Consider the following 42,840-nt stretch of genomic DNA (forward strand, 5'->3'; position numbering starts at 1 on the left):
CGCGGAGGCCGACCATCAGGAATATCTTCACCACTCTGTTGAGCCTAGTTGCTTCGCATGGTCATCCACAGCAGAACGAGAAGTCCCGTCAGCAATGACAAGCCGACCATGCCGTACGCGAGCAGCATCGACAGGTTGTTCTCCATGTCTTTCCCGCCCTCTTTCGAACTCATCGGCTGTCCCCCTTTTCATAATGCCGTGACCGTCGACCCTAGCAGCTCGCCGCACGGCACCGGGAGAACGGCATACAATGGTCACGTAAAGACTTTACATAACCGCTGAATTCTGGCCCACCGGAACGGACGTGCCGCTGTCAGCAGGAGTGCTTGATGCTCTCGCCGATGCTGACGCCGACGGAAGCGCCGGCGGTGGCGCTGCCGGCGATCGACAGCACGACGGTGACGGGGGTCGCCGGTGCCTGGCCGGCGGCCTGAATCTCCTCGGCGGACGCGTAGGCGGCGTAGCCCTCGATCAGCTCGTCAGTCATGTCTTCTCCTGTGATTGCGATTGCTGTTGTGGAAGCACCGGCGGTACCGGTGCCGTGTGCTGAAGGCCGGGCCGGAGGTCAGCAGTTGGCGCCGACGGTGGCGGCGCTGGCGGCCAGTGAGGTGGAGAACGCGCCGGAGATGGCGATGGTGACGGGCGTGGCGGGAGCCTCTCCCGTGGCGGTCACCAGTTCGTCGGCCTCCGCGTAGGCGGCGTAGCCGGAGATGAGGTCCTGAGTCATAGTCTTTTCCCCTCCTGTACGGAATCGTGTGGCAGCGGTATTCCCATTGATTTCCCGGCGGGCAGCGTGGCCGCACCACACGAGGACGTGCGATTCTTCCGCGTGACGACCACACTGCCGCACCGCATCTCGTGCGGTGAACTGCCAGTCGGGGGAAACCGGCCGCGACATATGCTGCCAGGTCCGTTCAGGCGTTCCAAGAGGCACAAGAAACGGGTAACTTTCCCTGTTTTTGTGCTCCGCCGCCTGTAATTCCGTCTCCGCGGCCCCGCCGAGGCAAAGTTAAGAAAGTTCCGGCTCCGGCTGCTCGCCGCCCTGGTTGATGCCGGCCTTCTGCCCCACGTCGAGCAGGTTCTCCAGGCCGATCGGGTCGAAGTTCAACACGTCCGGCAGACTGCTGATCCCCGAGATCAGCGAGATGAAACCGAGTTCTGACTGTTCCGAGACCATCTTCGTGGCCGCATTGGCCTTGGCCAGGTAGTCCTCCTTGTTCCGCTTCGGATCGTAGAAGTAGCGGACGTAGGCGAGGATGTCCTTGGCTATCTGCCGGTAGACGTTCTCGAACTTCTCCATCGCGGGAACTTCCGCTTCCGGAGCGGCCAGACAGGCCAGGAGGGCCTTTGCGGCCAGCCACGCCCCGGACGTGGCCAGCCAGACCCCCGACGAGAACAGCGGGTCGACGAACACCGCCGCGTCACCGATGGCCATCCAGCCACGTCCGTGAAAGGCGTCGGAGGCGTAGGACCAGTCACGGGCCGTACGCAGGCTCTCCTTGCGGACACCGTCCTTGAGGAGATCCTTCAGCACCTGAGTGGTGGACAGCCGCTGCTCGAAGATCTCGGCGGGTGTCGAGTTCCTCATCACGGTCGCGTACACGTCGGTGTGCATGACCATGCCGACACTCATCTCGAACTCGGAGACCGGAATGCTCCAGAACCATCCGTCGTCGAACGCTTCGACCATGATGTGGGAGTGCAGGTCTCCGGGCAGGGACGCGAAGGGGCTGTAGTAGGACCAGACGGCGACCGAGTTGAGGTCGTCCGCGCGCTGGACGGGGGTCAGCAGCCGGGCCAGGGCGCGGGCCTGGCCGGAAGCGTCGATGGTGTAGCGGGCCGTGGTCGTGCGCTCCGTCCCCGACGCGTCGCGCCATCGCACGCCGGTGACCGTTCCCTCACCGGTACGCAGCGCCGCGGTGAGGGTGGCGTCGTAGATGATCTCGGCGCCGAGGTCCGCGGCACGGTTGGCGAGCAGGGCGTCGAATTCGGCGCGGCGCACGTGCCAGGAGTGCTCGTAAGGGCCGGCGTCGCGGAACTTGGTGGACCACGGGGTGGGATCGTTGCCCCAGACCAGGGTGAGGCCGTATTTCCTGGGGAACCCCATGTTGTCGAGTTGTTCTCTCAGCCCCAGTTCCTCCATGACCGGGAGCATGCCGGTGATCAGCGATTCCCCGATGTGATAGCGGGGGAAGACCTCCTTCTCCAGCACGGTGACGCGATGACCTTCGCGGGCCAGGAGTCCGGCCGCGACGGCGCCGGCGGGTCCGGCTCCGATGATGAGGACGTCGGTGTCTGCGGTACGGGTAGTCATGTCGTCAGTCCTTCTTCAGCGCGCCGGGATGACGGGGGTGACCGGTGAACTGAGGTTGCGGGCGGGGTTGAGCGGGTCGATGGAGGCGTCGTTGAACATCGCCACGATGCGTCCGGTCAGGCTTGGGCCGTCCGCTGTGGTCGCGTGTGTCACCACTGCCTCGGCAAGAACACGGCAACGGTGCTGCCCGAAGCTGAGCCCTTCGCGGCCGGGCCGCTTGTCGGCGGGTTCGAACGCCACGCCCACCGACGCGGTCAGCGGATGTGTGAAGGCGGAAGTCCCCTCCGCGAGATTTCCGTCCCTCTCCAGCAACTGGGCCAGTTCGCGTGCCGCGCTCCACGAGACGCGGGGCAGATAGACCACGACGGCGTCGGTACGCGGGTAGAGGCCGCGGCTGGAGGACGCTTTGGCCTGCCAGGGAAGCCCGCGGTCCTCCAGGTGGGCGGCGGCCCGTGCGAGCAGTGCGGGGCCGTGGTCAGGGTCGGCCACGTGGGCGTACACGCGCAGCACTCCACCGCTCCGCGTCGGCATCGGAGTCGTGCAGGAGGTGAGGAAGAAGAACCCCGGCGACAGGGATGGTCTGGCCCAGCTCAATCGCAGATACGTCTTCTCGCCGTCGCGGACAAGACGGTCCGGGGCGACCGTGATACGGATCGAGTCGAGGACGACGACGGTGCGCTCGCCGCCCTCCTCGGCGACACTCACCTCACGGAGGCTGTCCCTGTCGCCCACCGCCTCATGAAAGGCGCGGTCGAACTCCGGCTCGGAGAAGGTGCGCGGGGTGAGGTCCTTGCGGTGGTCCAGACGGGCGTGTGCGGACTTGTACAGGAGTGCGGCGAGCTCCGAGGCGACTTTCTGGGAGCTGCCGGTGAGGGTCTCCTCCTGCCAGAGGGCGCTGACGTCGCCGTCATCCGTCGCTGTGACGGAGACCTGGTCGACCAGCCGGGCGACGGCCGGGGCGAGTTGGGCATCAAGCGGCATGGGCAGAGGTCCTTAATCCGATGGTGTCCAGGAACTGCCGCGGGGTCAGGAGCAGGGAGCGTCCGATCCCTGCGGCGGCGCGGGGCACGGCCTCAAGGATCTGCTTCTGCCGGGCGATGGAGATCATCCGGTCGATCATGTGCCACCCGGCGTAGCGGGCGGCGCGCACGGCGAGTTCCTCATGGAGGGATACGTCGAGGTCGACGCGTTCCAGGTAGGCGGAGAAGAACGTCTGGGTACGGGGGGCGAAGCGGTCGACCTCCGCCGCTCCGGTGGCGACGATCTCCTGATGGGTGGGCACGTGTCCGACGACCCGTGACTCGTTGAGGACGGCGGGGATGCGGTTGACGGCGTGGTAGAGCCATTCCCCGGCAAAGGCGCCCAGGTCGCGCGCGGGATCGCCCAGCCGGGACTCCTCGGCGTCGGTCAGGAACAGTTCGCCGCCGCTGCTGAGGAACTGGTCCAGGCGCAGGTCGCCGTGGATGGGAACCCACTGGCCGAGGGCGGGGGTGTCGGCGGCCCTCATGGCGGTGACGGCCTCAAGGACGTCCGGGTCGTTGTGGAGCAGTTTCCACATGTGCAGTTCGGCCCCCGACTGCCGCAGATAGCCCGGCAGGGTCAGGGCGTTCATCGGGCCCAGCGGCGGCAGCGGATGGTCGGAGGTGTCGAACCCGTCCGGGGCGAGGCGGTGGGTGTCGGCGATCAGACGGGCGGCCCTGACGCACCAGCCCGTGTCGAAGTCCTGTTGGCCGCCTTGTGACGCGGTGAACAGTTCCAGCAGAGACTGTGGGTCGTCGAGGAGTTCGAAGACCACGGTCGCCGTCGGCTCGTCGTACCCGAGGATCTTCGGGGTGGCGATACCGGCCCGCAGGGCGCGTTCGGTGAAGGTGAGCGTGCGCCGCAGCCTCTCCGGGCGGCCGGGCGGATCGAATGTCTTGACGAAGACCTGGGCGCCGCGGTCCGTGGTCCCCATCCAGGACTCGTTGCGCCCGAAAGGCGAGGTGACGGTGTCGGCCACGAACGTCCCGAGTCCCGTGCGCTCCAGAAGGGCGGTGACCTCAGGGTGCCGGCCGAGGTCGGCCGGCTCGAACCGTATGCGGTCGGAGCGTGGTTGGCTGTCCATGGTCGCTGGACGCTAGGACCCCGCCGCACGGGGTGGCAATTCCGCAAACATGGTGATTGTTTGGCACAGTTCCCAAGTTTGTGCTGGTCCGATGCGCCAGACGCGGGCCGCTGCGGCAAGAAACCATTGAACGGTACACGCGGTTGTCCCTAGTCTCCCGCCCCGTGACTGCTACAGACGACACGATCCGGCACACGGCGCTGCCCAACGGGCTGCGTATCGTCGCGCGGCGGCTTCCCGGGCGGGGAGCCGTCGGTGTCGCGGTGAACTACCGCGCCGGGTTCCGCAGCGAACCCGAGAGACGCTCGGGCATGGCGCACCTCTTCGAGCACCTGATGTTCCAGGGCTCCACCACCATCGGCGCGGGCGGGCACTTCGGCTATGTCCAGCGGCTGGGCGGCACGGTGTCCGGCAACACCTTCACCGATGTCAGCGACTTCCACCAGCTGGTCCCGGCCGGATGCGAGCGGCGCGTCCTGGAGATGGAAGCCGACCGCATGCAGAACCTGATCATCGACCGGCACCGACTGGATGTGCAGCGCCGGGTGGTCCTGGAAGAGATCAATCTCAAGGTCAAGGGCAGCCCCTACGGCGGTTTTCCCTGGACGGTGCTGCCGCAGGCGATCTACTCGGCCTGGCCCAACGCCCACAACGGATACGGCGACGAAGCCGACCTGATGGAGATCACCGTCCAGGAGTGCCGCGACTTCTACGCGGCCATGTACGCCCCGGGGAACGCCGTGGTCGCCGTCGCGGGTGATATCGACCCGGACCGGGTCGTCCACGACGCGGCGGAGATCTTCGGTGTACTGGACGACCGGGACAGTCCGAAACCGCCGCCGCTCGCGGAGGATCCGGGCTCCCCTGCCCGTACGCGTCAGCACCGTGACGTTCTCGCGCCGCGTCCGGCGCTGGCCCTCGGACGGCCCCTGCCCGCCCCGTCCGAGCTCGACGCCTACGCCGGCTTCGTCGTGGCGTCGATGTGGCTGACCGGCAACGACCGCAGCAGTCTTCGGCGGTCCCTGGACAGCCGGGGCATCCCGTGCGCCTCGGTGTGCGGTCTGTTCGGCCCGTGGCTGGCCGCGGCTCCGGACACCTTCACCTTCGTCGCCCACCATGACCCGGGCCAACGGGACGCTGTCATCGAGGCGTTCGACGAGGCGTGCGGCCGTCTTGCCGGCACCGACGGCGAGGGGATCGCCCCGGCCAGAAACCAGACCCACGTCTCCCTGCTGGCGCAGCGGGACTCCGCCCTGAACGAGGCCCGCGCCCTGGCCCGTTCCACTGTGCTGTTCGACGATCCCGGCCTGATCCGCCGTGCCATGCTCGCCACCGCCACCGTGCCGGTCGCCCATGTCCACGCCGCTGCACAGCAGCTGATGAGCCATCAGGGCAGAGGCTACGCGGAGCTCACCCCCGCAGGAGAAGCATGACCGGCACCCTCGTGGCCCAGCCCCATGTCCTTCGGGCCCGCTCCAGGAACGGTGCGGAGATCCACGTGGCCCCCCTGGCCACCACCCCACTGGTCCGGGTCCATCTCGCATGGCGCATCGACACGCCGGCCTTGCCCGACCTCGGCCGGGCCGAGGTGTTCCAGGCGCACTGGCTGACCACGGCGAAAGTCACCGCCCTGCGGCGGCTCGGCGGAACGGTACAGGTCGCACGCAGCCAGCACTGGCTCAGCTTCGCCGCCGTCGCACCGAGCGCCCTGGTCCAGGAGACCATCGACACCGTGTGCTCGGCCGCCGCATCCGTGCGGACCAGCGACGACGAGCTGCGCCGGGCAACGGACAGGGCTCGCCGAGCGGCGCGCGGCACGGCCGCACGCCCCGCCGCCATCAGCACCGAACTCGTCACCCAGGCCGCCCTGGGGCACGTACCCCCCGCGCTGTCCACCCAACTCACCGGCCCCATGTGGGACGCGCCCAGCGCGCCGGACATCGCGTCCTTCGCACCGCGCCACAGCACGGGATCCCCGGCCCACTTGGTGATATGCGGAGACATAGCGCCCGACCGGACCCTGGAACTGGCGTGCACCGCCATGGACCCACTGCCCGCCGGATCCCACCGGCCCACGCCTCTGCTTCCCGGACCGGTGAACGGGGACGGCGCACGCCAGGAACACACCCGGCCCGGCTGGTCCGTCGCCCATCTGCGCTACGCCTACCAGGGTCTGCACAGGAGCCACCCTCTCTTCCCCGCGTCGCTGCTGGCCACGGCCGCGCTCGGCTACTTCTCCGGCCGCGTCAACAGCCGGGTCCGCGAACGACTCGGACTCGCCTACCGCACCGATGCCTCGGTCGGCCAGTACCTCGACCTCGACATGGTCTTCGTCGAGGCCGACGTCGCTCCCGACTACGCCGACGCCGCGGACACGGAGATCACCTCGATCGTGGACGACTTCACCGAGCGGGGCATCGAAGACGCCGAGCTCCAGGACGTCGTCTCCTTCGTCACCGGCCAGTACGCCCTGGCCCTGTCCTCCCAGACCGGCCTGGCCGCCTCCCTGCTGTCCTACGCGACCTCCGGGCTGGGCGTCCCCGAGATTTCCGGCCTGCCCCGCGCGATCAGCGGGACCACGGCCCCGCGGGTGACGGAAGCGGCACGTCTCGTCTACGGCGCGGGACCCGCTGCCCACATCGTCGTCCGCCCGGCGATCCCCGAGGAAGGCTGAGCACGTTGAACCGTCCACCCATCGCCCTCAAGGGCGTCACCATGTCCTACGGGCGTCAGCAGGTGCTCAAAGGGCTGCAACTGACCGTAGAAGAGGGGCAGTTGTTCGTACTGCTCGGGCCCAACGGCGCGGGCAAGACCACCACCATCGAGATCATGGAAGGCTACGTCAAACCGGCCTCGGGAACCGTTCGCGTCCTGGGTCGCGACCCGCTCACCGCGGACGACACCTGGCGCGACAAGGTCGGCATCGTCATGCAGTCCTGGGCCGACCACGCCACCTGGCGGCTGGACACCCTGCTGAACGACATCGCCGCCTACTACAGCGACCCCTACCCCACGACCGAACTGCTGGAGCTGGTCGGGCTGGAGCGACAGCGCCGCCGCAGACTCAACCAGCTCTCCGGCGGGCAGCGCCGCCGCATGGACGTAGCCCTCGGCCTCATCGGGCATCCGCGGGTGCTGTTCCTCGACGAACCGACCGCGGGCTTCGACCCCGAGGCTCGCATCGGCTTCCAGAAAATGATCACCGGGCTGAAGAGCCAGGGCGTGACCATCGTGCTCACCACACACGACCTGACCGAAGCCGAACGCCTCGCCGACCGCATCGGCATCCTGCTGGGCGGCGTCATCCACATCGACTCCACCCCCGATCAGCTCGTCACCGCGATCGGGCAGCGAACCCAGGTGTCCTGGACCGCCCCCGACGGGGTCAGGCGGGTGGAACTGACCGACGATCCGGACACCTTCGTCCACGAGGCGATGACCGCTCACGGCGGCCCGCTGACCGGGCTGCGGATCGACCGGCCGTCCCTGGAAGAGATCTACATGAGCATCGTGGAGGCCGCCCGGTGACCACCGCCCGTCTGGCATGGAACAAGGCCGCCGTCGACCTGAGGATGACGTTCACCTCGCCCAAGGACCTCTTCAACATCTTCGTCTTCGTCATCCTGATGCTCGCGGCCGGATTCGCTCAGTGGAATCACCGCACCGTCGTGCTCCTCGGCGGAATGAGTCTCATGCCCGCCGTCGGGGCGATGCTGTCCATCCCGTCCCTGATCGCCCTGGAGAAGACCGACGGGACGATCCTGCGGCGCAAGAACATCCCCCGGGGCATCCCCGCCTATATCGCGGCCAGAATCGTCTACAGCACCGTGACGTCGTTCGCGTCCATGCTGCCCCTGCTGGCCGTGGTCTTCGCCACCAGCGCGGATCTCCCCGCCGGCGTCTGGGACGTCGTCCTCGCCGTGATCGTCATCATGACCGGTGGCGCCGCACTGGTCCCCCTGGGCATCGCTGTCGGCGCGCTCCTGCCCAACCCTCGCGAAGCAGTCGCGATGGTCTCCTTCCCGTTCATGGTGATCGCCGGGATCTCCGGGGTCCTCACCCCCGACCAGGGTCTTCCGGACTGGCTGAAGGACATCGCCGACATCTTCCCCCTCGCCTGGATGACCCGGGGCACGCGCGACGCCTTCGCCGGGCACCCGCACACCTTCCCTGCCTGGATCTTCGTCCTCGTGTGCGCCGCATGGCTGGTCGTCGGATCGCTGCTGGCCGTCCCCCTGATGCGCACCATGGTCCGCAAGCAGACCGGCGCCTCCCTCATCAGACGCAAGGACGAGGCGACCGTCGCCTGACCGCCTCCCTTCCCGTCCGCACCACGAACACAAGGGACACTGCTGTGCCAAAAACAACCATTATGTACCCATTACAGTCCGCCGACGTGGGCCCCATGGCCGCCTACGGACGACTCGCCGAACGCTTCGGCATCCGGCTGTGGTGCGGACAGTCCATGCAGATCGAAACCCATGCCTTGTTCGCCGCCCTCACCGGGATGGGCATCCAGGCCGGCTTCGGCACCTCCGTCGTCCTCACGCCCCTGCGCCACCCGTACCACGCCGCCGTCGAGGCCCGCAGCATCGCCGCACTCTCCGGACAGCCCTTCACCGCCGGCTTCGGCCCCAGCGGAACAAGCTTCCAGACCAACATCTACGGTGCCGCACTCGACAAGCCGGTCGCCCACACCGCCGACTTCGTCACCAAGGTCAGAGCGCTCCTGGACGGCACGCCGGTCGCGATGGCACCGGGCGGACCCGAGATGGAGCTCCTGCCCCTGGACGACGTCCCCGACATCGAGGTCGGCATGGGCGTCCTGCGCCCCGCGATGGCACGGGCGGCCGGCCGCCACTCCGACGCCGCGATCACCTGGCTCACCCCGCCCGGTCTTCTCTCGGACCACCTCGTGCCCGCCGCCGCCGAGGCCGCTCGCGAAGCGGACCGCGAAGCGCCGCGATTCGTCGTCGTGGTGCAGGTCGCCGTCGCCCGGACCGGACGAGACATGGACCTCGTCGCCTACAACGGCACCCACCAGCACCTCTCTCTGCCCCACTACGTCGATATGCTCCAGCGCTCCGGCCTGCCCGTCGTCCACGGCGACCCCGCCGCCTCGGCACGGACCCTCCTGGACGCGGGCGTCGTCGTCACCGGCGCCCCCGACGACATCGCCGAACAGCTCACCGTCTGGCATGGCGCCGGGGCCGACGAGATCATCCTCAACACGTCCGGTGTCCTCATCACCGCGGGCCTGGGCGAAGCCCTCCGCGACACCACCGACATACTGACCGCCATAGCGGAACGGAGCGCCGGATGAGCACCCCGGCGCCGGAGTTCACCGGGGAACGGCTCATCGTCATGGCCACCGGCGGCATCCAGACCACCCTCCTTCCCACCTGGCTGGACTGGCTGCACACGCGCTACCCCGCCACTGAGGTCCGCTGCGTGCTGACCCCCTCGGCCCTGCGGTTCACCACATCCCTCGCCTGCTCCGTATTCAGCGGCGGACAACAGCCGTTCACCGACACGTGGAACCAGGACATCGACCATGCCGTGCACGTGGAACTCGCCGAATGGAGCGACGGCGTCATCGTCCACCCCGCCACGTTCCACACCGTCGCACGGCTCGCCCTGGGCATCACCGACACCCCGATGACGCTGGCCCTTCAGTGCACGTCCGCCCCCGTCGTCGTATGCCCCGCGCTGCCCCCCGGCGGAGCCGACAGCCCCGCCTACCACTCACACGCCGCCACCCTCGCCGAACGCCCGCACACCACCGTGCTGCCCCCGACCCAGGGAGTCAGCGCGACCACGGGCCACACCCGGATCGGCACCGCCGTGGCCTTCCCCCACGCCCTCACCGCGCTCCAGGACCTCAGGGAGGCCCGGTGATGAAGGGTGAAACCGTCGCCCAGTTCGCCACCGGAATGGCCCGGACCACGGTGACGCGAACCGCCACGGGCTTCCGGTGGATACGACGCCCCGGAACGGACGTGCGCGCCGACCCCCAGCACCAACCCGGCCCGGTCCCCGCGGACTTCACCCAGCGCGCGTCCGCCGCGTCCAGCGACCACTTCACCTTCGCGGTCCCCGAAACGTGGCACAACGAGGCCTACACCTGGAACGCGCCCGGCCCCCGCAGTGCGGCCCAATCCCTGCTGGACGGCACACCGCACGACCCCGACGCCTCGGCCCGGATCGCCCGCACCTACGGCAGGCACCTCAGGACCTTCCACGGCGTCGGCATCGCCGCCGGCACCGCTTATCCGGCCCCGCGCTACCCCACCCGGCTCGCCGACTGGATACGCACAGCCGCCGGAACCCGCGCGGCCCCCGCCTTCCACAGCATCCTGCGAGACGGCCTCGGCACACAGCGCTGGAGCAAGCTCACCGCCTACGCCCACGAGGCGACCTCCCGGTCCGGACACCTGACCGTCGTCATCGGATGGGCAACCCTGGGAAGCCTCATCACCGTCGACGCCCCCCAAGCCACACGACCGGTGGCCGGGGCGGCCCTGCTCTGCGGACCCGAAGGCGCCCTCGCCGCCCCAGAGGTCGACCTCGGCTGCGTCCTGGGCGAACTCCACGAGATCGCCGCGGCCCACACCGCCCGCGACCTCCCCGGCCGGCTGGTCACGACATGGCGCGACGCACTGCTGAACGGCTACGGAACGCCACTGGACACCGCCAGAACAGCACGGACAGCAGTCGTACGGATCGCCGCCCACGCCCACGACTTCGCCGCGTACGTGGGATTCCACAGCGAACTCCACACCTACGTCGGCATGCTCGCCGACCTGCTGGACGACGAGGGAACGCAGACCCTGGCTCGGGAGACCTGATGAGACAGACCACCCGGATACAGACCACGCAGATACAGACCTCCCAGATACAGACCACCCGGATACGGCTACTCAAAGAAATCACCCGCCATCCCGCAGCGCTGGCCACATCCCTGCTCACCGGCCTGCTCTCGACCGCCGGATCCCTGGCCGTACCTCTGATCACCCGCCAGGTCATCGCCGACGTGTCCGCGGGACGCTCAGTGAACTGGCTCGTCGTCGGAGCCTTCGTCATCGCCCTGGCATCGGCCGCGGCCCAGGGCGGATCGGCCTATCTGCTCGCCCGCATCGGCTCCCACATGGTCTACCGCATACGTGTAGCCGTCATGAGCCACATCCTGCGCCTGCCCGTCCAGCACATCAAAGCCGAAGGAGCGGGAGCCCTCACCTCCCGGATCACCTCCGACGCGCTCATGCTGCGCCAGGTCATCGACGTCGGTCTCGCGCAGATGCCGGCCTCGGCACTGCTGGTGGCCGCCTCCATCGCCGCGATGGCCTGGCTGAACTGGCTGCTGACCCTCGTATCGGCCGGTGTGTTCGCCGTGGTCGGCATAGCCATCGTGTTCATGTTCAAGTGGATCAAAGCCAACGCGATCGAACAGCAGACGGCGCTCGGAAGCATCGCCGGACGCTTCTCCTCCCACCTCGACGCCATCACCACCATCAAGGCGTCGGGAGCCGAGGACACCATCCAAGAGGACCTGTCCCGCGAAGCGGACCGCGTACGGCGAATCGGCCTGACAGGCGACGTCCTGCAAGCGGCGATTCTGCCCGTTCTCGCCGGTGGACAGCAGGTCGCGCTGCTCGCCATCATCCTCGTCGGAAGCGTCCAGATGTCCCACGGCGCCCTGAGCGTCGCCTCCTTCTCCGCCTTCGTCCTGTACCTGCTGCAACTCGCCGCTCCGGTCATGCTGCTGTTCACCGGATTCGGACGGCTGCGCATCGGGCAGGCCGTCAAGGAACGCTTCAACGTCCTGCTCGCCGCACCACGCGAACAGGACGGCCAACAACCGACAGCGCGCCTACCCGACACCCGCGACAAGACCGGCGTCGTGTTCGACAGGGTCTCCTACAGCTACCCGGGGGCTGAGCAACAGGCCATCACCAACCTGTCGTTCTGCGTACCGCGTCATGGTCTGACGACCTTGGTCGGCCCCTCCGGCGCGGGCAAGAGCACCGTGCTGTCCCTGATAGAGCGCTTCACCACCCCCCAACAGGGGCACATCTACATACTCGGCACCGACATCCACGCCTGGCCGCTCCACGACCTGCGCCGAAACATCACCTACGTCGATCAGGCATTCACGCTCCTGCACACGAGCGTCCGCCAGAACCTGTCCGTCCAGCACAGAGAGCCCATCGCCGACGGCGAACTGTGGCAAGCGCTCGAATCCGTGGGCCTCACCGCCGCGGTCACAGCACTCCCCGACCAACTCGACACGGTCATCGGCGCGGAAACAGACCTGTCAGGAGGCCAGCGCCAGCGTCTCGCCCTCGCCCGAGCCCTGCTCTCGGACACCGAGTTGGTCATCCTGGACGAACCCACCAGCCAACTCGACGGAATCAACGAAGACCGCTTCCGCTCCATCATCGAAGACCTCGGCCGCACCAGAGCAGTCCTCGTGGTGGCCCACCGCCTGTCAACCGTCCGCAGCGCCCAACACGTGATCATGCTGGCCGGGGGCGGCCTGGTGAAGGAGGGCCCTCACGATGTCCTGCTGGAAAACTGCGAGCCGTACCGGGAACTGCACGCGGCACAGACTCTGATGTAACAGAAGTCTCCTCCGGAGAAAAAGGGGACCCTCCCCCTTGTCCGCTCACACATCGCTCACGCAAACGACCCCGGACGAATCGCCCGAGGCCGGGCAGGACCCCAACCCGGTAAAACCCCAGGCCAGAGCGGTACTGCATGGTGCCCCCGGCAGGATTCGAACCTGCGACACCCGCTTTAGGAGTGGCATCGAATACCTGATCGGGGGTGTGGCGCTGTGCTGGCTGGTGCTGTCCTTGCAGGTCAGCGCGGCCCGGCTTGTTCGCTGGTCCTGCGCCTGACGGCTCATGCTGCGCCGTCCGCTTACGCATCGCTCACGCACGACGGGAGGCCGACGGTCGCTCTCAATGGCCGGCCGAGTCCGGGCTCTGGCGGGTCGGTGGGTTGGGTCAGGTGAGGTGGATGAGGATCCAGTCGGCGAGGTTGCCGGAGACCGCGCTGTGCGGGGTGTTGTCGGTGTCGAAGGCGATGTCGTTCAGGTGGAAGCGGTCCGGGGCCTGGTCGAGGAGGTTGAGGTTCGGGTCGATGTCCCATGTGATCGGGTCGTAGGTGACCGCTGCGGCGCTGACGGACGGGACGAAGGCGCCGCTGCGGTACTCTCCGCTGATCTTGGCTTTGAGGGCGTCGGCGACCTTGCCGAAGGAGTCCATGGTGCCGCCGGGTACGCCGTCCAGGGCTGGGACCTCGGTGGTGGTGGAGCGGCGCAGTTGCAGGCCGGCGTGCATGCCGCCAATCTTCTGGTCCGTGCCCTTGTCGGGCTGGAAGCGGGCGGTGGCGCTGGCGACGAGTGCCTGCCAGTCGAAGGCGATCTCGCCGGCCGGCAGCGGCCGGCCGGTGCCGTCGCCGCGGCCGTTGGCGACGCCGAGCAGGCGGGGGCGGCGGGGGAAGTCGCCGAGGTCGGCCAGTTCGCGGACGAAGTCCTTGCGCAGTTCGCTGGCGGTGGCGACCTCGCCGGAGTACTTGGCGTCCGGGACCCAGGCCCACAGCAGCTGCTGGGCGGCGGGGCTGCGGATGAGCGCGGCCTGGGAGGGCTCGGCGGGCGCGAGTTTCTCGAAGAAGTAGGCCAGTTGCTGGAGGATCAGCGGGATCCAGGCGCCGTTGTGCGGGGAGTCCCAGGAGAGGTAGGTGTCGGTCTCGTGGTCGAAGTCGTCGTTCTCCAGCTTGGCGAGCGCGTAGCGGGTGATGATGCCGCCCATGCTGACGCCGCCGACGGTCAGCGGCTCGGAGCCGCGGCGTTCGGCGATGGCGCGGCGGATCGCGTGGATGGCGACCTCGGCGTTGTGCTGGATGTGGGTGTGGCGCTCGTCGAAGCCGATCAGGACGATGTCGAAGCCGCGGGCGCGGAGTTGGTCGAGGAAGCCCGGCCGGCCCTCCTGGTAGGGGGTGTTGAAGTGGTCGAAGAGAGCGGGCAGGTCGCTTGGGCCGTAGTTGAAGCCGTCGGCGAACAGGAACGGTTTTTGCAGGTGCGTACGGCCCTCGGCGTAGTAGACGGCGGCCGTGCCGTTCGCGCGGCTGCCCGGCAGGGGCCAGGTCGCATCTGGCTCGCGCCCTCCGGCGGTGCCGAGCGGGACGGTGAAGAAGACCTCGCCGGAGAGGCTCGCCGCGAGTTCGGCGTGTTCCTCGGAGGTGGGCTCTGCTCCGCCGTCGCGGAGGGAGGTGGAGACTTTGATACGGGGTGTCACGGACATGCGTAACCGCCTCGGTCGGCCGCCAGATGTGCCACCGAACGTAGGGCTCGCGCTGCCGGTAGTGGTAGGCGAAAACCGGCACTGGCACGCGCAGGAGCCCCGGCACCGGGCAGAAGTGCGGTGTCGGGCTCGGCTCCCTGCTTGGGGACGGGCGTGAGCGGGCCGGAGGGAGAGGGCCTTCGACAGCCTTGTGCGGGCAGGGTCAGCGGGGGACGTACACGCCTTCGCCGAACTCGAAGATCTTGCTCTGGCCCGGGCGGGCCGGCCGATGACGCGGTTCCCGCCGCCCTTGCACGTGGCGTTGTCGTAGAGGGAGACGGTGACGTCGGTCTGGTTGCTGACACTCGTCGGCCAGAACTGGTCGGTGTGTCAGCCCTTCGGCGGGTTCTTGAATGTGTTTCGGCTGACCTGCGGCGTGGCGGCGTGGCGGCGTGGCGGCGTGGCGGCGTCGCGGGGCCGCGGGGCCGCGGGGCCGCGGGGCCGCCAGAGCCTCCTTCCTGGATGGGTACGGTCTGGTCCAGCTCGTCGGCGAGGCCCTGGCGCAGAGCGGTGCTGGTGGTCATCGGTAATCCCGTTGAGGGAATTGGAGCTGGTCGGCGAGAGCTGCCAACTGCCACCGGCTCCCACGGGAAGCCGGGATTCAGCGGCCAGGCCAGGTGGTCGATAGCTGATCGGAGGCCACCCGGACCGTGAACTGCTCCAGCGGCGGTGCCCCGTCGTTGCGCCATCGTGTGATGTGCTCTTCGATCGCGTCCCAGAGGCGGGCGGGGCCGCCCTGGCGGACGGCCCAGTCTCCACCGTCGTTCTCCCACAGCACCGCCCATGCGCCGGAGCCGACGTCGAGCAGTACGTGTTCCGTCCGGCCGTCGCGGTTCAGGGTGATGCGTTGGGCGCCGGGGGCTGCGAGCTGTGCGACGAACCGCGTGGTCCAGTCATTGAGGGCATCGGCCCCGAGGAGGGCGCGGCGTTCGTCGCTCTGGTCGAGGTCGGGCAGCAAGCCGAGCGGCGGGGGCAGGTGCGGGCGGGCGAGCATGAACGAGATCTGCCCGCCGAGGAGCCGGCCGGAGGCCGTGCCGTCCCCGTGGACCGTCAGCCGTGCCAGCTCGGAGGAGTAGAGCCAGCCGCAGAGGGTGAGGAGGAGGGTTCCGTCGGGCCGGGTCTGCTCGATCAGTTCGCGGGGGACGGTGCGCAGCCCGCAGGTGGCGATCACCCGGTCGTACGGTGCGCTGTCCTTGTGCCCGGCCAGGCCGTCGCCGACGACCAGGTCCGGTGTGAACCCGCACTGCCCCAGTGCCGTACGGGCTCGGGAAGCCACGGCTTCGTCGACCTCGACGGAGGTCACCAGGGCGTCGCCGAGCCGGTGGCAGAGCAGGGCGGTGGAGTAGCCCGTGCCGGTCCCGATTTCCAGCACGCGATGGCCGTCGTCGACCTGGAGGTCTTCGAGCATCCGGACGACGAGGCCGGGCATGGTGCTCGATGAGGTGGGGGCGCGCAGGATCCGGCCCTGGATGTCGCCGGGCACGATGGTGCCGGCGATCTGCGTCACGAGGGACGTGTCGGCGTAGCAGTGCTCCAGCCATGTCGGTTCGTCGGGCAGGACCGGGGCCCACGCTGTGGGCGATGAGCCGTCGACCCATTCGAAGAAGCCGCCGCGCAGGAACTCGTGGCGCGGGATCTGGCGCACCGCCGTGCGCCAGGGCTCGGTCCGCAGGTGACCGTCGGCGGACAGGCGCCGGGCGAGCTGTTCGCGCAGTTCCTCGGCGGTCATGCGGTGTTCTTCCTTTCCAGCAGGTCTGCCATCGCGGCCACCATGGGCAGCCCGGTCTCCGGCTCCAGCCACGCCCACTGCCCCGAGGGGTTGCATTCCAGGAAGCTCCACTGGCCCTCGTTGTCGACGGCGAAGTCGAAGGCGCCGAACACGAGCTGGAAATGGTCGAGGTAGGCGCGCAGGGCTTCGCTGATGCCTGGTGGCGGTTGGACCACGCGGTAGCGCAGTCGTGCGTAGTCGGTGCGCCAGTCCAGCAGGTTCGAGTCGATACGGACGCAGAACACCTGGTCGCCGATGACGGTGACGCGTACGTCACCTCTCTTGTCGATGCGCCGCTGAAACAGGTGGGCGGTGCCGGCCACGGCGTCGTCGATCTCGTCGGCGCTGACCTCTTGGACCTCGACCGTGCAGGAGACGCCGTCGATCCGGTAGAGCGGCGCGGACAGCGGCTTGTAGAGCGCGGGCCCATGGCGCTTGATGAACGCGCGGGCGGCGTCGGGGTCGGAGGTGACCAGGGTGGCAGGAATCCGGAATCCGCAGGCTGCGGCGGCGGCAAGGCCGGAGGGCTTGAACTCGGCGTCGCCGATGCGGTGGGGGTGGTTGACGTACAGGCAGCCGGGCAGAGAGGCCACGATGCCGCCCAGGCCGTAGCGCGCCTGCGCGATGGCGAACCGCGCGGACTGCTCGTCGAGGTGGGGAAAGGCGAACGTGGAGGGCCGGCGGTAGTACAGCGACCGGATGCGCGACAGGTCCGCGGTGCGGGTGGGCGTCGTCAGCGTGCCGCCGAGGCCGTCGCAGGTGAGGGTGGCCGTGACCGACAAGATGGTGGGGAAGTCCCCGGAGTCGAACCGCACCACCGGGACACCCCGGCCGTGCAGTTCCTCGATCACCAGGTCGGTCGTGGGGTCGTCCAGGTTGGTGACGACCAGAACCGGTCCCCTGTCGCTGTCCTTCACTGGTCGCTGTCGTTTCCCGTGTCCACGTCGCCGCCACCACTGCCGCCGGGCCCTGCGCCGTCGGAGGGGTTGCCGGTTCCGGTCGCCGGGTTGGTGCCCGTGCTGGTGCCGTGCCCGGGCATCTCCATAACCTGTCCGGTGGCGTCGTAGTAGCGCCCGGTCTGCGTCACCGGGTCCAGCTCGACCCGGGAGTACGAGGGCGCGCAAGCTGGGTACGGTGCCATACGCCGCAGCCCCCAAGGGGTTGGTGTGCTGATGCCGTTGGGTAGCGGAGTTCCGGTGGGAAGCCGGTCCGAGTGGGCGAACATCGGTGCCTCCTTGGCGGCTGGAACGCTGAAGTCGCGGTCCGTACGTCCTGGGCGGATCAGGCTTCATGCCGTGGTGGGTGCCGAGGAGCAGGATCGCCTGGCAGGGGCCCGAACGCGTCCGTGCTCATCGACTCATACGCCAAGAACCGATCCGACTACCCACAGTAGTAGATCTGTCGACGCTGCGTACATGACGCGTGCAGCTCGCAACGATCGCCCCGCCTCCGTATCCCGAAGGTCGAAGCGTGGCGATACGGACGCCTCGGGCAACGTTCACAGCAGCTAAAGGATGCGCCATTGCAGTGCAACGTCTTCCCGTCGGAGGCCATCGATGCGGCGTTCCACCTCTTCCAGGCTCCCTGGGTTGTGCAGCGCCTTCTTCGCGTTGGTGGTGATCATCCGCAGTTCGCGTATATCGCGCAGCGTCCGGAAGCCGGGCCAGTCAGACACATCGAATCCATACGTGTCGGCGAACTCCTGGTAGTGCGCGCGACCGTATCCGAATCGGCGGCAGTGGACCTCGATGGTGACGAGGTCCCAACTGGATCATGGCGATGGGGTGAGGTGATGGCGGCGATGGAGGCTCGGATGGCTGCGATGTTGCCGTGCTGCGGCAGTTGGACTGGCGGAGCGGAAAAGGTGTGCAGGACATAGGGGCTTGGCGATCTGCGAGGCCGCGACGGGGCGGTCGGGCTGGGGGAGGTAGGTCCAGAAGGTGACGGAGTGGTCGGTGACGTCGACCGGCTGTTGTACGGGGTGCAAGGCCACGGTGGGGAACCCGCTCTCCATGAGCCAGCGGACGAAGTCCACGGTTCGCTGCACGGTCTCCGGTTTGGTGCCTCGGCGTGCGACCTTCACCACCACTGGTGAAGTGCTCAGCCGGACGACAGCATTCGTGTGGCCACGGAGGAGTTGCGCCCCTGGCCGCGTCCGTCTGCGCAGCGACAGCACCCGGGCCTGGATGAGTGCCAGTGGACCGCGTGGCTACGTGAGCGGATCCAGCCCGTCTGGCGGCCCGGCGAATGGGACAGCGAGGCCGAGGACCTTGGAGTGCGGGGCCCATTCGCCCTGCTTGGCAACGACGATCTGGTCGTGGCTTTTGAGCCGGAGGGGAGGCGCCCAGGCCGCTGACGGCGCAGAACCTGCTCCAGCTCGCTGCACGACGTTCACCCGTCGATGGCCACGCCATCCAGTTTGATCTCGGCGTCGAGTTCCAGGAAGGGGCGACACTTCAGGCATAGGCGGACGCTGTACTTGGCTCCCTGCCTTCGGGCTTCCGGCTTGGTCACCCCCATTGTGGTCATCAGCCACTGTTCATCGTGGTTGGACATGACAGTTTCGCAGTCTCGGAGGTGCAGCACAGGACGTCGCGGTGGCCGGTATTCCATATGCCACTGGGCGACTGGTAGTCCGGCATCACGAAGAACTTGTTGATCTTCTCTGGAGCGGGCTGCCGCGAAGAAGGCCAGGTCCTCCAGTTGCTGGCTCTCAGAGCGCTGTACGAAAGCTACCGCGAGTCGGAGGATCGTGTTGAGGGGGCTGAGCCGGCCCACTACGGGCAGCAGCGAATCGCCGAGCGGCACAGGAGGAACGCTGAACCGGAAGCCTCCTGTGTCGAAGTGGCCGCCGGGCCTGTGCACTGCCAATGCCAAGCGGCGCAGGTGCGGCCCCGGGCAATGCAGTGCGGCTGCTTCCAGCAATTTCGCCCTATCGCCCCGCCGCCCAGCCTCTTTAAGCGCATAGTGCAGGTCGGCAACGACTGCCGGATCGTGGCCTTGAGCAACATCGGCGAGCAGGCCGTCTGCCTCTTCGTCCCGATCGGCATCGCGCAGGTCATCCAGCTTCTCGACGATCTCCACGGCGTCCAGTCTTGTTGGGTCGAACTTCCGGCGCTGTTTCGGAGGCTCTACACCGTGTTCCCAGTGGTCCAGTGCATGCTGGGTTTCGGCAGCCATCTCCTCCGCGTGCTGGGCGTCGCGCTGCTGGAGGTGGAGTAGGGCGACGGTCTGGGAGAGCAGGTCTTCCAACTCGGCGGCCCGCTGCAGTGCGCTGTCTCGTTCCGCCTCCAGTCGCCGCACCTGCTCCTCAAGGTCGGCCACGCCGGCCTGCCGCAGCCGGTCGATCTCGTGCTCGGCGCGGTACCGGCGGTCACGCTCGCCCTGCAGCTCGCCCTGGAGGGCGGTCAGGGAACTGGCCGTTGCGGCCTGCTGCGCCTGCACCTTCTCCTGCAATTCCGCGACTTCGTAAGCACGAGCGGACAGCGGCCCCTTGGACCGGGCTGCGGTATACAGCAGGGCGCGGCTCTGCTGCGCCGCTTCCCAGACGGGAGTGTCCGCGTCCTGGCCTGCCAGTAGGTGGTGGAACCGGGTGAGGAGCTGCGGTTCCGGCAGGCTTCGACCGGACAGGTAACGCGAGAGCCGGGTGGCATCCACCCCGAGCTCCGTGGCCAATTCGACGGAGGTCTTCCCGGCCAGCTCTCGCAGGTCTCGAAGGTGATTTGCGAAGGCTTTCTCCTCTGCCCCAAGGTCGGCGCTCAGTGGCGCCAGTGCCCGACCCCGTGACACGCCCTCCTGCGCAGGTAACTGCTCCGTCACATGGCCCCCTCTTGCTGCTCGCAAGATGCTTCCGGTTCCGCAAGGTCACGTTGCTCTCTGCCGCAACAAGTGCGTGGCGCTGTTCCATCGACCTTAGTTGGATCGCTCAGGTCGCAGATACGGGCGCTGGCAGGAAGTTGCGCGGCTAACCCTCGCCTGCGGCACGGTGCGGACCGACGCGGACAACCGCGTTCTCGCCCCTCGTATCCCGGGAGTTCCCGCATGAACGGTCTCGACACCCGCACCGCCGTGTTGCTGCTGGCGGGCGGCTTCAGCGCGTACGTCGCCTTCCTCCACCCGGCCGTCGGGGTGGCGCTCCTGGTCGGAGTGGCTGTCGTCGGCCTTCTCCACGTCCTCCTGCGGTGAATCGCTCCGCAGGCCCGCCTAGAGCGGGAGAAGGGGGCGTAGACAGTCTGCGCCTCCTCGGCCCTCCCTCGTACACCAACGCGACTGCCCACAGGTCCAGTTGATCTACCCCGAGTGTCAGTGTCGGGGGTTACCGTCGTGAGTATGCCCGGCGCGGGCACTTCTCCGCTCCTCCCCGACTGCCGTGAGGACTCGTCGTGACAAACGTCCGTGGCCACTATCGGAAGAACGGTTCCTACGTCCGGCCGCACCGTCGCAGGACCCGGCCGGCTGGCCCCTCCGCCGCCCGCAGGGTCCCCCCGCCCCGTACCGCGCCCAAGCCGCCCGTCCGCCGGCAGCCGGTTCCGCCAGGGGCGACGACCCATGTGCGGGGGCACTACCGCAACGGCTTCTACATCCGGCCGCACTCCCGTCGGCTCAGCGGTCCCCGGGCCGCGGCCGCCGGGGGAGGGGGCTTCCTGATGTTCTTGCTGCTGGTGTTTCTCATCTTCGGTGTCTTCAGTTAGTAGGGGCCGCGGCCTGCCTGGTTTCGGCAGGGTCTGGGTCCGGCGAGCGGCCAAAGGACGAGCGCAGCGTCGATATCCTGCGAGTAGCGCTACACCACGCGGATCCCCCTGCCGTCGGTCCGCTCGGGCAGCAACTCGACAACGTAGCTCTCCGAGCGAGGATCGGCGTCCGGGAGGTTGCAGGCTTGCTCGGGGGTGAGGTAGTCGGCTTCCCGCGCGCGGCAGCGTGCGGCGGCTCCTGGTCGAACAGGCACTGGCGTCCTACCCGCGACTCGCCGCCTCCGGCGTCCAGCGGGTCCGTCCGGTGCACGATGAGTACCCGCCTACCTCGGCGGCAACCGCCGAAGCATGAGCGCAGTGCCTGGACCTGTTGCGCGAGGTATGCCGACTCCACGCACCGCAGCTCGGTGCCGGCGGCCGTGTGCCGTTGCAGCCCGCCCCTGACCCCGTCTACCGCTCCTTCACCCGCGTCGCCGAGTCCGCCGGCCTCCGCGTGATCCGGCTCCACGACGCCCGGCACGGCTGCGCCACCCTCCTGACCGCCGCCGGGGTGGCTCCCCGCGTCGTGATGGAGATCCTTGGGCACTCGCAGATCAGCATCACCATGGACGTGTACACGCACGTCGTGCAGGACACCCAACGCGAGGCCATCAACCACATGGACCGGCTGCTCAAAAGGCGGCCCGACCGTGAGTGACCGCCGCCGTTGATGTCAGAAGTGGATGTCAAACGCCCCGGAGCTTGATCGCTCCGGGGCGTTTGCGCTGGTGCCCCCGGCAGGATTCGAACCTGCGACACCCGCTTTAGGAGAGCGGTGCTCTATCCCCTGAGCTACGGAGGCGGGCGGACGGGCCGTGTGGTGGGCACGCGGGGGCCGTTTCGACCACTGACAGGGTAGCGGATGCGGTGGGCGGGGTTCGATGGTGTGGGGTCAGGGGGTGTGGGGGTGGGTTGCTGCTGTCTGTTGGAGGAGGCGGGTCACGTGGCGGATGTCGGGGCGGCGGGAGGTGCCGGGGCGGGTGGTGGTGAAGATGGTGCGGGTTACGGGGCGGGTCAGGGGGTGGAGGCTCAGCGGGGCGTGGGCCTCGGGCAGGGCCAGGCGGGGGAGCAGTGCCACGCCCGCGCCCGCCGCCACCAGTGCCGTCAGTACCGAGAAGTCGCTGCTGCGCGCCCGGATGTCCGGTACGAAGCCCGCCGCCCCGCACGTCCGCTGGATCATCTCGTAGCACGACGCCTCCGGGCTCGGCGTCAGCCACGAGGCGTCCGCCAGTCCGGACAGGTCGGCTGGTTCGCCCGGTCCCAGGCCCCGGCCCGCCGCGTCGTCCGGGTGCAGTGCCAGCAACACCGGGTCGTCCATCAGCCACGACTGCTCGTACCCCGTCGGGAAGTCGCGGGGGAGGACCGTATAGCCGTGTACGACCGCCAGGTCCGTTTCCCTTCTGCGCAGCGCCTCCAGTGATTCCTCCGGTTCCTGTTCCGTCAGGTGCAGTGTGAGGTCGGCCGTTTTCGCGTCGCCCGTCAGGGCCGCCCACGTCGGCGGCAGCAGGGTGCGGGCCGCCGACGCGAACGCCGCTACGCGTACGACCCCGTGCCCGCCCCCGCGCAGCGCCGCCAAGTCCGACTCCGCCGCGGCCAGATCGCCGAGGACGACCTCCGCGTGCGCCACCAGCAGTTCGCCCGCCGCCGTCAGCCGCAGCGTGCGGCCCTGTTTCTCCACGACGGGGACCCCGGCCTCGCGTTCCAGCACCGCGAGCTGCTGCGAGACCGCCGGCGCCGTCAGATGCAGCGCCTCCGCCGTCGCCGCCACCGTCCCGTACATCGCCAGGTGCTGAATGATCCGCAGGCGTCTCACGTCTAGCATGCCCGTCAGCCTACGCGCATTCGTTAAGGGTGGCTTATTTGTTCTTGCATTAAAGCTAAATGGAACTTTTCTCATTTCCCCGCCACCCTTGATCCGTGACCTCCCCCTCCCCCCGCCTCCTCGCCCTCGCCGGCACCGTCGTCCTCTGGGCCTCCGCCTTCCCCGCCATCCGCGTCGGCGTCGACGAGCTGGGCGTCGCCGCCCTCTCCTTCCTGCGGCTCGCCGTCGCCGCGCTCGCTCTCGTGGCCGTCGCGCCCTTCGCGCGCGTACGGCTTCCGCGGCGGGGCGATCTGCCGCTCATCGCGCTCTGCGGCGCCACCGGAATGACCGCCTACCAGACGCTCCTCAACTGGGGCGAGGTCCACGTCGAGGCCGGTACCGCCAGCCTGTTGATCTCCGCCGCGCCCGTCTTCAGCGTGCTGCTCGCAGCCGTCTTCCTCCCCGCCTCCGAACCGCTCACCCGCCACGTGCTCGTCGGCAGCGTCGTCGCGATCGGGGGGTGTGCCCTCGTGGCGCTCGGCGGCGGCGGGGCGACCGGGTTCGGTGCGGGGGCGCTGGTGGTGCTCGCCGCCGCGGTGGTGCAAGGGATCTACCACTTCGCCACCAAGCCCCTGCTGCGCCGCTACACCGGGCTCGAAGTGGCCACGTACGCCATGGTCGCCGGTACGGTCTTCGGGCTGCCCCTCGCGCCCGCCGCCGTACGCGCCGCGGCCCATGCCCCGGCCGCCGCCCTCGCCCCCGCCGTCTTCCTGGGGCTGCTGCCCTCCGCCCTCGGCTTCGTGATCTGGGGATATGCCGTCGCCCGGCTGCCCCTCGCCGTCTCCACCGCCGCCCTCTACCTCGTACCGCCCGTCGCGCTCGCCGTCTCCTTCGTCTGGCTCTCCGAGGCGCCCCACCCCCTCGCGCTGGCCGGCGGCGCCGTCACCGTTCTCGGCGTCTTCCTCATCCATCGGAGTCGTCGGCGGGCGGAGGCCGTCCCGAGGGTTCAGGAAGTCAGCCCAAGTGCATCCACACGCCCTTGACCTCCGTGTACGCGTCCAGCGCGTACTTCCCCATCTCCCGGCCCCACCCGCTCGCCTTGAAGCCGCCCCACGGCGCCGCGCTGTCCGGGACCGGCGGCATGTTGACGAAGACCGCGCCCGCCCGGATGTCCGCCGCCATGCGGTGAGCCGTCGTCAGGTCCCTGGTCCATACGGCCGCGGCCAGGCCGTACTCGGTGTCGTTGGCGCGCGGGCCGAGCTCCTCCGGGTCGTCGTAGGCGAGGACCGGCAGGACCGGCCCGAAGAGTTCGTCGCGTACGACCGACATATCGTCGCGTACGCCCGCGAAGACGGTCGGGCGGTAGAAGTGGCCCTCTTCCAGGGGGCCGTCCGCGCGGGCGCCGCCGGTGACGACCTCCGCGCCCTCCGCGATGCCCGATCTGACGCCCGCGTCGACCTTGGCCAGGTGCTCCGCGCTGACCAGCGGGCCGAGTTCGGTGGCCGGGTCCAGGCCGTGGCCGAGGCGGAGGGCGGCGGCGGCCGTGGCGAGCTTGGCCGTGAACTCGTCCACGCGGCTGCGGTCGACGTAGAAGCGGGTGTACGCGGCGCAGACCTGGCCCGAGTTGAGCAGCGCGCCGCGCACATTGCCCTCGACCGCCGCGTCGATGTCGGCGTCGGCGGCGATGATGCTGGGTGCCTTGCCGCCCAGTTCCAGAGTGGGGCGCTTGAGGTTCCCCGCGCAGGCCCGGACGATGTCGCGGCCGACGGCCGTGGACCCCGTGAACGAGACCTTGTCCACCCCCGCGTGCGCCACCAGGGCCCGGCCCGGCTCCGGGCCGCCGGTGAGCAGGTTGACCACGCCGGCCGGTACGCCCGCCCGCCGGATCAGTTCGACCAGCCGCAGCGTCGTCAGCGGCGTCTGCTCAGCCGGTTTGACGATCACCGTGTTTCCGCAGGCCAGCGCCGGTGCGATCTTCCAGGCCGCGATCATCAGCGGGAAGTTCCACGGCGTGATCAGCGCACAGACGCCCACCGGCTCGCGCCGCGTGTAGTGCACCGTGTCCGGGAAGGTCACCGGCGCCACCGCGCCCTCGATCTTGGTGCACCACCCGGCGTAGTAGCGGAAGTGCTCCGCCGCCCCCGCCACGCTCACGCCCCGCGCCACGCCGATCGGCTGGCCCTGGTCGCGGGTCTCCAGCTCCGCCAGCTCCCGCGCGTTCTCCTCGATCAGCTCAGCCGTACGCCACAGCAGTCGCGCCCGTTCGGCCGCCGTGATCCCCGCCCACGCCGGGTCGGTGAGCGCCACCCGCGCCGCCGTCACCGCGGCGTCCACATCCGCCTCGCCCGCCTCGGCCACCCATCCCGTCACCGCCCCGCTCGCCGGATCGTGACTCGCGAACCTCGCGCCGTCCGCCGCCTCCGTCCACTCGCCCGCTATCAGCAGACGGCCCTGGAGCTCCCGCACTGAGGCCGGCGCCTGCTCCGACCGCATCTCCGACCGCTTCCCCCACGGCTTCTCCGTCTGCTTCTCCGTCTGCTTCTTCTCCCGCATGCGGCTCCTCCGGCGTTCGAATACGGCGTCCTCCTCTCCCACCCTTCCGGGCAGCGGTGTCCGGTACTTGACCGAGAGCGAACAGCCCTTGTCCAACGCTGCTCACACCCCGCGCAGCGTCCACCCCACGTCCGGATCGCCCGCCGACCGGAACTCGCGCGGACTCGCCCCGTACGCCGCCCGGAACACCCGGCTGAAATGCGCCGCGTCCACGAACCCCCACCGCGACGCGATCACCCCCACCGGCCGGCCCGCCTGCAACGGGTCCCTCAGATCCCGGCGGCAGTGCTCCAGGCGGCGCGTGCGGATCCAGGAGGAGACCGTCCTCCCCTCCGCCCGGAACAGCTTGTGCAGATAGCGCGTGGAGACGAAGTGCGCGGCGGCGATCATGTCGGGGCCCAAGTCCGGTTCACCCAGGTGCTGTTCGATGAAGACCGTGATCCGCGTCAGCAGCGCCCGCCGCCCGGACGCCAGGCGCGGCCGGTCGCCGGCCGCCCCGGACCCCGCCCCCTCCAACTGGTCCGCCACCAGCATCACCAGCAGATCCACGATGTTGTCCGCGAGCCGCACGCCGCCGGGCCCCTCGTACCCCTCGTACTCCTCCAGATGCCCGGCCAGCCGCAGCAGCAGCGCGGAGACCAGCGCGCCCGTGCCGTGCTGCCCCCGGACGCGTACGGCCGTGATCCGGGCCACGTCCCGCGGCGGTATGCGCAGCAGCCGGCGGGGGAGCATCAGCACCAGCTGGCGGTAGCTGTCGTCGAAGGCGAGCGTGTACGGGCGCGTGGTGTCGTACACCGCGAAGTCGCCCGGCGCCAGCGGAGCCTCGCGGCCGTCCTGACTCAGCACGCAGCAGCCGCGCAGCTGGAGGCCGAGCTTGAAATAGTCCTCGGTGGAGGCGGCGATGGCGCGCGGAGTGCGGTGCACCGCGTGCGCCGTCGCGGCGATCTCCGTGACCTGGAGCTCGCCCAGCCGTACGCCGTGCAGCTCGCCCTCGAACGGGCCCGCGCCCGGATCCGCGCGCAGCGGCACGAACGCGTCGCAGATCACGCTGCGCCAGAAATCGAAGCGCTCGGCGGCCGACAGGCCCGCCGTGCGCAGGGTCAGGGACACGGCGCCTCCCACCAGCAGCGTGTATGCCCGGGCCATGCTGCCGGGCGGCACCGCCGTTGCCAAGGGCGAGTCGGCCGGCGGCGTTCGCTGCCGGTCAAAGGGTGTGCGTTCTCGGACAAGAAGCTTCGGGCGGGCATCCGCAGACTCGGATCACACGCCGCGCCCCCGGCCTGTCCCCGACCTGACCCAGGCCTGTCCCCGACCCCCTTCTTCCGCTTGGTGCCTCGACAGCCCGGAGCCCCCATGCCCCACCCGCTCGGTTCCGCCCCCGGCAAGATCGTCGCCGTCCACCTCAACTACCGCGGCCGCGCCGCCGAACGCGGTCGCCTCCCCGACCGGCCCTCCTACTTCCTCAAGCCCCCCACCTCCCTCGCCGGCAGCGGCGACCGGCTGATCCGGCCGCAGGGCTGCGAACTGATGGCCTTCGAGGGCGAGATCGCGCTGGTGATCGGCGAGCGGGCCCGGCAGGCGCCCCTGGAGTCGGCCTGGTCGCATGTCCGGTGGGTGACCGCCGCCAACGACGTGGGCGTGTACGACCTGCGCCACGCCGACGGCGGCGCCAACCTGCGCTCCAAGGGAGCCGACGGGTTCACCCCCCTCGGGCCCCGGCTGCTCGACGCCCGCGCCCTGGACCCGGCCGGGCTCCGCCTGCGCACCTGGGTCAACGGGGAGCCCGCGCAGGACGACACCAGCGACCATCTCCTCTTCCCCTTCGCCCAGTTGATCGCCGACCTCTCCCGCACTATCACCCTGGAACCTGGCGACGTCATCCTCACCGGCACCCCGGGCGGGGCCGGCGTCGTCGTGCCGGGCGACCTGGTCGCGGTGGAGGTCACCGGCGACGGGCAGTCGACCGGGCGGCTCGCCAACCGCGTCGCGGAGGCGGACGGTCCGCTGGCCGACGTCGGCGCGATGCCGCGGCTGCGGCCGGAGGACAGGGCGGCGGCTTACGGGCGTACGGCCGGGGCTGATGCGGGGGGTGCTTACGGACGTACGGCCGAGGCTGATGCAGGGGTTGCTTACGGGCGTACGGTTGGGGCCGATCCGGGGGCGGCTTACGGACGTACGGTCGCGGACGCCCGTACCGCACCGTACGAGCATCCCCCCGAAGGCCCCATCCCCATCCCCATCCCCATCCCCATCCCCCTCGCCCTCACCGAACCCCACCGCGCCGCCCTCACCCAGATCTCCGTCGCCACCCTCGCCTCCCAACTGCGCAAACGCGGCTACAACGGCTTCTTCATCGACGGCGCGCGCCCCACCCGCCCCGACCTGAAGCTCGTCGGCACGGCCCGTACCCTCCGCTATCTGCCGCTGCGCGAGGACCTGGCCCCGGCGTACAGCGGCGGCATGAACGCCCAGAAGCGCGCCGTGGAGTCCGTACGGCCCGGCGAGGTCCTGGTCATGGACGCCCGGCGGGAGGCGGACGCGGGCACGCTCGGCGACATCCTCGCCCTGCGCGCGCAGCGGCGCGGGGCCGCGGGCATCGTCACCGACGGCGGGCTGCGGGACAGCGCCGCCGTCGCCGCGCTCGACATCCCCGTCTACTCGTCCTCCGTGCACCCGGCGGTGCTGGGCCGCCGCCACATCCCCTGGGACACGGATGTGCCGATCGCCTGCGGCAACGCCCTCGTGCGGCCGGGGGACGTGCTGGTGGGCGACGCCGACGGGGTGCTCGTCCTGCCGCCGCACCTGCTGCCCGAGCTGATCGCCGACGCCCAGGAGCAGGAGCTCCAGGAGGAGTTCATCGCCGAACGCGTCGCCGAGGGCGCGGCCATCGAGGGTCTCTACCCGCTGGGCTCCAACTGGCAGGCTGAATACGAGCGTTGGCTCCGCCACGGCAAACGGTGTCCCGTCGATCGCCCGCAGGAGGCAACACAGTGAGGTTCCGCAGCGACCCGCGCCGCATCCGGGGCTCCATAGCCCCCGTCGTCACCCCCTTCGGCGAGGACGGCGCGCTCGACCTCGACGGCCTGCGCACCCTCGTGAACTGGCAGCTCGACTCGGGCTCGCACGGCATCTCGCTGGGCGGCTCCACCGGCGAGCCCGGTGCGCTGCGCACCGCCGAGCGTGTCGCGGCCATGGAGGCGGCGGCGGAGGTCATCGGCGACCGGGCGCCGTTCGTGCCGGGCACGGGTTCGGCGCGGCTGGACGAGACGATGGAGCTGACCGCAGCCGCCCGCGACCTGGGCGCGGACGCGGCGCTGGTGATCACCCCGTATTACGCGCGTCCGACGCAGGAGGCCCTCTACCGCTGGTACGCGACGCTCGCCGAGGAGTTCCCCGACCTGCCGCTGGTCGTCTACAACGTGCCCTCGCGCACCGCCGTCGACATCGCTCCGCAGACCGTGGCCCGGCTGTTCTTCGACTTCGAGAACATCGTCGGCGTCAAGGAGACCACCAAGGACTTCGAGCACTTCTCCCGCACGTACTACGCCTGCGGGCGCGAACTGCTGATGTGGTCCGGCATCGAGCTGCTCTGCCTGCCGCTGCTCGCGCTCGGCGGCGCGGGCTTCGTCTCGGCCCTGGCCAATATCGCGCCCGCTCCGGTGGCCAGGATGTACGAGCTGTGGGAGGCGGGTGACCACGAGGGCGCCCGCGAACTGCACTACCGGTTGCACCCGCTGGTCGACCTGCTCTTCGTGGAGACCAATCCGGCCCCGGCCAAGTGGGTGCTGGCGGACGCCGGGCTGCTGGCGTCGGCCCATGTCCGTACGCCGCTGATCCAGCCCACCGAGGCGGGGGTCGCGCGCATCCGGGAGCTGCGGGCGGCAGCCGCCGACCTGCTGTCCTTCTGACGCCGCTCAGCCCACTCGCCATCCCCCCCCACGCCGATGAGAGTGACCGTCATGACTCTGCGAACCCCGGCCGACCTCCCCAAACTGATCCGCCACTACATCGTCGGCGCGCACACCGAGTCCGCCGACGGGCGTACCTTCCCCAACGCCGATCCGGCGTCCAACCGCCCGTACTGCGAGGTCGCCGCCGGCGGTCCCCGCGACGTCGACGCCGCGGTGGCCGCCGCCGGGGAGGCGTTCGCGCACGGGCCGTGGCCGCGGATGAGCGCTCGCGAGCGCGGCCGGGTGCTGCACCGGATCGCCGACGCCGTCGAGGCGCGGGAGGAGCGGCTGGCCGAGCTGGAGTCCTTCGACACGGGCCTGCCCATCACCCAGGCGCGCGGGCAGGCCCGTCGCGCCGCCGAGAACTTCCGCTACTTCGCGGACGTGATCAACGCGCAGCACGAGGCGGCGTTTCCCACGTCCGCGCAGGTGGGCTATGTCGTGCGGAAGCCGGTGGGGGTGGCGGGGCTGATCACGCCGTGGAACACGCCGTTCATGCTGGAGAGCTGGAAGCTGGCCCCCGCCATCGCCGCGGGGTGCGCCGTCGTGCTGAAGCCGGCCGAGTTCACGCCGCTGTCCGCGTCCGTGTGGCCGCAGATCATGGCGGAGGCCGGGCTGCCCGTCGGGGTCTTCAACCTGGTGCACGGCATCGGGGAGTCGGCGGGCGCGGCGCTGGCCGGGCACCCGGACGTACCGCTGATCTCCTTCACCGGTGAGACGGCCACCGGGCGGATCATCATGCGCACGGCGGCCGAGGGGCTCAAGGGGCTGTCGATGGAGCTGGGCGGCAAGTCGCCGTGCGTGGTCTTCGCCGACGCGGATCTGGGGGCGGCGGTGGACGGGGCGCTGTTCGGGGTGTACTCGCTCAACGGGGAGCGCTGTACGGCGGGTTCGCGGATCATCGTGGAGGAGTCGGTCTATCCGGAGTTCGTCGCGCGGTTCGCGGAGCGCGCCGACCGGACGCGGGTCGGGCGGCCCGACGACCCGGCCACGGAGATCGGCGCGCTCGTCCACACCGAGCATTACGAGCGGGTCCTCGGGTACGTGGCCGCGGGCGTCAGGCAGGGCGCCCGGCTGGTCGCGGGCGGTGAGCGCCCCGCGCACCTGCCGGAGGGCAACTACCTGGCGGCCACCGCCTTCGCCGACGTCACTCAGGACATGCGGATCTGGCGGGAGGAGATCTTCGGGCCGGTCGCGGCGATCACCTCGTTCCGGGACGAGGAGGACGCCGTCCGTCTGGCGAACGACACCCCGTACGGCCTCGCCGGATACGTATGGACCTCCGACCTGGCGCGCGGGCACCGGGTGGCGCAGGCGATCGAGGCGGGCATGGTCTGGCTCAACTCCCACAACGTCCGCGACCTGCGCACGCCGTTCGGCGGGGTCAAGGCGTCCGGGGTGGGGCGGGAGGGCGGCGAGAGCAGCATCGACTTCTATACGGAGCGGCAGCTCGTCTCGGTCGCGACGGGCGATACGAAGGTGCCGCGCTTCGGGAGCACGGACGATGACTGACGCCGCCGGGTGCGAACTCCCGCCCCCGCCGGACGTGGTGCGCTCCGGCTATGCCCAGCTCGTCGTCACCGACCTGGCGCGATCCCGCTGGTTCTGGGTGGACGTGCTGGGCCTCCACGTCCAGTACGAGGACGACGGTTGCCTGTGCCTGCGCGGTACGGACGAGCTGACGCACCACTCCCTGGTGCTGTGCGCGGGGGAGACGGCGGCGCTGGACCACCTCGCGTACCGGGTACGGACCGGGGCCGACGTGGACCGTGCGGAGGCGTACTTCAGGGCGCTCGGCAGGCCGGTGCGGCGAGTGCCGAAGGGGGAGGGGACGCGCGGGGTGGGCGACGCGGTGCGGGTGCTCGACCCGCTCGGCTTCCCCGTGGAGTTCTTCTACGGGATCGAGCGCGGGGAACGGCTCATCCAACGCTACGACCTGCGGCGCGGCGCGGAGATCGCGCGCCTGGACCACTTCAACATCTGCACTCCGGACGTCCCGGCGGCCTACGCGCACTACACGGCGCTGGGGTTCGGCTGCTCCGAGACCATCGAGGGCGACGCGCACGAGCTGTACGCGGCCTGGATGTACCGCAAGCAGACCGTCCACGACGTCGCCTTCACGGGCGGCGGGGGCCCGCGCCTGCACCACCTCGGCATGGCCACCCACGAATCCCACCAAGTCCTGCGCACCGCCGACCTGCTGGGCGCCCTCCGCCAGGAACACCACATCGAACGCGGCCCCGGCCGGCACGGCGTCTCCAACGCCTTCTACCTCTACCTCCGCGACCCCGACGGCCACCGCGTCGAGCTCTACACCACGGACTACTACACGGGCGACCCCGACCACGAGACCTACCGCTGGAGCGTCCACGACGACCGCCGCCGCGACTTCTGGGGCAACGCCGTCATCGAATCCTGGTACAAGGAAGCCTCCCCGGTCCTCGACCTCACCGGCCGCGTACAGCCCGTCTCCGAAACCGCCTTGGACGAGTCGGCGGTACGGGTGGGGGCCGACGGGCTGGGGTGAGAGACGTGCTGAGCCGCTACGGCGCGGAAGCCCCGCAATTCATCTGCTTCTTGGCAGCGCCCACGAACTTCTTGAAGAGGGCCTTCTCATCCGGGAGGCGGGACCCGGGAGCCTCGGCGGCTTTCGCGTACCGAGCTCCCGTCCTCATGGTGAAGTACGTGTCCTCGCCGCCGCACGAGGCCATGACCCCGGCTTCGGGGGAGTGGTGGGTCAAGGACCGGGAAATGGCCGAAGCCAGTGGCTTGTCCCGCACTACGGCGAAACTCGCGTACGGCGGTTCCTTTTCGTCTTCGCCCAGGAATAGATCGCAGGCCCATACGGGCTCGGCCTCGGCGGACAGGGAACGCGCCCGCTCGACGGGCCGCCCTTGCGCGGCGCCGCCCGAGGCATCCAGAGCGAGCCCCGGAATTCCGCACGCCTTCGCGGAATCCGTGGGCCGCACCGATGCCGCGGGCAGCGGCTTCGGATCCGTGGGGGCGTTCCCGGGGGCGCAACCAGCGCGATGCGAAATGGCGTTGGAAGTCTCGACGAGCAACCGGGCCAGCTCCCGCTGCTTCATTCCCGCGCCCGTGGCGCTCGCCTCGATGACGTACACGGGCGGCTTCTCCGTCAGCGGGCTGCCGCCCGACTTCCCCCAGCACGACTCGGGAAGCATGACCCACCCGGTCGAATCGGAGACGCCGCCGGTGGCGGGACCGGAGAAGTACGACATCCGGGCGGGAGTGCGCCACGCGGACGACGTGAACGCGAAGTCGGCGCGCTCCTGATAGGCGCCGATCCGCACCTGTGCGTCCTCGCGCCCCAGCAGCTTCGAGGTCTGCCGGACGGAACAGCGGAATTCCACGTCCCCCTTGCCCGGCCCATTTTTGAGCCCACCATCGTCAAGCCGCCCGGAACGCCCCAGCACACGCTCCATCTCCCCGGCGGGAAGCAGCCCATGACACAACTCATCAGGCCCGAACGCATTGGTGTTCCAGCCCAGATTGAGCCCGCCCAGTACCAGCGCACATCCGGCCCCGGCGAAAACGACCTTCTTCCACACCGGTAGCGACCTCTTGCCCCCCGTCACTTCGGGGTCCGCAGGGCGGTGTAGGCGGCGTCCCGGCCAGAGGTATAGCTCTGCTCGGCCTCGTCCTTCATCCGGTCCACGGCGGTGGACTCGCCAGCATGCCGGCCAACGGCCCATTTGTCGATGAGCTTGTTGGTGCCGTCGAGCCCGGCGGCGTAGTTCTCGCTGTTGTCCGCTCTTGCCCTGCCTTCCTTCTCATTGATGACGTCCTTCGACCACTCATAGGTGGCCGCGTCGAGGGCGCGCTGGGCCTCGTCGCCGACAACGGGGATCATCGTGATGGGAATGCCGGCTCCGTGGTATGTGTACCGGGCCGTGTCATTGACCCAGCCGACCTCGCTGTCGCGCTTGTCGAGGATGATGTCGGAGCCGATGGCGTTGTACGCGCCGTTCACCTTGCCGATGGTCGCCGCCCGGTGGTCCCAGTCGCCGATGCTGTCGTGCGTATTGCCGGAATGGGTGCCACCGGAGAGGACCTCCGCCGAATATGCGCGCTCGGCGTGGTAGAGCGCGGCATATGTGGCGTCGTCGTCGGAGACGCCGCGCAGTACACGGAGCAGGCTGGCCTGGTTGTTGGCCAGGTGCGCGTTGTCGCCGGAGCCATGGATTCCCGGCTGACCGGCGTTGCCGCCCTTGTCCGAGTTCTGGCCGACGATGATGTCGTGGGTGTCCGGCACATAGGTCGCGAGGGCCCGGCCCAGTGGTTTCTGGAGATTCTGCGGTATGGAATCACCGCTGCCGTCGACATCGAGGATGCTGATGGTGTCCTGCATGACGCGGGCCTGCGCCTCGGAGTGAGCACCGGGGTGCCCGGTGGCGGCCCCCGGCTCGTGGCCGGTGCTGGCGGCCTCGATCGCCGAGGCGAGGCCCTCTCGGGCGCCCGGGGCCTCGGTGTCGCCCGAGCGGTGCTCGATGTTTCCGTACCAGGTGGTGTTGTCGGTGATCTTCCAGTCGCGGTCGTGCAACAGGTAGTTGAGCCGGTCGTTGGCACGGTGCTCGGCGTCCTCGCCGCTCGAACCGGGGTCGAGGTAGGCCGTAGTGGTGTCCGGATCGTGGCTCATGATGCCCAACGCCGTGTCCACTGGGTCATGGGCGAACCAGCCGTCCTCCTTGCCGTGGAACTCCCCGTGCAGGTCCCAGACGTCGTGATCCTTCCGCTCGGCGGCGATCATGTCGTCCGTGACGTCGGACATGAACTGCGGCGAGTAGCCGTCGCCCTGCTTCATCAGGGTGAGCAGGCTCTGGTAGCCGCGGACCTTCTGGTCGTGGTCCCTGGAGATGGTGTTCGTCTTCTCGGTCGCCGCTTCGAGCCCGTACTTCTCCAGGCCGGCCTTCTGCAGGCCCGAGCGCCAGTCTCGGTAGAAGGCGGAGTCCGACGTCGTCAGCCATTGCTTGTACGCCTTCTCGTAGCCGGGCGTACCGAACTTCAACGGCTCGTTCTTCGGCCCCTTGAAACGAGGCACCCGAGTCGCCGTCGCCAGGCTGGTCGCGAGCCCCTTCTCCAAGGCCAGGTAGTCGCCCTTGTTCTTCTTGTCGTCGAAATAGGCGAGGTCGTTGAGCTTGTTGGTGAAGGTGAGGGCGCCCTTGGGGCCGAGGCCGGACAGGAATGTCTGAGTGAATTCCTTGCTGTGGCCGTTGTCCCGGAAGAGGCGCTGCATCTCGGCGCGTTCCCCGGCATCGAGGTGACCGGTGGTGTTCAGCTTGGTCGCCAGTTCCTCGGCGCGCCGCCCCTCCACCTTCTCGATGTCCCCCTCGGCCGAGGCGTTGAATCCGGCCAGTCCGCCATGCATGACGTCGGTGTTGTGCACGGCGGTGGTGAGGGCGAGCTTCACGCCCTGGTCCGCGTCGTCGACGGCCCTGACAGCCTGCTCGATGTGTTTCGTCCAGTAGCTTTCGGCCTGTTCTCGCTTACCGGCGTCGAGCCGCGCGGCGTGCGCCCAGGCCGGATCGATCCGGTCGGCGCTCTCCGGGTCGAATACGGCCTTGCCTTCGCTGCTGATTTTGACGCCGCCATTGGTCTCGGCGTCCGCTACTGCTGACTTCACCTTGTTCTTGAGGTCGACGAACTGCGTGTGCGCGTCGCGCAGCAGGGAGGCGATCGCGCGGGCTTCTTTGGGAGCGGCCGCGAACTGCCCTGATGTCTCCGCCATGTTCGGGCGTGCGAAGATCGCGGTCGTGCCGTTCCAACTGCCGTCGTGCCCGACGCTCTTCACTTGGCCGTCGTAGGCCCTCTTCACTTCCTCGAACTTCTTCGCGGACTCGTCCCACTGCTCGGCCGCTGTGGTCAGGAGCGACAGGTCGGCGTGCATCACATCGTGGTACGTAAGCACAGTTCTACTCAGTTCTCTCGGTCGTCCTCAGTGCCGTGGATCAGCCGTGCTCAGTACTGCGAAACACGCGACGGATACGGCACGTAGGGTTGCTGCGTACCGTCCGTGCCATGAGGAGACGCGAACAGGAGGGAACTGCTGTGATCGTTGCCCTGGAACAGGCGATTGGCGTTGCTCAGCGCTGTCTTCTCGCCGGAGAGCCGTCCCTGGAGCGCCTTGACGGAGTTGTTCCAGCCCTCGAGCGCCTTTGTGATGCCTGAACCCGTCGCCCAGCCGCTGAACCCCTTGGCGGCGGCTTTCGAGGTTTCTTCGGGGCAGGCGCCCGCAGTCTTCGTATCGGGCTCCACATGGTCCTGGAGCGCGGCGACGGCGGCTTTCTTCTTCGCGGAGGAAGAGGAGAAGTCAGGAAGTCCTGGTCCGGGCGGCACCAGCGGGAGCTCCGAGGACGTCCCATTGATACGGGTGCGGGATTCCTTCTGCTCCGCCGCTTCGCTGCGCAACTGGTCCCACTCTTCGGCGAATGTCATGCTTCCCCCTGATTCCTCGCCAAGCCAACCCTGTCCGGGGCGGCCCCTACACGAAGCTATCAATGAGTGGCAGTTGCCCGCATCCGGCCGTGGTTTTGATGGCCAGGGTGACAGAACTGTTACGGCTCGCCCGGCTCGGCTTGCCCGCCCGCCGTTTCCCATTCGCCGCGTACGTGCCGCAAGTGGTGGCGTATGAGGGTTTCCAGGCGGGGTTCGTCGCCTGTGGTGATCGCGGCGAGGAGGTCGCGGTGTTCGGCGGCCCAGGCGGGGAGTAGGCCGCGTTCGGCGAGGTTTTCGAGGCCGTAGAGGCGGGTCTGGTCGCGGAGGTTGGCGATGGTGGCGGTGAGGCGGTGGTTGCCGGAGAGGGCCAGGAGGGTGAGGTGGAAGCGGCGGTCGGCGTCGAGGAAGGCGGGCACGTCGCCGTCATGGGCGGCTGACTCGATCTCGGCGGCCAAGGAGGAGAGCTCCGCGAGGTCGGCGGGGCGGGCGTGGCGGGCGGCTCGGAGGGTGGCGGGGACCTCCAGGAGCAGGCGCATGTCGTAGATCTCGTCGAGGTCGGCCTCGCTCATCGCCACGACGCGGAAGCCGCGGTTGCGTACGGGCTCCAGCAGGCCCTGGTTGACCAGGGTCAGCATCGCCTCCCGCACCGGGCTGCTCGACACGCCGAGCTTCGCCGCCAGCGCCGCCGCCGAGTAGATGTCTCCCGAGCGGATCTCGCCGGACACCATGGCCTGCCGGATCACCGCCAGGCATTGTTCCCGCAGGCTTACGTGGCGTAGCCGCTGGGTGACTTCCGCTGTCGGTCCGACGTTCACCGTTCGCCTCCCTTGACAACGTCGTCGTAAAGGTCGCAGCCTACCTTCGAGTCATCATCGGTCACCGGTAACCGACTACCGAAGGGTAATTTATGGGCGCGCAGCCCGGCGGAACCCAGCGAGTGCGGGGGTACTGCACGCTGTGCCGCTCCCGCTGCGGCGCCGTGTACACCACCCGGGACGGCGACCTCATCGACGTACAGCCGGACCCCGAGCACCCCACCGGCGCCGCCCTCTGCCCCAAGGGCCGGGCCGCCCCCGAGATCGTGCGCAGCCCCCGCAGGCTCACCCGGCCGCTGCGCCGCACCACGCCCAAATCCGACCCCGACCCGCGCTGGCAGCCCATCGGCTGGGAGGAGGCCCTGTCCGAGACCGCCGAGCGGCTCGGCCGGATCCGCGCCGTGAGCGGGGCGGAGGCGGTCGCGTTCGCCGTGGCCTCGCCCAGCGGGTCGCCGCTGTCCGACTCCATCGACTGGATCGAGCGGTTCATCCGCCTCTTCGGCAGCCCGAACATCTGCTACTCCACCGAGATCTGCAACTGGCACAAGGACTACGCGCACGCCTTCACCTTCGGCTGCGGCCTGCCCATGCCCGACTACGAGTCCGCCGACCTCTCCATCCTGTGGGGCCACAACCCCGCCAAGACCTGGCTCGCCCAGTCCACCGCCCTCGGCCGGGCGCGGGCGCGCGGCGCGGCGCTCGCCGTCGTCGACCCCCGCCGCTCCACCAGCGCCCTCCAGGCCGACCACTGGCTGCGCGTCCTCCCCGGCACCGACGCCGCCCTCGCCCTCGGCCTCGCCCGCCTGCTGACGGAGCGCGGCACGCACGACACCGCCTTCCTGCGCGCGTGGAGCAACGGGCCCCTGCTCGTACGCGCCGACACCGGCCGCTTCCTGCGCGCCGAGGACCTCCGGCCCGGCGCGGCCGGCTACGTCGCCTGGGACGAGACGGAGAGCGCGCCGCGCGTCTGCGACACGGCGTACGCGACGGACCACCCCGAACGGCTCGCCCTGTCCGGCCGACGGCGTGTCCTCACGCGCAGCGGGCCGGTGGAGTGTCTGCCCGCCTTCGAGCGGTACGCGGAAGCCGCCGCCGAGTGGACGCTCGCGCGCACCAGCGCGGTGACGACCGTGCCCGAGCGGCAGATCAGCGAGTTCGCCGACGCCCTCGGACAGGCCGAGTCGGTCACGTACCACTCCTGGACCGGCGTCGGGCAGCACACCAACGCCACCCAGACCGACCGGGCCATCGCCACCCTCTACGCCCTCACCGGCTCTTTCGACGCGCCCGGCGGCAACGTCATCCTGCCGGGCCACCCCGTCAACGCCCCCACCGACTTCGCGCAGCTCGCCCCCGAGCAGCGGGCCAAGGCGCTCGGGCTGCGCGAGCACCCGCTCGGCCCGCCCGCCCACGGCTGGGTCAACGCCCGCGACCTGTGCACGGCCATCACCACCGGCGAGCCCTACCGCGTACGGGCCATGGCCGCCTTCGGCGCCAACCTGCTGCTGTCCCAGCCCGACCCGCGGCGGACCGCCGAGGCCCTGCGCGCCCTGGAGTTCTCCGTCCACCTCGACCTGTTCCCCACCCCCACCGCCGAACTCGCCGACATCGTGCTGCCGGTCAACAGCCCCTGGGAGCACGAAGGGATCAGGGTCGGTTTCGGTACGGGCCAACGCGCCCAGGAACACGTGCAGTTGCGGCCCCGCATGGCCGAACCCGTCGGCGAGACCCGCTCCGACACCGAGATCGTCTTCGACCTCGCCGGACGGCTCGGCATGGGCGCGGACTTCTTCGGCGGCGACATCGAGGCGGCCTGGGACCACCAACTGGCCCCCCTCGGGCTCACCGCCGCCGAACTGCGCCAACACCCCGGTGGCGTACGGCTTCCGCTGGACACCCGGTACCGCAAGTACGCGGAGCGCACCGACTCCGGAACGGTCGCCGGGTTCGACACCCCCACCCGCCGCGTCGAGCTCTACTCGCAGCGTCTCGCCGACCACGGCTACTCGCCCGTCCCCGTCCACACCGATCCCCCCGCCGCCCCCGACAGCCGCTACCCCCTGACGCTCACCTGCGCCAAGAACGGCTACTTCTGCCACAGCCAGCACCGTTCCCTCACCTCCCTGCGCCGCCGCGCCCCCGATCCCACCGTGGACCTGGCGACGGAGGCCGCCGCCGAACGCGGCATCCGGGACGGCCAGTGGGTGCGGCTCACCACCCGCAACGCCACCATCCGCATGCGCGCCCGGATCGACGACAGCCTGCACCCCTCGGTCGCCGTCGCCGAGTACGGCTGGTGGCAGTCCGCGCCCGACCTCGGGCTGCCCGGGTACGACGTGCTGGCCCAGGAGGCGGCGGAAGGGACGAGCGCCAACTACAACCTGCTGATCGACGACGAGTTCACCGACCCCGTCAGCGGCTCCGTCCCGATGCGCTCCGCCTCCTGCGACATCCGCCCCGCCGACGACGAGACGGAATGGGCCGGACGCCGGGAGTTCCGGGTCGCCGGGCTGGAGCGCGAGTCGCCGGACGTGCTGACCGTACGGCTGGAGCCGCTGGACGGCCGGCCGCTGCCCGGCCACCGCGCCGGAGCCCACCTCACGCTGCACCACCCCGACGCGGCCGACCGCAGCTACTCCCTCACCGGCCCCGCGCGCCGCACCGAAGGGGGAGGGGACCGCGACGGCTACAGCGTCGCGATCCGGCACGTGCCCGGCGGCAGCTTCTCCGGCCTCGTGCACGAGCGGCTGCGCGTCGGCGACCGCGTCGCGGCCACCGGCCCCGACGGCAACTTCGCCATCCCCACCGACCTCGAACTCCCCGTCGTCCTGCTGGCCACCGGCGTCGGCATCACGCCGTTCCTCGGCTACCTGGAGACGCTGGCCGCCGTCGGCGGCACGGTCCCCGAGGTCGTCCTGCACTACGGCAACCGCAACTCCGAAGGCCACGCCTTCGCCGCCCGCATCGCCGAACTCGCCGCCCGGCTGCCCGCGCTGCGCGTCGTCAACCACTACAGCCGCCCCCTGCCCGGCGACGAGCAGGGCCGTACGTACGACCGTACGGGCCGGATGAGCGCCGCCGACGTCTCACCGGACCTCATCGAGCGCCGCGCCCGCTTCTACCTCTGCGGGACCGAGGACATGCTCGCGGACCTGACCGACGGCCTGCTGGCGCGCGGTGTGCCGCGCTTCGAGATCTTCTCCGAGAAGTTCCACGCCGCCGCCCGCGAGATCGCCGTCGCCGACGACGCCCGGCACACCGTGCGCTTCGCCCGCTCGGACCGGGAGATCACCTGGCGCGGCACGGACGGCACCCTCCTGGACGTCGCCGAGCGGGAAGGGCTCGCCCTGTCCAGCGGCTGCCGTGTCGGGCAGTGCGAGAGCTGCGCCGTGACCGTACTCTCCGGCGAGGTCGCGCACCGCGTCGAGCCGAGCGACGGCCTGCCCGACCGTACGTGCCTGACCTGCCAAGCCATCCCCCGCACCGACCTCGAACTGGACGCCTGACCGCGCCCCCGGGAGAACGCATGCTCAACATCACCGCCGAACAGACCGCGCGGCACCTGGAGTTCGACGCCCTCATCCCCGCGCTGCGCGACGGGTTCGCCCGCGGCGCGCACGCGCCCGACCGCCACCACCACGCGGTCGACGGCGCGCCCGGCGCCACGCTGCTGCTCATGCCCGCCTGGTCCGAGGGCGGCTACCTCGGGGTGAAGCTCGTCGACGTCTTCCCCACCAACTCCGCGCTCGGCAGGCCCGCGCTGTCCTCCGCGTACGTCCTCGCCGACGCGACCACCGGCGAGCACCTGGCGCTCATCGACGGCGACGAACTCACCCGGCGGCGCACCGTGGCGACGTCCGCGCTGGCCGCGAGCTACCTCGCGCGCCCCGACAGCGACGTGCACCTGGTCGTCGGCACCGGGCACATCGGCAGCCTGGCCGCCGCCGCGCACCGCAGCGCGGTCGGCACGTCGACGGTCCTCGTGTACGACCGGAAGCCGGAGCGGGCCGAGGCGCTCGTGGGCGCGCTGCGGGCGGACGGCATGGCGGCGCGGCCGGTCGCGGACCTGGAGGCGGCGGCGCGCGAGGCGGACCTCATCACCTGCGCCACGCTCGCGGAGGAGCCGCTGATCAAGGGGGAGTGGCTGCGGCCCGGCGCCCATCTCGACCTCATCGGCAGCTTCCGGCCGTCCATGCGCGAGTCGGACGACGCGTGCGTGCGCCGCGGGACCGTGTTCGTGGACACGCCGACCGCGCTGCGCGAGTCGGGCGATCTGCTCCAGCCGATGGCCTCCGGCGCACTGCGGGCCGAGGACATCGCGGGCACGCTCCCCGAGCTGTGCCGAGGCGAGGTGAAGGGGCGTCAGAACGCCGCGGAGATCACGGTGTTCAAGTCCGTGGGCGGCGCGGTGGCGGATCTGTCCGCGGCGGCTCTCGTGTACGAGCGGGTGGCGGCGGAGAGCGCCCCGTCGGCCTGAGCTGTTCGAGCCTGTAGAGGCGTCAGCCGCCGATGCTCCACGAGACGGTGCCGTCGGCCGTGACCAGGGCCGCGAGGACGATCAGGTCGGCGGCGCCGAGGGCGAGGCCCAGCCGGGCCCGGCCGCGGCGCTGGGTGGAGCGGGCCAGCGCGAGGGCCCCCAGGACCAGGGCGCAGGGGCCGAGGACGAGGTTGAAGACCAGCAGCCCGACGAGGCCGAGGACGAAGGAGGCCACCGCCATGCTGTCGGCGTCCTTACGGCGGAGGCCGCGGGTGGCGGCGGGCTTGGGGGCCGCTGTCCCGGCGTTCGCCGTGTCGTACGGGCTCGTGGTGCGTTCCGGTGCTGAGACGGTCATCGGTCAGCGCTCCCTTGCACGTTCGCGGACGGTGAAGACGAGGAGCCAGAGGGCGATGGCGGCCGCGGCGGGGATCAGGAAGTGCAGCGGGGTGTGTGCCGCGGCGCCCACGAGGACCCCCAGCAGGAGGAATGCGGCGACGAGGAAGATCATGTCGGGCCTTTCCGGGTAGGGGGCCTTGATCCGGTGTGCCTTGATCCAACAGTGAGTGAACAACTGGAATCACAACTGTTCACTGACTTCCTCAGTCTAGCGTTGCCCAATCCGGAGAACGGTTGTTTACTGAATGATATGAGTCACACGACCGGGGTCAGGCAGGCCCAGAAGCAGAAGACCCGTCAAGCGCTCCTCGACGCGGGCCTGCGCCTCCTGGAGGACCAGAGCCTCAGCAGCCTCGGGCTGCGCGAGGTCACCCGCGTCGTCGGCGTCGCCCCGGCCGCCTTCTACCGGCACTTCCGGGACATGGCCGACCTCGGTGTCGCGCTGGTCGAGGAGGCGCTCGGCAGCCTGCACGCGATGATCCGCTCGGTCCTCGCCGAGCAGGACGGCGCCGAGGAGCGCATCGACCGCACCGTCGAGGTCGTCGCCGAGCACGTACGCGCCCACCCCGCCCACGTCCGCTTCGTCGCGCGCGAACGGCACGGCGGCGTACGGGCGGTGCGCGAGGCGATAGGCGAGCAGCTGGCGCGGTTCGCCGACGAGGTGGCCCAGGCGCTGGCCGGCCAGGCGGAGCTGGAGGGCTGGGGCGAGCGCGACGCGCACATGCTCGCCTCGCTCTACGTCGACCATCTGGTGATGACGGCGTCCGCCTTCCTGGAGGCGACGCCGGAGGAGGCGGAGCGGATCGCGGGCCGGGCACGGCGGCAGCTGAGGCTGATCAACCTCGGCTGCCGCCACTGGCTCGACGAGTAGCCGGGGCCGTACGGACTCGGGCTGTGTCAGTCGGAGTCCGGGACCACCGCCACCGGGCACGCCGAGTGCAGCAGCACCGCGTGCGCCACCGAGCCCAGATGGTGACCGATCGTCAGCCGCCGGCGGCGCCGGGCGACCACGACGAGATCGGCGTCCCGCGACGCGTCCACCAACTGCCCGGCCGCGTCGCCCGGTTCGACGCGGACCTCCACCTCGACCTCCGGGTGACGCTCGCGGTGCGGGGCGAGGTGCACGCTCACCT

General features: G+C 69.9%; 39 protein-coding genes, 1 tRNA gene and 1 pseudogene. 18 read left to right on the plus strand and 23 right to left on the minus strand.

The window, feature by feature from the left end:
- Positions 1-44 precede the first annotated feature (44 nt).
- From ACFU99_RS01035 to lxmK, 6 genes are all read right to left on the minus strand, one after another.
- A complete protein-coding gene (locus tag ACFU99_RS01035; protein ID WP_384383909.1) occupies positions 45-173 on the minus strand; it encodes a hypothetical protein in 129 nt (42 codons plus the stop codon).
- Positions 174-313: 140 nt separating this feature from the next.
- Positions 314-487: an LxmA leader domain family RiPP gene (locus ACFU99_RS01040; protein ID WP_384383912.1), complete on the minus strand. Its 174-nt coding sequence runs from the start codon at positions 485-487 to the stop codon at positions 314-316.
- Between the two features lie 78 nt (positions 488-565).
- The gene (locus tag ACFU99_RS01045) at positions 566-727 is read right to left on the minus strand and encodes an LxmA leader domain family RiPP (RefSeq protein WP_384383914.1); all 162 of its coding nucleotides are present in this window, start codon (positions 725-727) and stop codon (positions 566-568) included.
- A gap of 282 nt (positions 728-1,009) precedes the next feature.
- Entirely contained in the window at positions 1,010-2,314 is a 1,305-nt protein-coding gene (locus tag ACFU99_RS01050; RefSeq protein WP_384383917.1) for an NAD(P)/FAD-dependent oxidoreductase, read from the minus strand.
- 15 nt (positions 2,315-2,329) lie between these two features.
- Positions 2,330-3,295 carry a T3SS effector HopA1 family protein gene (locus ACFU99_RS01055; protein WP_384383920.1) on the minus strand — a complete coding sequence of 322 codons (966 nt, stop codon included), beginning with the start codon at positions 3,293-3,295 and terminating at the stop codon, positions 2,330-2,332.
- Positions 3,285-4,418 (minus strand): class V lanthionine synthetase subunit LxmK, encoded by a 1,134-nt coding sequence (lxmK, locus tag ACFU99_RS01060; RefSeq protein WP_384383923.1) that lies wholly within the window; start codon positions 4,416-4,418, stop codon positions 3,285-3,287. Before lxmK ends, ACFU99_RS01055 begins: the two co-directional genes overlap by 11 nt.
- A 164-nt stretch (positions 4,419-4,582) precedes the next feature.
- Here lxmK and ACFU99_RS01065 point away from each other — a divergent pair, with 164 nt between their 5' ends.
- From ACFU99_RS01065 to ACFU99_RS01100, 8 genes are all read left to right on the plus strand, one after another.
- On the plus strand, positions 4,583-5,851 hold the full coding sequence (locus tag ACFU99_RS01065; protein WP_384383925.1) for a M16 family metallopeptidase: 1,269 nt from the start codon (positions 4,583-4,585) through the stop codon (positions 5,849-5,851).
- Positions 5,848-7,092, plus strand: coding sequence for a M16 family metallopeptidase (locus tag ACFU99_RS01070; protein ID WP_384383928.1), 1,245 nt, complete (start codon positions 5,848-5,850; stop codon positions 7,090-7,092). Before ACFU99_RS01065 ends, ACFU99_RS01070 begins: the two co-directional genes overlap by 4 nt.
- A gap of 5 nt (positions 7,093-7,097) precedes the next feature.
- Entirely contained in the window at positions 7,098-7,946 is an 849-nt protein-coding gene (locus ACFU99_RS01075) for an ABC transporter ATP-binding protein (protein WP_384383930.1), read from the plus strand.
- Positions 7,943-8,728, plus strand: a complete 786-nt coding sequence (locus tag ACFU99_RS01080; protein WP_384383933.1) for an ABC transporter permease — start codon at positions 7,943-7,945, stop codon at positions 8,726-8,728. Before ACFU99_RS01075 ends, ACFU99_RS01080 begins: the two co-directional genes overlap by 4 nt.
- A 95-nt stretch (positions 8,729-8,823) precedes the next feature.
- The gene (locus tag ACFU99_RS01085; protein ID WP_384384008.1) at positions 8,824-9,741 is read left to right on the plus strand and encodes an LLM class flavin-dependent oxidoreductase; all 918 of its coding nucleotides are present in this window, start codon (positions 8,824-8,826) and stop codon (positions 9,739-9,741) included.
- The gene (locus ACFU99_RS01090; RefSeq protein ID WP_384383935.1) at positions 9,738-10,316 is read left to right on the plus strand and encodes a flavoprotein; all 579 of its coding nucleotides are present in this window, start codon (positions 9,738-9,740) and stop codon (positions 10,314-10,316) included. Before ACFU99_RS01085 ends, ACFU99_RS01090 begins: the two co-directional genes overlap by 4 nt.
- Positions 10,316-11,266, plus strand: coding sequence for a hypothetical protein (locus tag ACFU99_RS01095; protein ID WP_384383937.1), 951 nt, complete (start codon positions 10,316-10,318; stop codon positions 11,264-11,266). The genes ACFU99_RS01090 and ACFU99_RS01095 overlap by 1 nt, the downstream gene beginning before the upstream one ends.
- Entirely contained in the window at positions 11,266-13,038 is a 1,773-nt protein-coding gene (locus ACFU99_RS01100) for an ABC transporter ATP-binding protein (protein ID WP_384383939.1), read from the plus strand. The genes ACFU99_RS01095 and ACFU99_RS01100 overlap by 1 nt, the downstream gene beginning before the upstream one ends.
- 388 nt (positions 13,039-13,426) lie before the next feature.
- On the opposite strand, the gene ACFU99_RS01105 is transcribed toward ACFU99_RS01100, so the two are convergent.
- The 6 genes from ACFU99_RS01105 to ACFU99_RS01130 form a co-directional block, all read right to left on the minus strand.
- On the minus strand, positions 13,427-14,725 hold the full coding sequence (locus ACFU99_RS01105; protein ID WP_384383942.1) for an esterase/lipase family protein: 1,299 nt from the start codon (positions 14,723-14,725) through the stop codon (positions 13,427-13,429).
- A 640-nt stretch (positions 14,726-15,365) separates the two neighbouring features.
- Complete coding sequence (gene tgmC / locus ACFU99_RS01110; RefSeq protein ID WP_384383945.1) at positions 15,366-16,493, minus strand: ATP-grasp peptide maturase system methyltransferase; 1,128 nt, start codon at positions 16,491-16,493, stop codon at positions 15,366-15,368.
- The gene (gene tgmB, locus ACFU99_RS01115; protein WP_384383948.1) at positions 16,490-17,449 is read right to left on the minus strand and encodes an ATP-grasp ribosomal peptide maturase; all 960 of its coding nucleotides are present in this window, start codon (positions 17,447-17,449) and stop codon (positions 16,490-16,492) included. Before tgmB ends, tgmC begins: the two co-directional genes overlap by 4 nt.
- Positions 17,446-17,757, minus strand: coding sequence for a putative ATP-grasp-modified RiPP (gene tgmA / locus ACFU99_RS01120; protein ID WP_384383951.1), 312 nt, complete (start codon positions 17,755-17,757; stop codon positions 17,446-17,448). The genes tgmB and tgmA overlap by 4 nt, the downstream gene beginning before the upstream one ends.
- A 282-nt stretch (positions 17,758-18,039) precedes the next feature.
- Positions 18,040-18,207: a hypothetical protein gene (locus tag ACFU99_RS01125; protein ID WP_384383953.1), complete on the minus strand. Its 168-nt coding sequence runs from the start codon at positions 18,205-18,207 to the stop codon at positions 18,040-18,042.
- Between the two features lie 716 nt (positions 18,208-18,923).
- Positions 18,924-20,351 (minus strand): helix-turn-helix domain-containing protein, encoded by a 1,428-nt coding sequence (locus ACFU99_RS01130; protein WP_384383955.1) that lies wholly within the window; start codon positions 20,349-20,351, stop codon positions 18,924-18,926.
- Between the two features lie 222 nt (positions 20,352-20,573).
- Between ACFU99_RS01130 and ACFU99_RS01135 the strand changes: the two genes are divergently transcribed.
- Positions 20,574-20,717 carry a hypothetical protein gene (locus tag ACFU99_RS01135; protein ID WP_384383958.1) on the plus strand — a complete coding sequence of 48 codons (144 nt, stop codon included), beginning with the start codon at positions 20,574-20,576 and terminating at the stop codon, positions 20,715-20,717.
- A gap of 945 nt (positions 20,718-21,662) precedes the next feature.
- Positions 21,663-21,920 (plus strand): annotated as a pseudogene (locus ACFU99_RS01140) (tyrosine-type recombinase/integrase); the annotation flags it as partial.
- Positions 21,921-21,988: 68 nt separating this feature from the next.
- Here the strand turns inward: ACFU99_RS01140 and ACFU99_RS01145 are convergent.
- Both ACFU99_RS01145 and ACFU99_RS01150 read right to left on the minus strand, forming a co-directional pair.
- A tRNA-Arg gene (locus tag ACFU99_RS01145) sits at positions 21,989-22,064 on the minus strand.
- Positions 22,065-22,154: 90 nt separating this feature from the next.
- A complete protein-coding gene (locus tag ACFU99_RS01150) occupies positions 22,155-23,084 on the minus strand; it encodes a LysR family transcriptional regulator (protein WP_384383961.1) in 930 nt (309 codons plus the stop codon).
- A gap of 95 nt (positions 23,085-23,179) precedes the next feature.
- Between ACFU99_RS01150 and ACFU99_RS01155 the strand changes: the two genes are divergently transcribed.
- Positions 23,180-24,106: a DMT family transporter gene (locus ACFU99_RS01155; RefSeq protein ID WP_384383963.1), complete on the plus strand. Its 927-nt coding sequence runs from the start codon at positions 23,180-23,182 to the stop codon at positions 24,104-24,106.
- Here ACFU99_RS01155 and ACFU99_RS01160 read toward each other — a convergent pair.
- Positions 24,078-25,616 (minus strand): aldehyde dehydrogenase family protein, encoded by a 1,539-nt coding sequence (locus ACFU99_RS01160; protein WP_384383966.1) that lies wholly within the window; start codon positions 25,614-25,616, stop codon positions 24,078-24,080. The two genes, ACFU99_RS01155 and ACFU99_RS01160, sit on opposite strands and share 29 nt — an antisense overlap.
- Positions 25,617-25,718: 102 nt before the next feature.
- Positions 25,719-26,762, minus strand: coding sequence for a helix-turn-helix domain-containing protein (locus ACFU99_RS01165; RefSeq protein ID WP_384383968.1), 1,044 nt, complete (start codon positions 26,760-26,762; stop codon positions 25,719-25,721).
- 207 nt (positions 26,763-26,969) lie between these two features.
- Between ACFU99_RS01165 and ACFU99_RS01170 the strand changes: the two genes are divergently transcribed.
- From ACFU99_RS01170 to hpaD, 4 genes are read left to right on the plus strand one after another with little or no spacing between them, the layout of a single operon-like run.
- Positions 26,970-28,610 (plus strand): fumarylacetoacetate hydrolase family protein, encoded by a 1,641-nt coding sequence (locus ACFU99_RS01170; protein ID WP_384383971.1) that lies wholly within the window; start codon positions 26,970-26,972, stop codon positions 28,608-28,610.
- A complete protein-coding gene (dapA, locus tag ACFU99_RS01175; RefSeq protein ID WP_384383973.1) occupies positions 28,607-29,524 on the plus strand; it encodes a 4-hydroxy-tetrahydrodipicolinate synthase in 918 nt (305 codons plus the stop codon). Before ACFU99_RS01170 ends, dapA begins: the two co-directional genes overlap by 4 nt.
- Positions 29,525-29,575: 51 nt before the next feature.
- Positions 29,576-31,078, plus strand: coding sequence for a 5-carboxymethyl-2-hydroxymuconate semialdehyde dehydrogenase (gene hpaE / locus ACFU99_RS01180; protein WP_384383976.1), 1,503 nt, complete (start codon positions 29,576-29,578; stop codon positions 31,076-31,078).
- Positions 31,071-32,093: a 3,4-dihydroxyphenylacetate 2,3-dioxygenase gene (gene hpaD / locus ACFU99_RS01185; RefSeq protein ID WP_384383979.1), complete on the plus strand. Its 1,023-nt coding sequence runs from the start codon at positions 31,071-31,073 to the stop codon at positions 32,091-32,093. The genes hpaE and hpaD overlap by 8 nt, the downstream gene beginning before the upstream one ends.
- A 16-nt stretch (positions 32,094-32,109) precedes the next feature.
- On the opposite strand, the gene ACFU99_RS01190 is transcribed toward hpaD, so the two are convergent.
- From ACFU99_RS01190 to ACFU99_RS01205, 4 genes are all read right to left on the minus strand, one after another.
- A complete protein-coding gene (locus ACFU99_RS01190; RefSeq protein WP_384383982.1) occupies positions 32,110-32,937 on the minus strand; it encodes a hypothetical protein in 828 nt (275 codons plus the stop codon).
- Between the two features lie 221 nt (positions 32,938-33,158).
- Positions 33,159-35,471, minus strand: coding sequence for a hypothetical protein (locus tag ACFU99_RS01195; protein WP_384383985.1), 2,313 nt, complete (start codon positions 35,469-35,471; stop codon positions 33,159-33,161).
- A gap of 71 nt (positions 35,472-35,542) precedes the next feature.
- On the minus strand, positions 35,543-36,019 hold the full coding sequence (locus ACFU99_RS01200) for a hypothetical protein (RefSeq protein WP_384383987.1): 477 nt from the start codon (positions 36,017-36,019) through the stop codon (positions 35,543-35,545).
- A gap of 119 nt (positions 36,020-36,138) precedes the next feature.
- The gene (locus tag ACFU99_RS01205) at positions 36,139-36,834 is read right to left on the minus strand and encodes a GntR family transcriptional regulator (RefSeq protein ID WP_384383989.1); all 696 of its coding nucleotides are present in this window, start codon (positions 36,832-36,834) and stop codon (positions 36,139-36,141) included.
- Between the two features lie 92 nt (positions 36,835-36,926).
- Between ACFU99_RS01205 and ACFU99_RS01210 the strand changes: the two genes are divergently transcribed.
- Entirely contained in the window at positions 36,927-40,340 is a 3,414-nt protein-coding gene (locus ACFU99_RS01210) for a molybdopterin-dependent oxidoreductase (RefSeq protein ID WP_384383992.1), read from the plus strand.
- Positions 40,341-40,360: 20 nt separating this feature from the next.
- A complete protein-coding gene (locus ACFU99_RS01215) occupies positions 40,361-41,311 on the plus strand; it encodes an ornithine cyclodeaminase family protein (RefSeq protein WP_384383994.1) in 951 nt (316 codons plus the stop codon).
- Between the two features lie 22 nt (positions 41,312-41,333).
- Here ACFU99_RS01215 and ACFU99_RS01220 read toward each other — a convergent pair whose 3' ends face one another.
- Together ACFU99_RS01220 and ACFU99_RS01225 are read right to left on the minus strand one after the other, a co-directional pair.
- Positions 41,334-41,666 (minus strand): hypothetical protein, encoded by a 333-nt coding sequence (locus ACFU99_RS01220; protein ID WP_384383997.1) that lies wholly within the window; start codon positions 41,664-41,666, stop codon positions 41,334-41,336.
- Positions 41,667-41,669: 3 nt separating this feature from the next.
- A complete protein-coding gene (locus ACFU99_RS01225; RefSeq protein ID WP_384384000.1) occupies positions 41,670-41,882 on the minus strand; it encodes a hypothetical protein in 213 nt (70 codons plus the stop codon).
- A 75-nt stretch (positions 41,883-41,957) separates the two neighbouring features.
- Between ACFU99_RS01225 and ACFU99_RS01230 the strand changes: the two genes are divergently transcribed.
- Entirely contained in the window at positions 41,958-42,578 is a 621-nt protein-coding gene (locus tag ACFU99_RS01230) for a TetR family transcriptional regulator (protein WP_384384003.1), read from the plus strand.
- A gap of 26 nt (positions 42,579-42,604) precedes the next feature.
- On the opposite strand, the gene ACFU99_RS01235 is transcribed toward ACFU99_RS01230, so the two are convergent.
- Positions 42,605-42,840: universal stress protein (locus tag ACFU99_RS01235; RefSeq protein ID WP_384384006.1), on the minus strand; the 236-nt coding region annotated here is incomplete at its 5' end.

The sequence above is a fragment of the Streptomyces sp. NPDC057654 genome (assembly GCF_042800135.1).
Classification (GTDB): domain Bacteria; phylum Actinomycetota; class Actinomycetes; order Streptomycetales; family Streptomycetaceae; genus Streptomyces.

Excerpts from the sequence above, each read along its gene's own strand:
- ACFU99_RS01170 (WP_384383971.1), top strand. The coding sequence starts at position 26,970 with ATGCCCCACCCGCTCGGTTCCGCCCCCGGCAAGATCGTCGCCGTCCAC.
- ACFU99_RS01100 (WP_384383939.1), top strand. The coding sequence starts at position 11,266 with ATGAGACAGACCACCCGGATACAGACCACGCAGATACAGACCTCCCAG.
- hpaD (WP_384383979.1), top strand. The coding sequence starts at position 31,071 with ATGACTGACGCCGCCGGGTGCGAACTCCCGCCCCCGCCGGACGTGGTG.
- ACFU99_RS01035 (WP_384383909.1), bottom strand. The coding sequence starts at position 173 with ATGAGTTCGAAAGAGGGCGGGAAAGACATGGAGAACAACCTGTCGATG.
- ACFU99_RS01230 (WP_384384003.1), top strand. The coding sequence starts at position 41,958 with ATGAGTCACACGACCGGGGTCAGGCAGGCCCAGAAGCAGAAGACCCGT.
- ACFU99_RS01040 (WP_384383912.1), bottom strand. The coding sequence starts at position 487 with ATGACTGACGAGCTGATCGAGGGCTACGCCGCCTACGCGTCCGCCGAG.
- ACFU99_RS01165 (WP_384383968.1), bottom strand. The coding sequence starts at position 26,762 with ATGGCCCGGGCATACACGCTGCTGGTGGGAGGCGCCGTGTCCCTGACC.
- ACFU99_RS01215 (WP_384383994.1), top strand. The coding sequence starts at position 40,361 with ATGCTCAACATCACCGCCGAACAGACCGCGCGGCACCTGGAGTTCGAC.
- tgmA (WP_384383951.1), bottom strand. The coding sequence starts at position 17,757 with ATGTTCGCCCACTCGGACCGGCTTCCCACCGGAACTCCGCTACCCAAC.
- ACFU99_RS01150 (WP_384383961.1), bottom strand. The coding sequence starts at position 23,084 with ATGCTAGACGTGAGACGCCTGCGGATCATTCAGCACCTGGCGATGTAC.
- ACFU99_RS01105 (WP_384383942.1), bottom strand. The coding sequence starts at position 14,725 with ATGTCCGTGACACCCCGTATCAAAGTCTCCACCTCCCTCCGCGACGGC.
- lxmK (WP_384383923.1), bottom strand. The coding sequence starts at position 4,418 with ATGGACAGCCAACCACGCTCCGACCGCATACGGTTCGAGCCGGCCGAC.
- ACFU99_RS01090 (WP_384383935.1), top strand. The coding sequence starts at position 9,738 with ATGAGCACCCCGGCGCCGGAGTTCACCGGGGAACGGCTCATCGTCATG.
- ACFU99_RS01200 (WP_384383987.1), bottom strand. The coding sequence starts at position 36,019 with ATGACATTCGCCGAAGAGTGGGACCAGTTGCGCAGCGAAGCGGCGGAG.
- tgmC (WP_384383945.1), bottom strand. The coding sequence starts at position 16,493 with ATGACCGCCGAGGAACTGCGCGAACAGCTCGCCCGGCGCCTGTCCGCC.
- ACFU99_RS01135 (WP_384383958.1), top strand. The coding sequence starts at position 20,574 with ATGAACGGTCTCGACACCCGCACCGCCGTGTTGCTGCTGGCGGGCGGC.
- ACFU99_RS01070 (WP_384383928.1), top strand. The coding sequence starts at position 5,848 with ATGACCGGCACCCTCGTGGCCCAGCCCCATGTCCTTCGGGCCCGCTCC.
- hpaE (WP_384383976.1), top strand. The coding sequence starts at position 29,576 with ATGACTCTGCGAACCCCGGCCGACCTCCCCAAACTGATCCGCCACTAC.
- ACFU99_RS01160 (WP_384383966.1), bottom strand. The coding sequence starts at position 25,616 with ATGCGGGAGAAGAAGCAGACGGAGAAGCAGACGGAGAAGCCGTGGGGG.
- ACFU99_RS01085 (WP_384384008.1), top strand. The coding sequence starts at position 8,824 with ATGGCCGCCTACGGACGACTCGCCGAACGCTTCGGCATCCGGCTGTGG.
- ACFU99_RS01195 (WP_384383985.1), bottom strand. The coding sequence starts at position 35,471 with ATGCACGCCGACCTGTCGCTCCTGACCACAGCGGCCGAGCAGTGGGAC.
- ACFU99_RS01220 (WP_384383997.1), bottom strand. The coding sequence starts at position 41,666 with ATGACCGTCTCAGCACCGGAACGCACCACGAGCCCGTACGACACGGCG.
- ACFU99_RS01045 (WP_384383914.1), bottom strand. The coding sequence starts at position 727 with ATGACTCAGGACCTCATCTCCGGCTACGCCGCCTACGCGGAGGCCGAC.
- ACFU99_RS01095 (WP_384383937.1), top strand. The coding sequence starts at position 10,316 with ATGAAGGGTGAAACCGTCGCCCAGTTCGCCACCGGAATGGCCCGGACC.
- ACFU99_RS01210 (WP_384383992.1), top strand. The coding sequence starts at position 36,927 with ATGGGCGCGCAGCCCGGCGGAACCCAGCGAGTGCGGGGGTACTGCACG.
- ACFU99_RS01050 (WP_384383917.1), bottom strand. The coding sequence starts at position 2,314 with ATGACTACCCGTACCGCAGACACCGACGTCCTCATCATCGGAGCCGGA.
- ACFU99_RS01055 (WP_384383920.1), bottom strand. The coding sequence starts at position 3,295 with ATGCCGCTTGATGCCCAACTCGCCCCGGCCGTCGCCCGGCTGGTCGAC.